The organism is Clostridium sp. KLE 1755 (genome assembly GCF_000466465.2).
Lineage (GTDB): Bacteria > Bacillota > Clostridia > Lachnospirales > Lachnospiraceae > Eisenbergiella > Eisenbergiella porci.
Window position 1 is genome coordinate 29,495 of sequence record NZ_KE992660.1, and the last position, 57,671, is coordinate 87,165.

Genomic DNA, 57,671 nt, shown 5'->3' on the forward strand with positions numbered 1-57,671 from the left:
GAAGGAACTGGGGCGGATGCGTTTTGCCCCTGGTGGCAGCGGTAAGTTTTGTGTGAGGGATGATGTTGTTGTTCTGCCATATTTTGTATGATGAAAAAGTATATTGAATTTATTATTTCCAATATTATTGATTTCTATTTGGATTATGTTGTCTGGCTTTTTCCTTTTTCCTTATACACTCGCATATCTTGCGTAATTTGGGGAAAAGTATTATACTAAGAAAATCAGCGGGCAGGGGCCTGCTGATAGTTTCTAAGGAAAAGGAGGTAAGCGAAATGGCGCAGATTACTAAGGAAATGACAATTGGTGAAATCTTAAGAGCCAATCCCGAGGTTGCTCCCATTCTTATGGAAGCAGGCATGCATTGCCTGGGATGTCCTTCTGCTCAGGGTGAAAGCCTGGAAGAAGCGGCTATGGTTCATGGAATGGATATTGAAGATTTAATGAGCAAGATTGCTGCATTATAATCAATTTTCAGGGGTGGACATGCTGTGTACCGACATTTATGCGGCGCGGGTGACGGGATGGCAGGCTGCTTTGGCCTGGCATGTGCGTGCGGCATATAAGGGCGGTTAGCGTGGATGGAGCCTTTGAATACGGGAAGAAACAGACGGGCACGCTGCCAATAAGGCGCGTGCCCGTCTGTTTTTTAGATTTTGCTTAAGTTCTGTAAAGCGTTTTCGCTGATTATCAGTTCGTGATGTTCCTCAAAATAGGCTTCTCCTGCAGGAACTGACTTTTCCTGCCGTCCGTATTCTGACAGACAGTTGCAAAGCTTGTTGAATTCCTCCGGTGTATGGGAAGAACTTGTAACAATCAGGAAATAGCGTCCTGTGCTGCTGTCCTTATACAGTGAGTTGGAGCCGTGATAAAAACCCTTCAGTACGTGGGCCAGCCTGGTCAGATGATTCAGGGAATCAAAGGAATATATCCTTGTCAGGCTGACAGAGCCTTCCGCTGTTCCGGCTTCTTCAGCTTTTTCCTCCTGGCGGAGCGTTTTCTGTCCGTTCTGTCCGCCGTTCACGCGGCCTTCATGAATGCGCTTGAATAAATCGAGAACATCGTCTGCGCCTTCATTCAGATCCTGAATCATATCATCCAGGCTGTCGTCGTCATGAACACTGGGGGCAAATTTGGAAAAACGTGTGTCCAGTTCCTCCGGATCCTCCACTTTGGTGATGATTAAAACAATACAATCGGAGTTCAGGGGAATTGCTTCTATCATAAGCGGAATGTCTTCTGCTTCAAAACCGAATTTCAGGGAAGCCTGCTGCATCATATCCCGGAAGAGGCTTTTAGCCTTCTCGGTGCCATAGGCAAGCTCGCTGATTTTCAATTCACGATCTGCCAGGTCGGCTTTTGTCAGGGTACAACGAATCTGATGATCATTTACTTTTTCAATTTTCATGTTCTCACATCCTTAATATAAAGATATTGAAATTGTTGTCTTGTGTGACTGAAAATACCTGTAAAATGAACATATCTGTGTAGTATCTGTGATTATCAAATATATTATACTTAAGGAAGAAATAAGTCAAGCATCCTTTGAAACTGTTTAAACTTTTTTAAGATTTTAGTCTTGCTATTTTTCCATTTATCGGATATAATTCGTTTTAGAGATGCTTCTGGACAATCAGTGTCAGAAGGAGGGCGGTTTTTCAGCCGGAATGAGTTTGTATCACTCATTTATTTATGATTCTATTATATCATATTTTAAGCAAATATTATAGACACACCAGATCTTTCCTGTGTGCTCTATATCTTCTCCTCATCTAATAGTATGAGGATGTCTTACAGGCTTATGTGCTTGTCGGAACAAAAATCATTTCCAAAATTACCACTAAGTTTCGTTTAATTCGCAAAATTCATGTTGTAATTGGTTTTTTTATCTTATTCCGCGATACATGTCCTGGAGCATCTTGTTTTTTTCTGTTTAAATATCGTCGCTGCCGTAAAGTCATACGGAAGGGCACATTTATATATCACGATCCTTTTGGGGAAGGACTGGGGCGATTTTTCCGCGCCGTCTGTCCGGGTGCTTTTTCCGTATAGAAAATACGGAGGGGTGTGTACCATGCATTTAGAGAAGGACGAGAAGAAGCTGGAAAGGCATCTGAGGGAAATTTACAGCAAGGGGGTTGATCTGTATCTGGAAGGAGAACCCGCTTCCCCGGAAGAAATCGCCAGAAAATTTTTCGTCAATGAAGATACTGTTTATATGCCGGACTTCGTGACCGACGAAGACGGCACGCTGCGGGAAGTAAGGTATGACAGGGTTGAATACCGCTGATGTCCGCTGCGGCCATATATTGTTAAGTTTCCTATCTGAAAATAATTGTAAAATGAAAACAGCTGTGAAGCTGCAGGGCGGCTTCATAACAGCTACAGGAAGTATCCGATTCCGACATCCGTATAAACGGTCCCCCGTACCGACGCTGCGGATGGAAGAAAAAGACAGCTGCTGAGCGCGCCTGAGACAGCCGCGCGCGGCGGTAATTAGTCAGATTCTGACGATTTATGTAAAAATAGGTAATGACGATGTTTAAATAGTCTGATATAATAAGGACGGTCAGGAGGAATACGGAAAATGAAAAAAAAGCTTCCGGTAATAATCGCTGTCGTCCTTATTATTGTGATTATTGCCATTACCATGGGTGTTAAAGTCCTTGAAAGATTCTCCTATTCAAAGGAAAGGATGGATCTTGGATCTTATTATGGAATAGAATCGGGGGAGGATGTGGCCCTCGTATTAAATAATGAAATAAAAGAAGAAAAAGGCAGGCTGTCTGAAGGAAGATGCTATCTGCCCCTGGAGACGGTGCATGCCTATCTGAATGACAGATTCTATGCAGACTATAATGAGAATCTGCTCCTTTATACGACGCCGGATGAAATAATCTGGGCGGAGGGCGGCAGTGCAGGTGAGGAAGGCTATGTTCCTGCGTTTATGGATAATGGCGTAATGTACGTTGCGCTGGACTATGTGAAAAAATATACTAATTTTTCCTTTGAACTGTTTCAGGATCCTAACAGGGCAGTGCTGACTACCAGCTGGGGCGAGCATCAGGCTGCCGATATTAAAAAGGATACGGCCGTGCGATACCAGGGCGGCGTGAAAAGTGATATTTTAACCGATGTGAAGGCAGGGGACAAGGTGGTCATCCTGGAGGAAATGGAAAACTGGAGCAAGGTTGCCACATCGGACGGCTTCCTTGGCTATGTGGAAAATAAAAGGCTTGAGAACCTCCGCAGTGAAACGCTGATTCCGGTGACTGATTATCAGGAGCCTGAATATACCAGTATCCGCAGGGATCATAAGATCAGCCTGGGATGGCACCAGGTTACAAGCGAAGCGGCCAATTCCACGCTGTCAACGGTATTGGACGGCGTGAGCGGCATGAATGTTATTTCTCCCACCTGGTTTTTCCTCAGCGATAATGAGGGGAATTTTGTCAGCATAGGCAGCAAAGACTATGTGGAGCAGGCGCACAGCAGGGGGCTTGAGGTATGGGCACTGTTAGATAATTTCACCTATGACGTGAATACGAAGGAAATCCTTTCCTATACGAGCAAGCGGGCCAATCTGATTTCCGGGTTGGTGAACGAGGCCCTGGCGCTTGGCGTGGATGGCATTAATGTGGACCTGGAGCAGGTGAGTACGGAGGCCGGTGAGGATTATGTGGAATTCCTGCGTGAGCTTTCTATTTCCTGCCGCGCCAACAACCTGGTGCTTTCCGTGGATAATTATGTGCCGAAGAATTATAATGCCCATTATAATTGGAAGGAACAGGGGATTGTGGCCGATTATGTCATAATTATGGGATATGACGAGCATTACGGCGGCTCCCAGGAGCCCGGCAGCGTAGCCTCTATTGGATTTGTGGAGGAAGGCATAAGCACTATGGTGCAGTCAGTACCGGCGGAGAAGGTGATTAATGCGGTTCCCTTTTACACACGGATCTGGGAAACAAAGGGCGGCCAGGTACAGAGCCAGGCTGTGGGAATATCTGCGGTACAGAAGTTTGTTTCCGATAAAGGCGCGGAAACCATCTGGGATGAGGAGGCCTGCCAGAATTATGCGGAGGTGCAGGACGGGGATTCCTTCTATCAGGTATGGATGGAGGATGCACAGTCTCTGGAGGTTAAGATAAATATTATGAAGAATTATAACCTGGGCGGTGTTGCGGCATGGAAGCTGGGTTATGAAAAGGGGCACCCTGAAGTGTGGGATGTGCTGACTTCATTTGTGAATGGATGATAGATGGGCGATAATGTTATATTGCCTTCAATGCGGGAACCGTCAGCAGGCGGTTCCCTTTTTCATTCACAGATCAGGCAATTTTTAATTCGCAGGACAGAAGGTAAGGAGGAAGTTGCGCCCGCCGGTTCTATTTTGTAGGACAGCACATAAAATGGAATAAGCGAAGGGCGGGAGGTTCCAATGAGTCAGGAACTGAAGGAACAGATTCTAAAGGGCGTAGTTACGATTCTTCTTTTCACGTCCGTTTTTTTTGCTGCAAGGCAGGCGGCGGTTCTGGTAAATGAAGGTGAGGCAGAGACGGAGGAACGGTTCTGCGTGGTTATAGATGCGGGACACGGGGGAGACGATCCGGGAAAAATCGGAATCAACGGCGCACTGGAAAAAGAAATTAATCTTCAGGTTGCTGAGAAGCTGAAGGCATTTCTTGAAGCATCGGATGTAAAGGTAGTCATGACACGGACGACCGACGGCGGGTTATACGACGAAAACGCTTCCAATAAAAAAGTGCAGGATATGAAGCAGCGTATCCAGATTATTGAAGAAGCCCAGCCGCAGCTCGCGGTAAGCATTCATCAGAACAGCTATGGGGAAGAGTACGTGGACGGGGCGCAGGTTTTTTACTATAACAGCAGCGTTCAGGGAAAGGAGCTGGCGGAAACGATACAGAACCGGATGGTACAATATCTGGATCCGGAAAACCACCGGGTGGCGAAGGCCAACGACAGCTATTATCTTCTGAAAAAGACGGGAAAACCGATTGTAATCGTGGAATGCGGCTTCCTGTCCAACGGCGCTGAGGCGGAGAAGCTGTGCGATGATTATTACCAGGAGAAGGTGGCGTGGAATATACATATGGCGATTATGCAGTATTTGAATAAGCATTATTAATTTGAAAGAAGGAAAGCACAGATTAGTCTGACAGCTTTCCTTCTTTTTTACCCTTAATTTACCATAGGAAATACAAAGATTGTTGATAGGATTAGGAAAAATGATATGCTATTCTGAAACTGGAGTAATTTTGCATAAGAGGAGGTTCAGTATGAAATACAGGTTTGGTTTGATGGGAAAAATTGCTGTTAGTCTGTTCATTTCTAGTCTGATAATTATGTTTCTGGGAATAACAGTATTATATACGAGATTCAGAACTGAAGCGATGAGGATGAATCAACTGCTTCAGGAGGCAAACCTTGAAATTGCAGGGGAAAATATTGTAGAGAAAATGGATGCAGCAGAGTATACGGCCATATCATTATTTTTTGATAAGGATATGAGAAATATATTGCTGAGTAAAAGAGAAGTAAATAACAAAGTAGAGCTTCATAATCAGGTGTATGGTAATTTTCTCAGAATTTTAAATACAACATCATCTATTAGTCGTATTACCCTTTATCGAAAGGACGGGTTTTCTGTATCTGCCGGGTTAGAGAATAATTATGGGCATTTTGATTATGACAGTTGTTTGAAAGTGATACAGAAACATATAAATAATTTTTCAGAAGAAAGCAATTATGCAGTTTGGATTCCGGTGCTCATTAATTTACAGAATGGAACACAGGAGGCATATTTTATGAATGCCCGTATTTTGCGGGACGTGAGTTCCAGTGAACCGGTTGGAATCCTTACTTTTTATGTTAAAGAAAAAGTGATCAGCCAGATGTATTCTTTTTTTGGTAAGGATAGTTATCTGACTGACTCAGAAGGAAAAATTATATCCGCACAGGACCGGGAACGGATCGGAAAAATGGAAGAGATGGATAACACTGGTGTGCCGGAGACTGTATTTGTATCAGTTGGAGACAGACAGTGGTATTTAACAGCAGTGCCTGAAAATACAATACTGGATGCTACACAGGATACTGCTTTTTTTACAATGATGACAGCTGCTGGATTTTGTACTTTTCTGTCAATGGCAGCGGCATTTCTTATATCACGGGGTTTAACTCATAATATTAAGTATTTAAAGGAAATTATAGAATGTACCGGCGCAGGAAATCTTAATTTGCGCTATCAGGGAAAAAGCGGAGATGAAGTTGATTATTTGGGGAAAGCTTATAATAAAATGCTTGATGATATACAGGGGTATATTACAGAGGATAAAAAAAAGCAGAAACAAATTCAAGATGGGAAAATAAAGTTTCTTCAGGCGCAGATAAATCCTCATTTGTTATATAACACTCTGGATGTTGCAATTTTTTATATGGAAAAAAGTAATATGGATATGGCACTTCATATTTTGCGGTCAATGAGCAGTTTTTTTAAGCTTTCTTTAGGAAAGGGAGAACCTTTGCATTCTATTCGTACCGAACTATCCCATATAACCTATTATATGCAGCTGCAAAGGCTATGCAGAGGAAAGGAAATTGAGCTCTTTACGGATATTCCAGAGTCACTTATGGAGATTAAGATTCCCAGAATAACATTTCAGCCTATTATAGAAAATGCTTATCTTCATGCTTTTCAAGGAACAATAAATGACGGGTGGATTAAAATTGGTGTAAGCAGAAAAAGAGAGATGGACAAGTCGGTATTGCACATTTGTATTATGGACAATGGTATGGGGATGGATGAAGTGAAGAAGGAAACTATAGAGGCCGGACTGCATTCAGAAAAATGCGGAGAAAACTGCTATGGACTTTGGAATGTTTATAGGAGGTTGAAGCTGTATTACGGAGAAAGCTGTAGAATGAGCCTGGAAAGCGAATTCGGAGAGTATACCAAAGTAATTTTAGCTATACCGGAGGAGGAAGAGAATGTACAGAGTGATGATTATTGATGATGATAAAACGATTAGGGAGCATCTGAAAGAAATTATTCCCTGGAAAGAACTGGGTCTGGAATTAGTGGCGGAGGCATCAGAGGGTGAGGAAGCGATGGCTTGTTTTGTGCAGGAAGAACCGCATATCATAATAACTGATATAAATATTCCGCTAATTGATGGAATGGAATTGGCCCGGCGTTTTTCTGAGAGGGAAAAGGATATTCAGGTTATATTAATTACCGGATTCGGAACGTTGGATTATGCCAGAGAAGCAATTAAGGCCGGTACGGTTGATTTTCTGTTAAAACCTATTGAAGTAGATGAACTTTTAAATGCCCTGAACAAAGCCATAGAAAATATTAAGAAAAAGGCAGAGGAACTGGCCAAATTCCAGCGTATGGAGGAAATACTTCAGGAAAATCTTCCAATATTGCAGGATCGTTACTTACTTGAAGTGCTGGAAGGGGTTGAGGAATCGGAAGAAGAATTGCTCAGGCATTTTGAAAAATTAAATTACAGAATAAATGGAAAGTATTTTCGTGTTGCCGTATTCCTTCCTGATTTTGGGAAAATGAAGATAAATGATAAAGAGATTTTTCAGTTTGCATTGCAGAACATGATTTTGGAAATAGGAAATGAGTATCTGGTGGAATGCAGGGTGCTGTGGAAAAATTTTTCAGAGGGCATTGTTTTTATACAAATGAAAGACAAGGAAAGTGAAACAGCAGAAAGGCTGATGATAAAAGTAAGAGATAAACTACAGACATTCTCTCAATTTGATTTTCAGGCGGGGATAGGATATCTAGTGGATGATTTAAAAAAACTACCGCAATGCTATCAAAGTGCGGTACAGGCATTGGATTATAGTAACATTTATGGAAGAAATCATGTGACGGTGATTGATAATGTTTTGGTGTTGGAAGAGAAAGAACCTGTTCATTTGGAAAAGGAAATTGCTGATGTCGTTCATTTTTCTAACATGGAAGGGATACTTGATATCCGGCATGCAATAGGAAATTATATGAATCGATTGTTAATTGCATCAAAAGGTTCTTTTTTCTGTATTCAAAAAGAATGTATAAAGCTGTTGTCAGAGGTTCTAACCTCATCACCGGAAATTCGGTGGAATGTGGAAGAGTGCTTCAGAGAGGATCCCTATGTTGCTTTACTTCATTGTCGGGAGCCTTTGGAAATGCAGAGCATTTTGCTTGATATTTGTGGTCAGATGAGAACATACAAACAAAGGCAGTGCCAGAAAAAAGGAAAGAGAGTAATTGAAAAAGCTAAACAGTATATCAAAGAACACTATAAAGAGGAACAATTAAATTTATCGCAGGTAAGTGAGGCAATAGGATTGTCTGCAGTCTATTTCTGCAGTCTTTTCAAAGAGGAAACAGGACATACTTTTGTTGAATATTTAAATATGGTAAGAATTGAGCAGGCAAAGATAATGTTAAAAGCGGGGGATAAGAAAATATATCAGATAGCGTTGGAATCAGGTTACAGTAATCCATCTTATTTTTATGAAGTATTCAAAAAGTTTACAGGTAAAAGGCCGCGTGAATACGCAGAAAGTCAGTAATCTTAAGAATTTATATAAATATTTCAGAAGAATTTAGATGAGAATTTCCAAATCGGCCTGATTTATTTTATATTATGTAAAAACTATAATATAAGTATCCTGCAGGATAGAAACTGAATACCCACAAAATAAGAACCTGTTAAACAGGTGGAGAGGGGACACTATGAAAAAGAAAGGCAAAAGGGTACTGGCAATTTTACTTGCAGCTATGATGATGACTGCTTGCGCAAGCAATAAAGAAGTGCAAAATGATACGGGAAAAACAATCGTGACTTCTTCGGAAACGCAGACAGAAAATATTTTACATGAAGATAAAGAACAGAATACAGATGAGGAAGAAGCAGATCTTAAGGGCACTGAGGTTACTTTTTGGTATATGCCGCTATATGAAGGGTTTGACGAGAAGATGAGCCAGGATTTGGCGCAGGAAGTAAAAGAAAAATATGGAATTATATTAAATACAGAGGTTCTTACCTGGGATGCGGGACCGGAAAAGGTAACGGTGGCCATGGCTACCGGTGCAACCCCAGATTTGTACCTGGATACCTATTCCCGGATTGCGCCGGCAATAGGGGGCGGTTTATCAGCAGATCTATCGGATACTGCAGATGCGCTTAAAGACCTGTTATATGATGGTGTACTGGATACGGGAAAGTTAAATGGAATGCAGGGTTATATTCCAATTAATTTATCCCAGGGATACAATATTACCGTAAATGTAAGTCTTGCAAGGGAGCTTGGAGTGTATGACTTATTGCCTGAAGATAAAATACACTGGTCATATGATGAATTCCTGGAATTCTGCAGGGCAGCAAGAGAAAATGGAAAAGATAAAAATATTTATGCCACACAGCTTTTTGCAGGCAGTAAGTCTTCTGATGCAGTGTATTACTCATTTATGATGAGCGGCGGCAGTGACATCCTCAATGCAGATCATACAGGAATGGCAATAAATGAGGAAAAGGCTTCAGATACTTTGACATTATTTAAAACAATGATAGAGGAAGAATTGGTGCCCTCAGGAGCGGCAACGACAGTGGATAATGATATTCGTCCGAATTGGTACAGTCAGAAGCTGGTATGTATGTTTGTCAGCACAGGAACCGGAGAAGCTGTTAATGTGAAGAAACAGATTGACAGTGGGGATATTGAGCCATTTGACGTGGACATATATGAGATTCCCACGCCAGATGGAAAGGCCGATCCACATGTAATGAGCTGGGGAAGTACCGGATTTACAATTTTTAAGAATGCAGGAGACAATGCAAAAATTGAGGCATCCAAAAAAGTAATAGAGACTTTCTTGGAAAATCAGTCATACAGTCAGGAAGTGTGTGTGCAGACTGGTAATTCAACAGTTCTTAAAGACTTGGACGTTGATTACGGTGATGATAAATTAAATGAACAGGCTAAACGGGCAGCTGCAAGTACTGCGGAATATGCGGATTCTTCTATTGGAGTATTGGAGTCCTGGTGGTCAGATTTCAGAGAAACCTTTTATGTACAGCTTCAATCATATTATACAGGGGAGAAGAGTGCAGAACAGGTGATAAAGGACTGGGAGGCAGCAGGCAATGAAGTCATAGCAAAATCGCTTCAGCAATAGTTTGCAAGGAGGAAGCATCTCATAAAGCTTCCTCCTTTTATTAACCGAAACATTTCAATGGGACTATAACTGGTTTGAAAGGATTATGAATGAAACGATTACGAAAAGAAAAATGGGGATATTTATTTCTTCTCCCGTGGTTTTGTTTTTTTATTATTTTTACTGTATATCCTTTTTTATATGGATTTAAGGTTTCTTTTTATGATTATACAATAAGCCGTTTGGTATTTGTCGGTGTATCAAATTATGTACAGGCATTTGGAAGTGCTCCTTTTTGGCGGAGTGTATGTGCTACCTTTGAATATGCAGTTATTATTCTGCCAGTCACAGTTCTTGTTTCCCTTTGGATTTCAAAAGTTTTAAGTACGCGTGGAAAAAAGATAAATGCTTTTGCTAAAGCCGTATTTTATTTACCATCCGTAACAAATCAGGTAGCGCTTGTAATTGTCTGGAATTTTCTTTTTTCCCCGGCTTTTGGATTGGTGGCAAGTATCTTCCGTATACTGAAGCTGGATCCGATATCATGGTTTGACAGCCCGGTGACTGCAATACCGCTATTGGCATTGTTGATTTGTACATATGGACTGGGGCAGCCTGTCATCTTATATACGGCAGCAATTAATGGAATTCCCGACTGCTATTTTGAGGCGGCAAGGATTGACGGTGCAACGGAAAACCAAATTTTTTTCTCAATTACGCTGAGGCTTTTGCATGGTACAACAACATATATATTGATAACGAGTACAATTGGTATGCTACAAATCTTTGCAGTCCCTTATCTGATGACAAATGGTGGTCCAAGTTTCAGAACTTCAACATTACTTATGCTGGTATATACAAGTGCTTTTCAGAATGGAAGCTTTGGTTACGCTTCAGCAATCGGTGTTGTGCTTTTCTTTATTACTGCAGCCATTGCATTTATTCAGTTTCGTATGATGAGACAAGATGCGATTGAGTATTAGGAGGACTTATGAAAAAAATAAAAAAGAGAAATATATTATCCTTCGGATTATTGTTATTACTTATCGCAGTTTTTCTGTTTCCCTATTATGTCATGGTGGTAGGCGCTTTTAAAAGTCAGATGGCCTTGCAGCTGATTCCGCCGGACTTAAATCCTTTTATAAATCTGACGGGAAAAAACGCTGATTATGTATGGAGAAAAACGGAAATTTTTCTGTGGCTTACAAACAGCGCTATTGTAAGTTTAGGAACAGCGGTAATTACTGTACTTATTGGTGCGACGGCAGGATATTCTTTCGCCAAAAAAAAGTTTCGTGGAAAAGGGTTGGTTTTTATGCTAGTAATAGCAACCATGCTTTTACCAAGGCAAATGCTTCTGATACCCAATTATCTTGTCGCTATGAAGCTACATCTGACAAATTCCAGAATCGGACTGATACTTACTACCGTATCCCCTGCTTTTGGTGTATTTTTGTGCAGGCAGTTTATGGAGAGCATTCCTACGGAACTATTGGAAGCTGCGGAAATTGACGGCTGTGGTGAAATAAAGAGGTTTGTTAAAATTGTTTTGCCAATGGCCCTGCCTGCTTTGGGAGCATTGGGGATATTTTCGTTTTTCAGTGCATGGAATGATTATTTATGGCAGCTTATTATGATTGCAGATAAGGAACTCAGGACAACGCCTATTGGTATAGCGTTATTTTCTCAGGGACAGATAACAAATACAGGCTATCAGCTTATGGCTGCCATGATTGCCACGCTACCTATGCTTCTGATATTTTTAGCCTGTCAGAAGTTTTTTATTAAAGGAATTACAATTGGAGGTGTAAAGGGATGAAAGGGAATTATGGGGATAAGCCTTTTCGAGGAATATATCCAGCACTGCTTACGCCAATATCAGAGGACGGAAAAATAAAGAAGGAGGGATTAAAAAAACTGGTTTCCTGGGAGATGGAAAGAGGTGCGGATGGTTTTTATATTGGCGGAGCGACTGGAGAATGTTATAGCATGGACACTGAGGCAAGAGAAGAACTGGCTCAGACAGCAATTAATGAGATGAACGGAAGAGGTAAGTCAATTGTTCATATTGGTGCATATTCAATCCGTACAGGGATAAGACTTGCACAGCATGCGGAATCGGTAGGTGCAGATGCGGTATCGGCGACACCGCCTCCGGTATACCACTACAATATTGATGAAATTACAGAGTATTATAGAATATTGTCTGAAGCTGTGAAGATACCAATGATTGTGTACATAAATACTATGTTTACAGAAAAAAACGTAGTATCTGCAGTAACCCGTATCCTGGAGCTGCCGAATGTTATTGGAGCTAAGTTCACTCGGAATAATTATTACGAGATGTTTCAGTTATCCCATCTGAAAGGAGGAAAACTTAATCTGTTGAACGGACCTGATGAAACTCTGCTGTGTGGTTTAATTATGGGGGCAGACGGGGGGATTGGCTCAACTTATAATATTATGCCGGATATATATAAAAAGATTTATATTGCCTATTTGCAGAGTAACATAGAGGAGGCCCAGAGATGGCAGTTTTGGGCTGATGCAGTTATTGGAATTTTATTAAAGTTTGGACAAATTCAGTCGATGAAATATCTGTTCTGCCGAAAAGGGATTGATATAGGAAAGGCAGAAAAACCGGGGGCAGAACTGTCTCAGGCTGAAGGAAAGGCTTTGATGAAGGAATTGAAAATAATTGGTTATTTTCATGAATATCCGGAGCTGGAGTGAGGGGGAATTTACGTATGAAACAGTGGTATGCAAAGTGGATTATGTTTGAGGAGTGTCCGGAGAATGTTACGCCTGTTTTCAGAAGGGAATTTATACTGGAGACTATGCCGGGGAAAGCAGAGATACAAATAACCGGGTTGGGGTTTTATCTGTTGGAGATTAATGGAATGCGGGTTGGAGATGAGTTATTACAGCCGGCTTTTACTGTATATGATAAAACGGTGCTTTATAACAGTTATGATATAAGGGAATACCTTGCGGAAGGAAAAAACGAAATTAGGGTAACTTTGGGTAATGGGTGGTTTCATGAACCGGGAGAGGATTGTTTTGATTTTGAACATGCGGTATGGAAAAGCCATCTCCAAATGATATGTGAATTGTATTTGGATGGAACTCTTTTTCTGAAGTCAGATACCAAGTGGCAGTGTAGAGAAGGGAAATGGAGTTATAATTCAGTTCGGTTTGGTGAGAATTATGATGCGGGAATAACAGAAAAAGAATGGAAAAATGCAACAATTGCTAAGGGACCTGGAGGAATATTGAAGAAACAGAGACTGCCGGGAATCAGGATTCAGCAGTACCTTTCTCCGATCTGCAATAAAAATGGAGTTTATGATTTTGGAAGGAATATTGCAGGAGATGCAGAAATTACTGTAGAAGGTAAACGGGGAGGGGAAGTTGAGATTAAATACGGGGAACGGTTGGATGCCAATGGAGAGGTTGATCAAACATTGATTAAGAGACATCCGGAGATACCGAGAAATCAGACGGATTATTTCAGAAAAGGAACAGATAGTGTTGAAATATGGCATCCTGAATTCAGCTATAAGGGGTTCCGATATGTTCAGATTAAGGGGAATATCACAATTAAGAATATCAGAGCACGCATATTTTATACGGATTTATCACAGAATGGAGGGTTTCAATGTTCACATAAAACCCTTCAACAGATTTATGATGCTGCATTGTGGTCTGTGAAAACCAATTTCCATCATATTCCCACAGATTGTCCACATAGAGAAAAGAATGGCTGGACAGGAGATGCCCATATATCCAGTGAATTTGCATTATTTAATCTGAATATGGAGGAGGCCTATATACAGTACATAGATAATCTTGTGGATTGTCAGTGGCCCAGCGGTCAGCTCCCATGTATTGCGCCTACCAGTGTTTATGGTTATAACTATCAGAGCGGCCCAACCTGGGATGCGGCATTGATTCTTATACCATGGAATCTGTATTTCTTTACGGGGAGAAAAGAAATCTTGGAACGTTATTATGATTCAATGAGGCAGTATATGTATTATACACAGCAAATATCGGAGGGAGGAATTTGTAAAAGTGGATTAGGTGATTTCCTGCCAGACTGTCTGCAGGAGGTATGTCCAAGGGAGATGATCCTATCCTGCTTTGTTCTCCGGCTTGCTCAGATTATGGAAAAGATAGCAAAAATACTTAAGCGGGAAGAATGCGAAGACTGGAGAAATTTATCCTTAAGAATTAAAAAAACTATTAAGAAGGAATTTTATAATAAATGTAGTAGGACGGAAAGCTATTTAAGCTGTGTGCTTTATTATGACCTTTCGGATAATCCTGAAAAAGAAGCCGCAGAGCTGGCAGCTTTAGTTCGTGCTAAAAAACATTGTGCAGGCGGCGGTATTTTTGGTTCTGTTTATGTGCTCAAGGTGCTTACACGGTATGGCTATTTTGAGGATGCCCTTCAAATTGTAATGCAAGAGAAATATCCTGGATGGGCTTACATGTTGAAGTCTGGAGGAAGTACGCTGTGGGAACATTGGGACGGGGAAAAAGGTTCTTTGAATCATCATATGCGTTCCGCTGTAGGCGCATGGATATATAAGGCTTTAACAGGGCTTGAAATTGACGAAAGTAGCCCCGGCTGGAGGCGGGTGGTATTCAGACCCCGTTTTACGCATAAAATTCCTAAACTTAATGCATGGTTTAATACACCCTATGGAAAATTAAGCATTTTTATAGATAACGGAAAAATGAAATTGGAACTGCCAGAGGAAGTTACAGCTCATCTTTTCTGGAAAAACGAAGTGTATGAGATTACCGGATCTTGGGAAAGAAAATTATATTAGTAAGAAATAGTGTAAAAATAAGGCAGGTACATTTGCGTGATATAATCGCTAACATACCTACCTTATTTGCTATTAAAATACAAGTTTTCATAATTATTTTACAAGTATTTCTTTAGTCTTACTCCTTCCATACATCCCTCACAAACCCCACATAAGCCGCAATAAAATAAAGCAGATATATCCCCACAAAGATAAGGAAGGAGATGCCGAAGTAAGTGAACGCCGAGCCGCTCACGCCTGTTGCATTCACGAATTTCCCGCTTATGATGATAACGGCCATGCCGCTTATCAGTACCGCAGGGAGAATCGGGCACAGATAAAACCAGGACATCTGTTTGAGGAGCGTGCGGTTTATCTGTTTCCTCCGCAGTCCCAGGGAGGAGAGAAGCTGGCAGTGATAGCGGTACTTGCCGGAATCGCTCAGCTGCTGTACGGACAGAATGGTGAGGGCCACGCACAGGTAAACAAGGCCGATGTAAACCATGGGAAGTGAGATGGAGGTATAGCCCCATTTTCCTTCCGCCAGCAGCTCCTGGGAGATGAGCGTATCGGTAATTGTAAGTGTCATGGTGTCCGTGCCACTGGCGATGATATCGCTGTAATCCGTGTGTGAGGAGTAAATCGCCCCGATCTGTTCATCGCTCAGCGTGCCCGGAATCATGGAGGCCAGTTCGGTATAATAGACTTCCATCTGTTCCACTACATCATCGTCCGCCACCAGAATGTAGTCAGAGCCATTGTGTCCGTCCTGGCAGAAGGCGTCTGTATAGATTCCGGCCAGATACAGCTCACTGCCGCCGGCCGGGACGGTTACCTGATAAACATCATCCCCCAGTTCTTTGAGAAGCCGGTATTTTGTCTGAAGGAGATAACCGCCTTCGGGAAGCCCGGCTTCCGGAAAGCCCAGCATACGCCGCAGCGCATTGTAATCACTCAGCCGCATGAAAGGATCGTGGTTGTAATACTGTGCCCAAATACCGTCCGGCATGGAAATAAGGCTGTCTACGCTGGCAGAAGTCCCGCCGCCCGGCCCGTTGCCCGGATTTCCTCCATATTTGGCAAAGGCGCGCAGGTGGGTAAGATAATATGTGCGCATCTGTTCCCCACCATTGTGATATACTTTGTAAACATGAGTGACTGCGTCAGGAGAAAGCCCGTTAATTGCCGCCTGTTCCGATTCCATCGTACTTGACGCGTTTCCCAGAATGCTGACGGAAAAAGGATATTTGTAAATAAGCTGTGTATTCTGGTACTGGTTCAGCATTAATGCAAGGCTGCAGCCAAGCAGGGAGAGGGTGAAAAGCACTGTGAGCGTGCCGAAGGTAAAGCGCATGGTCCGTATTTTGGAGGACAGCTGCCGGATGAGGAACAGATTCGTCCCATGATAGATCCGTTTTCCCCTTTTTTTCAGATAGAGGCTGAAAAGGGAGGCGAGCCCCCAGTAGAGAAGATAAATGGAGAGAATCAGAAGTATTATCATGCGTATGATATCATCATTATCCAGACTTCCGCCTTTGAAATAAAGAACCGTTCCGAAAATGACGAAGTAAACGATTCCGGCCAGGCTTGCCGCGGCGCCCGTTATCAGGTTCCCTTCCCGGATGCATTCATTTTCCCTGTCTGCCCGGACGAGCCCGGCAATGTTCATCCCCCGGAATTTCTTCTGGTGAAAAAGGAGGGCCAGAAGGTAGCAGGAGAAAAAGCAGAGCAGAGTCATCAGAAAAGAAGGGGTGTTCCAGGAAAAATCCAGACGGTAGCTTTTTCCGATAAGGGTATAAAAACAAGCAAATAGGAACTGGCGCAGAAAGAGTCCGATGATCGTACCAAGTAGAAAGGCCATTGCTCCAAGGGCCAGGCTTTCTCCCCAGAAGATATGGGTAATCTGTCTGCGTTTCATGCCCAGGAGCAGGTAGGTTGCGAATTCCCGGCTCCTTTTTTTCATCATGAAGCGGATCATGTACTGGATCAGCCAGGCTAAAACCAGGAGGATAAAAAAGGTGGCAATGCCCAACATGACGGCAATGATGTAGGAGTCAGTTTCCAGCGTCCGTATGTTCGGATCAAAAAGAAGTCCGTTAAAGGAAAACATGATTGCCGCAATTAAAACCAGGGTGACGAAGAAAACCAGATAATCCTTCCAGGTACGTCCGGCATTGCGCAGGCTTAGTTTAGTCAGCATGGTAAAGCTCACCTCCCGTCAGGGCGAGTACATCCAGGATTTCGTTCAGGAAGGTGCGTCTGTCCTGTCCGGCGCGTACCAGCTCGTGAAATATATGCCCGTCCTTTAAAAAGAGGATCCTTTTGCACCAGCTGGCGGAAAAGGCGTCATGCGTGACCATCAGGATGGTGGAATCCATTTCCGTATTCAGCTTGTGGAAGGTTTCCATAAGCATCAGTGAGGATTTGGAATCCAGCGCGCCGGTAGGCTCATCCGCAAGAATCAGCCTGGGGCCGGTGACCAGCGCCCGCGCGCAGGCGCAGCGCTGCTTCTGTCCGCCGGATATCTGGTAAGGAAATTTATCCTGAATGGAGGAAATGTCCAGAATATCCATAACCTTCCGGGTCTTTTCCTCGGCCCCCTTTCCGTGCTTCCCCTGGAGGGAGAGCGCCAGAACAATATTTTCCCGGACAGTGAGCGTATCCAGCAGATTAAAATCCTGGAACACAAAACCCAGGTTATCTCTCCTGAAGTCCGAGAGCTGATCCTCGTTCATGACGGTGATATCGTCAGGTCCGTAAAAAACATGCCCGCTTGTTACGGAGTCGATGGTGGAGAGGATATTTAGCAGTGTTGTCTTGCCGGAGCCGGAGGCTCCCATAATCCCCAGGAATTCGCCCTGGTCCACACAAAAGCTGACACGATCCACCGCCTTCGTGACATTGCTGCCTTTTCCGTAATATTTTTCCACATCGCATACTTCAATAAAGTGATTCATACCTATCCTGCCTTTCTTTGCAGTTCCTGCCGCAGCCTTCGGTTTGCCTTTGTGTTGCTCTGGCATTAATAAGTCCGGCGACGGCTTCTGGTTACAGTATAAAGGGCTGAAAGGCGGGATGGTATCACATTAGCTTTCTTCAGCCTTACAGATCTGTAAGCTTTCTTCTCTGGGGATTTCCAGGGTGATTTGCGTAAATTCGCCCTCGCGGGACTGGGCGTATATGGACAGGCCCAGCTTGCGGCAGAGCTTACGGCACAGATAAAGTCCCATTCCGGTGGATTTTTTCCTGTTCCGGCCATTTGTGCCGGTAAAGCCTTTTTCAAAAATTCTGCCTAATTCGTTTTCGGGAATGCCTGCGCCGTCATCCAGGACCGAAAGAATTACCCTTTTTTCCTCTTCCTTTGCCGAAATTGTAATTTTTCCCCGTTCCTCCCTGCGGTATTGGGCGCTGTTGCGGATAAGCTGGCTTAAGATAAATACAAGCCATATGCCGTCGCAGTAGATACGGCAGTTCTCCGGCAGGTCAAACTGTAGCATAATATGGCATGCGGTGAGGAGCCTGCGGTTGCGTGTGACGGCTTCACTGACGATATCGTTGAGGCAGCAGGGGGTGATGAGAAAATCCTGGTAGACTTCATCGGAGCGGGCATAATAAAGCGCCTGTTCCACGGCATTTTCCATGGATTCCGTTTCCCGGAGCATTTTGCGGAAGAAGGCGGCTTCCTCGCCTCCCTCCGATATTTTCCGCGCGCACATGAGATTGACGGCCGTGAGCGGCGCCTTCACCTCATGTATCCAGCTTTCGATATATTCCCGATAGTCCTGCTTCTCCTGCTCCAGCGCGTGTACGGTTTCTATGACCGAACGGTTGGAGATGCGCAGGACACGGCGGTACAGCCTGTCTGTGAGCAGAGGGGATTTTTCCATGACCTCTCCGATGAGGTAGGGCTTATCCAGCTGTTCCAGCTGCAGGAACAGCTGATCAAAATAAACTTTTTTCCGGTAAAAGTCGATTCCGCCATAAAGGAGGACAAGAAATGTCATCAGTCCGGCAAAAAGAAGGGCGTAATCCGCGGGATAGCCGGTAATGCGCAGAAAACAGAAGAGAAGAAGCAGAAGGGCGCAGTAAAAACAAAGAAAAAGGATCTTATCCTTCACATAATCTTTAAGCCTCATATCTGATACCCCAATCCCCGCCTGGTTTCAATGTATCCGGGCGCGCCAATGTCCTCCAGCCTGCCGCGCAGCCGGGTCATATTTACGCTCAGCGCATTGTCATCGATGAAAACCTCCTGATCCCAGAGGTAATCGATTAAGTCTTCGCGGGACACGATTTTTCCGGCGTGCTTCATCAGGAAATAAAGGATTTTCAGCTCATTTCTGGACAGCTCCGTGCTGCGGCCGTCTCCCTCTTTCAGGGAGACGGTCCCGCAGGCCAGATCCAGCCTTACATTTTTCCAGATAAGAGCTTCGTCCTGTTCCCGGGCGGTTCTGCGCAGGACGGCGGCGATGCGGGCCAGCAGGACCGCCGGCTGGTATGGCTTTGCCACGAAGTCGTCTCCGCCCCGCAGCAGGCAGTTCAGCTCGTCCATGGAGGTATTGCGTGCCGTGACAAAAATAACGGGGATGCGGGATTCTTTTCTCAGCCGGGAACAGATGGTGAGTCCGTCCGTTCCCGGGAGGCCGATATCCAGAAGGAGCAGATCCGGCTGTTCCTTCCGGACAAGTTCGATTAGATCGGTATCCGGTTCGGGGGCAGTTACCCGGTAGGGCACGCCCTCCAGCAGGCTTTTCAGTTCTTCCCTTATGGCGGGATCGTCTTCGATTATCATTATATACTGCATGCTATCGGCCTCTTTTAACAGTTTTTCAGGGTTTCTTTTTGGCAAATTTCGCTTCGGACTCATTTTTCAGCCGGACGGCGTTCACAATGGGAAGGCCGGTGCTGTAATCAAGCTGTACAGGCTCGTATTCCGTGTTTTCACGCTGTCTGGTCATCAGGCGGCTGTCCCAGGTCTGGTAGGCGGTATCGGGATGCCAGGGCCTGTTTTCCCAGTAATATCCGCGGAAGGGATCCCTGGTGGCATACATATTGTCCAGAAGGGCTTTGTGCAGGCGCAGCTTAACCTCCATATGTTCCTCAGTTTGGGAATTGATGAGGTTGACAAGCTCCTGGGGATCCTCCTGCAGGTCGTAAAGCTCATCGCTGGTCATCAGGTTGACTGCCAGCTTATACCGGCCGTCATATACGGCGCGGACAGGCTGATAGCCGCCGAAGCCGTCGTGATCCACCTCATATCTTCCAAATTCAATGAAAACATATTCATTGGTACGGGTGCCGTCAAGTAGCTCCCGGTATATGCTGCTGCCTTCCATGACCTTGGGGACAGGCAGGCCGAAAATATCCATAACAGTGGGCGCCAGATTGATATGGGAAACCGGATGGGGATCGGTCCTGTTTTCTCCGAAGCCTTTGATAATCAGCGGGATATGCGTGATTTCTTCGTACATGGCGGGACCTTTGGAGGTCAGGGAATGGGAGTAGAGCATATCGCCGTGATCCGAGGTGTAGATAATTATCGCATCCGGCGCATATTCTTCCGCCGCGTCCAGTACCTTTCCTATTTCGTAGTCAACAAAGGAATTGCAGCCAAGGTAATATTTGGGCTGCAGTTTGAAATCTTCCCTGGCTGCGGCCATATAGGTGTCCTTTGCCCAGATTTTATGGTGGGCGGGTTTATCCTCCAGGGTGTCCAGCATGTTTGCTTTATGGGGGAATTCATAGCCGTCATACATGGACCAGAATTCCTTCGGGCAGAGGAATGGGCCGTGGGGCTCATCGTAGGATACCACGAGGAAGAAGGAATCATCCCTGTTTTTTTCCAGAAAATCCATGGCCCGGGCGGTGCATCTGTGGGCATAGGTGAATTCTTCCTTAATATCATACTTTTCCATGCTTTCCGTCTGGCGGGACAGATACCGTTCCTCTTCCGTCAGCTCCTCAAGATAGCAGCGCATGTCATACCAGTAATCCGGATCCCAGCCGTCCGCGCAGCGGCCCAGGCCGAAATAATCGCCGCCGTCCAGGTGCCATTTGCCGATGTAGGCGGAGTGTATACCCTGATCCGTCAGCCTGCGCCCAATATTTTGTACATTATCGGACAGCCCCATGCAGTTGGACCAGCCGGCGCAGGAATGGGGATAGCTTCCTGTGAATATGGCGGAGCGGGCAGGCTGACAGACGGGCTGGGTGGTGTACGCCTTTTCAAAACGGATGCCCTCCTGCGCCAGCCTGTCCAGAGACGGCGTTTTCATATCCGGGTGTCCGTAGCAGCCCAGCATATCCGTGCGCTGGGTATCGGTCATAATAAAAATCACTTTTTTCTTGTCCATATCGCTCCTCCGGGTTTTTAATAATTTTTTTATTGGTAATGGTTCCGTTCTGTCACAATTACTTTTATTGTACCTCATTGTTGGGATTATGCCAATATACCGGCAGAAAACATATACCAAAACAGCATCCTTCCAGGCCCACCAGCCGGAGCGGCCGGAAAACAGGGCTTTTGGACTTTTACATCAGTAATGAATGTGATATAATGTGCAAAGAGCGGGCCTGCGGAGTGCGGGCGGACACAGGATGAAGCGGGCCGGACCGTGGAAGGAAGGGCAGAAAGAGCAGTTATTATGGAAACAATTTATGCGGTAATCAATGGGGATGATACGGATGGGGAGAAAATACGGCAGGCGGGAGAAATCCTGAAGGCAGGCGGGCTGGTAGCGTTCCCTACCGAAACGGTTTACGGGCTTGGCGGTGACGCCCTCAATCCGGATTCCTCAAGAAAAATATATGCGGCCAAAGGACGGCCTTCGGATAATCCTCTTATTGTGCATATCTGCAGATGGGAGGATATTTACCGGATTGCGGACCCTGTGCCTGAGGCGGCGCAGCGGCTGTGCGAGGCATTTTGGCCGGGGCCGCTTACCATGATTCTTCCCAAAAAGGATACGGTGCCGGATGAGACGACGGGCGGGCTGGATACGGTGGCGGTGAGGTTCCCGTCACATCCGGTGGCGCAGCGGCTGATCGATGCCGCCGGCGGTTTCGTGGCGGCGCCCAGCGCCAATGCGTCAGGGAAACCCAGTCCTACGATGGCGGAATATGTGGCGGAGGACATGAACGGCAGAATAGAGATGATTCTGGACGGCGGTGCCGTGGGGATCGGACTGGAATCTACGATCGTGGATCTCACCGGCGGAGAGCCTACGGTTTTGCGGCCGGGTTATGTGACGCAGGAAATGCTGGAAAAAGTGCTGGGAGATGTGGCCGTGGATCGTACCATTCTGGACGGGACAACGGCGGAACGGCCGAAGGCGCCCGGAATGAAATACAGGCATTATGCGCCGAAGGGAGATCTCGCCATTGTGGAGGGAGAACCGGAGGCTGTGACGGAATATATCAACAGGCTGTGCGCCGAGGCGGCGGCAGCAGGGAAGAAGACAGGAGTTATCGGTACCGATGAGACCTTTTCTTCCTATGCGGCCGACAGTGTGAAGACGGTGGGAAGCCGCGGGGACGAAGAGGCGATTGCCCGCAGCCTGTACCGGATTCTGAGAGAGTTTGATGATGAAGAGGTAGAGGTAATGTATTCCGAATCCTTTTCCACTTATGGGATGGGACAGGCAATTATGAACCGCCTGCTGAAGGCGGCGGGGCACAGGGTTATTACGGTATAAGCGCGCGGAATGCAACGCGCAGATGAAATCAAAGATCCCGCTGCAAGCAACGGGGTCTTTAACCCTCGTGGCAATCGCCAAATATCCATGCAAGCATGGATACTTGGCTCGTTGCTCGCGGGAATAAAAGCCAGAGAGGCGGAAAGGTGTGCAAGGGCATATGATAGTAGCATTAGGCAGTGACCACGGCGGATATGATTTGAAACAGAAGGTTATCGGTTATCTGAAGGAAAAGGAAATTGAATACAGGGATTTTGGCTGTGAAAGCAGGGAATCCTGCGATTATCCTGAGTACGGAAGAGCGGCGGCTGAGGCTGTGGCGAAGGGAGAATGTGATTTTGGAATTGTGATCTGCACCACAGGGATCGGCATTTCCATCGTTGCGAACAAGGTAAAGGGAATCCGGTGCGCGCTCTGTTCGGATACGGTTTCCGCAAGACTGACCAGGGAACATAACGATGCGAACATGCTGGCCATGGGGGCAGGCATTGTGGGCACTAATCTGGCGCTGGGAATCGTGGATACATTTCTTAATACGCCTTTTTCCGGTGAACAGAAGCATGTACGCAGGGTAAAGGCAATAGAGTGACGGCCGGGCCGTATGACAGGCGCTGTAAATGAGATAATATATAACAGCCGCGTCTGTGCAGATACTGAGCAGTTATATTTTGCATAAAAATACACAGGAGGACAAATATTATGTCAAAAGTAGTGATTATGGACCACCCGCTGATTCAGCACAAGATCGGATACATCAGAAGAGTTGAGACAGGCACCAAGGATTTCAGGCAGACTATCAGTGAGATTGCCATGCTCATCTGTTATGAAGCCACAAGAAGCTTGCCTCTTGCCGATGTGGAAATTACGACGCCTATCTGCGATACCACAGTGAAGGAGCTGAAGGGTAAGAAGATGGCAATCGTGCCTATTCTGCGTGCGGGGCTGGGAATGGTGGACGGTGTCCTGAACCTGATTCCGGCGGCCAAAATCGGGCACATCGGCCTGTACCGCGATCCGGAAACCCTGCAGCCGGTGGAGTATTACTGCAAGCTGCCTGCGGACTGCGCGGAGAGAGAGGTCTTTGTAGTGGATCCCATGCTGGCTACAGGAGGTTCCTCTGTGGCGGCTATCCAGATGCTGAAGGATAAGGGCTGTAAAAAAATCCATTTCATGTGCATCATCGCCGCTCCGGAAGGAATTGCGAAGATGCAGGCGGAGCATCCGGATGTGGATTTGTATGTGGGTGCGCTGGATGAGAAGCTTAATGATCACGGATACATTGTCCCCGGGCTGGGCGATGCGGGAGACAGGATTTTCGGAACAAAATAAGAGAAAAAGAGGGAGTTACATGAAAAGAACGGACTATATTACCTGGGATGAATATTTTATGGGGGTGGCCAAGCTGTCGGGCATGCGGTCAAAGGACCCCAGCACGCAGGTGGGAGCATGTATAGTGAGCCAGGATAATAAAATCCTGTCCATGGGCTATAACGGCTTTCCGATAGGATGTTCCGATGATGAATTCCCCTGGGATAAAAACGGCGGGGAAGAGGATACGAAGTACCCTTATGTGACCCACAGTGAATTGAATGCAATACTCAATTACCGCGGGGGCAGCCTTGCCGGAGCCAAGCTTTATGTTTCTCTTTTTCCATGCAACGAATGTGCCAAGGCAATCATTCAGAGCGGTATCCGGGAAATTATTTACGAATGCGATAAATATGCGGACACCCCGGCTGTGCGGGCTTCCAAGCGGATGCTGGATGCGGCGGGCGTGACTTATCGGAAATATGAGTCCGCTGGCCGCAGTGTAACCATAGATTTATAGGCAGATACCCCGCCGCAGGCTGAAGGATAAGCATGAAATGCAGCAGGCGCGGCGGACCAAAGTCCGTGGGGAATTGACCCTCGCGGCAGTCGCCAATATGGACAGGGGAACCGGAGGTTCTCTGCAGACGTGTCCTTTTGGCTCGTTGTTCATGGGAATAAAGGAGATATTGGATGAAGGCAGCAGGGAGACGGAGGCTGGCAGCGGGATTTCTGGCAGCAGTGCTGATGCTGACGGTTCCCGCCATCGGCGCGAACGCCACCTCGGACACAAGGGAAAAGCTGGAAAAGGCAAAACAGGAAAAGCAGGCGACGGAAAACCAGAAAAATGCCGCGGAAACGAATATTGATAATATGGAAGAGGTGCAGACCGGGCTGAAGGGTGAGCTGAATAATCTGACGGCCCAGCTGACCGAGGTGAGCAACAACCTGGAAACCATAGAAAACAATATTATGGCTAAAAATGATGAAATCGCCGCGACTCAGGAGGAACTGGAGAAGGCGAAGGAATCGGAGGCATGGCAGTATACCTGTATGAAAAAAAGGATACAGTTTATGTATGAGCAGAGCAGCCAGATGTATCTGGAAGCGCTGTTTACGTCATCCTCCTTTGCGGAGTTCCTGAATAAATCGGAATACTTTGAACAAATAGCGGCTTATGATCAGAAAATGCTGGCTAAGTATAAGGAAACAAGAAAGCAGATAGAAGAGAAAGAGGCTGAGCTTGAATCGGAAAAGGCTGAGCTGGATGAAATGAAGGCTTCTGCAGAAGCGGAGCATGAAAAGTTCTCGGGCCTGATTAACAGGACCCAGGGGAATATATCCGCTTATTCCAGTCAGATCGCCAGCGCGGAAGCTGAGGTGGAGGCCCTGGAGGCCCAGATAGAAGAGCAGAATAAAAATATTTCGGCGCTGCAGAAGCAGCTGGCCGAGGAAATCGCCAAATCCCGTCTGGCTGCAAACTCCAGCTGGCGTGATATCTCGGAGGTATCCTTTACGGAGGATGACCGTTATCTGCTTGCCAACCTGATTTACTGTGAGGCGGGCGGTGAACCTTATGACGGACAGGTGGCTGTGGGGGCCGTGGTAATCAACCGTGTGCTCAGCTCCGTGTATCCCAGCACGCTTTCCGGGGTTATATATCAGAACCGCCAGTTTGAACCGGTATCCACCGGGCGTCTTGCACTGGCGCTGGCGGAGAACCGTGCTACGGCCAGCTGCTACCGCGCAGCCGATGAGGCCATGAGCGGCGTGACAAACGTGGGGAACTGTGTATACTTCAGGACGCCCATACCGGGCCTGGAGGGAATTAATATCGGCGGACACGTATTTTATTAATTTCATTAAGGATACGCCGGAAATAACGGCATGAAAAGAGAAAGAAAAAGCGGACCGGAGAATGGTCCGCCTTTTGTTGAATACAGGGCCGGCCTGCAAATAGCAGCGGCCGCCGGCCTTATGCCTGCGCCGCCGGTTCCGTATGGGCCTGGCGTTCAGGGGAAGTCGAACCTGTCGATGGGAGCCGTGAGCGAGGCCATATCCCCGGCATATACGCGTTCCAGAAGCGAGTTCAGGGAATGCAGCGCCGATTTAAGCTGCGGCACGGTGATCAGGTTTTCTTCCAGGGCCTGGGCCATTTCACCGATGTCCACCACCTTGACAAAACCGTCCGGGTAGACGATTACATCCGCAAGGAGATCGGTGACAACAAGCGTATTCTTTTGTTCATCAAAGTCATGGGAAATAATGTCGCAGTAATAGTAGAGCAGCCTGTGATCGGCCGCATAGAATTTGCTTACTTTGTAGCCCTCCCTGAAATAATAACAGGAAAAGCCATGGTGGAGATCCTTTCTTGGTCTGATTGCCTGCCAGCCGGTTACCAGAATCCCGGCTTCGTTCAGAAGAATCCGGTCGTTTTTGAGAAGAATGCATTCTTCCGGTATCAGACGTCTTCTGTACAGAACGGGGTCTTTCATAAGAGCCTCCCTCTCCTGCCGGCCGGAATACGCAGTGCAAAGCCTGCCGCGCAGGGTGCGCCAAATATTAGGAAAACGAAGGTAAATGTGAAGGAACGCAGCATTTAAAAACGAAGTATGTATTTGTCCAAAATACTACACTTACCGGGACAAAATGTCAATGAAAAAAACCACTGTTTTGGTAGACATATTACGGGAAAATGGGTATAATCATAAATGAGCGTTTTAGGGTAAGCCTGAAAATTAATTGTACCCGTTATGACCGGGGCAGGCAGTTTTCAAATGTGCGATGTCCCGCAGGATAACAGACGGGGAAAGGGAAGCCGATGAAACTGGATAAAAATGTTTTCAGATATTTAACGCTGATTACGCAGTTCGGCATCTATATGCTTGTTCCGATCTTTTTATGCTCCTTTGCAGGCATGTTTTTAGATAAAAAGCTTGGCACTTCTTTTTTTATGGTCATACTGTTCTTTATCGGAGCTCTTGCCGGTTTCAGGAACATATATGTATTGGCACAGAAATTAACCAGGGACAAGAGTAAAGGTTGCCGTGATGAGAAATCTTCTGGAAAAAGTAAATGAGACAGTTCTGGAACTGTGGACAGGCATCCTGATATGGGGTGCTGCCTGTCAGTTAATTCCCATATGGTTTATAAAGGATAAGGGAGGCTACAGCCTCGGCCTGTGGATCGGAGTGATCCTTGCGTCAGCTGCGGCCTTTCATATGTGGTGGTCCCTTGACCGCGGCCTGGACCGGGAGGGCGCCGCCCAGGGCTTTATCAGAAAGCATGCCTTCATCAGGTATGCCGTGATAGTTGCGGTATTTGCGGTGGTAATGCTGACCGGCGCCGCCAATCCGCTGGCCGCTTTCCTGGGAATTATGGGACTTAAGGCGGCGGCTTATATGCAGCCCTTTATCCATAAGCGGCGGCATCCGGATACGGAGGGGCAGGCTGATGCTTCCCTGCTTTCGTCCCCGCCTGATTTGAGTATGTGCGGCGGCGCACATACGGGATCTGAAAATGAAGAAAAAAAGGAGGTGAACCTAGGATGAATACTGGAATTCTGATGTCCGCGGATTCGGGAGTGGATTTCATGATACATGGAATCTTTTCCTATAATTTCTTCGGACACGAGGTGTGGATTACAACGACACATGTATGCCTGCTGATCGTTATGCTTGTGATTATCGGGTTTGCCATTGCCGCCAACCGTGCGATGAAGCATGCCTCAGAAGTGCCCGGAGGCTTCCAGAATGTTGTGGAGATGATTGTCGAGAAGCTGGACGGCATGATTCACAATGTAATGGGAAAGAATGCCGTAAAGTTTGCGAACTATATCGGAACGATATTTATTTTTATTCTGATAAGCAATATTTCCGGACTGTTCGGCCTGAGGCCGCCCACAGCGGACTACGGTGTGACGCTTCCCCTGGGTCTGCTTACGTTTACGCTGATCCATTACAACAAGCTGAAGCACCAGAAGCTGTCAGGCGTATTAAAAGGACTGTGCGAGCCATGGCCTATCTGGGCGCCGATTAATATTATCGGTGATGTGGCAGTGCCTATCTCATTGTCGCTGCGTTTGTTTGCCAACGTGCTTTCAGGTACCGTTATGATGGCGCTTGTGTACGGACTGCTGAAGTGGTTTGCGGTGATCTGGCCGGCTGCGCTGCATGTGTATTTTGACCTTTTCTCAGGCGCAATACAGACCTATGTGTTCTGTATGCTTACGATGACATATATATCGGATGCCATCGGTGATGACTAAACATGGAAACAACAGCGCCCGGCAAGCCGGCGCAATTGTTCATAAAAAAGAAATTATTTTTACCCGCCGGGAGGCGGAGGAATGGAGGAAATTATGGAGTTCAATGAAAGCTTTATTCTGGGATGTTCAGCAATCGGTGCAGGTCTTGCGGTTATCGCAGGTATCGGACCTGGTGTAGGACAGGGTATTGCCGCAGGACATGCTGCAGCAGCGGTAGGACGCAACCCCGGCGCAAAATCCGATATCACATCCACCATGCTTCTTGGACAGGCAGTTGCCGAGACAACAGGTCTGTACGGCCTTCTTGTTGCCATGCTGCTCATGTTCGTTAAACCGCTGATTTAAGGTGCGGCCCCGACCGGAAAAAAGAATGAAAGGAGGCTTGCATCTTGACGACAAAATTAGCGATGGCAGCGCTTTTGACTGCTGACGGAATGACACCCCGCCTGTTTGACCTGGATTTCCAGCTGCTGGCGGACGCAGTGCTTTCCATTATTGCAGTATTCGTTCTGTTCCTGGCCCTGTCCTATTTCCTGTTTAATCCCGCAAGGGAGTTCTTGAAGAAGAGACAGGACAAAATCCGGAATGAACTGGAAGAAGCAAGAGTCAGCCAGGAAGAAGCTGCCGCTTTGAAAAAGAAGTATGAGGACAAGCTGGCAAATATCAATAAGGAAGCCGATGATATCCTGAGTGCAACCAGAAAGAAAGCCATGGCCAACGAAACCCGTATTATTACGGAGGCCAGGGATGAAGCGGCCAGAATCGTGGCGAGAGCCAAGATTGAGGCGGAGCTTGAGAAGAAGAAGGTTGCGGACGAGGTGAAAAAGGAAATGGTTTCCCTCGCTTCCGTACTTGCGGGCAAGGTAATCGGCACCACAATCGATGCATCCGCACAGGATGGCCTGATTGATGAGACTCTGAAGGAAATAGGTGATAGCACATGGCTAAGCTAGTTTCGGAAACTTACGGAGAAGCGCTGTTTAGCCTGGGGCTGGAAAAGGGAATTGTGGACAGCCTTATGGAGGAGATCGATGCCCTCCGCGGAATACTGGAAGAAAACCCTGGCTTTTCCAGGCTGATGAACCATCCGGACATCGGCAGGGACGAGAAGCTGGAGGTCCTTCAGAAGGTTTTTGAAGGGAAGCTTTCGGATACTATGTACGGTTTTCTGGAGGTGCTGATTCACAAGGGCCGTTACGGCGCTGCAGAAGATATTTTTACTTACTATACGGACAGATATAAGGCCTATCACAGGATAGGGGTGGCTTTTGTCACAAGTGCGGTGGAGCTGACCGGGGCGCAGAAGTCCAAGATTGAGAAGCGCCTGCTTGAGACCACGCAGTTCGATAAAATGGAGCTGCATTTCAGCCTGGATGAGGAGCTGATTGGCGGGCTTGTTATCCGGATTGGCGACAGGGTGGTGGATTCAAGCATCCGTACAAAGCTGGAAGGGCTGCAGAGGCAGCTGATGAAGGTACAGCTTTCGTAACAACAAGAAAATGAGGAAGGTTGAAAGTCCATGAATTTAAGACCAGAAGAGATTAGCTCGGTTATAAAAGAACAGATAGAGCGATACTCCTCCAAGCTGGAAGTGGCGGAAGTTGGTACGGTCATCCAGGTTGCGGACGGTATCGCACGTATCCACGGACTTGAAAACGCAATGCAGGGCGAGCTTTTGGAATTTCCCGGTGAAGTGTACGGAATGGTACTGAACCTGGAAGAGGATAATGTGGGTGCCGTTCTTCTGGGCAGCCAGAGAAATATCCGCGAAGGCGATATCGTAAAGACCACCGGCAGGGTGGTTGAGGTTCCTGTAGGCGATGCGATGACAGGACGTGTAGTCAATGCCCTTGGACAGCCGATCGACGGCAAAGGGCCTATCCAGACGGACAAATACCGCAAGATCGAAAGGGTTGCGTCCGGCGTAATTACAAGAAAATCTGTAGATACTCCCCTGCAGACAGGTATTAAGGCGATTGACTCCATGGTGCCCATCGGAAGAGGGCAGCGTGAGCTGATCATAGGCGACAGGCAGACCGGAAAGACTGCCATAGCAATTGATACCATTATCAATCAGAAGGGGCAGAATGTTAAATGTATCTATGTGGCAATCGGCCAGAAGGCATCTACGGTTGCAACGATAGTAAAGACCCTGGAAGAATTCGGCGCCATGGCTTATACCACGGTGGTTGCATCCACCGCAAGTGAGCTGGCACCGCTGCAGTATATAGCGCCTTATTCCGGCTGTGCAATCGGTGAGGAGTGGATGGAGAACGGCGGCGACGTGCTGGTGGTTTATGATGACCTGACCAAGCATGCGGCGGCTTACCGTACCCTGTCTTTGCTACTTAAGAGACCGCCGGGACGTGAGGCATATCCCGGAGACGTATTCTATCTGCATTCCAGACTGTTGGAGCGTGCGGCGAGAATGAGCGAGGAGTACGGCGGCGGTTCCCTGACTGCGCTTCCGATTATTGAAACGCAGGCAGGCGATGTTTCCGCTTATATCCCTACCAACGTTATTTCCATTACTGACGGCCAGATTTATCTGGAGACGGAAATGTTCAATGCGGGCTTCCGTCCTGCTGTTAATGCGGGCCTGAGCGTTTCCCGTGTAGGCGGTGCAGCGCAGATTAAGGCCATGAAGAAAATTGCCGCTCCCATCCGTGTGGAGCTGGCGCAGTACAGGGAGCTGGCGGCTTTCTCACAGTTTGGATCCGATCTGGATGCGGATACCAAGGAGAAGCTCGCACAGGGCGAACGTATTAAGGAAGTTCTGAAGCAGCCTCAGTATAAGCCGATGGCTGTAGAGTACCAGGTTATTATCATTTATGCCGCTACCAACAAATATCTGCTGGATATTCCGGTAACCGATATTACAAGATTTGAGAGCGAGCTGTTTGAATTCCTGAACGTGAAGTATCCGGAGGTTCCGGCGGCAATCCGTGAGGAAAAGGTAATTTCCGAGGAGACGGAAAAAACGCTGATTAAGGCCATTGAGGAATGCAAGGCACAATTCAGGTAGAAAGAACAGGTGAATTTGTATGGCTTCCATGAGAGATATAAAAAGGCGGAAGGGGAGTATCCAAAGTACCCAGCAGATTACGAAAGCCATGAAGCTGGTCTCTACCGTCAAGCTGCAGAAGGCCAAGACAAAAGCCGAGGAATCCAAGCCTTATTTTGACACCATGTACCAGACGGTCCGTTCCATTCTGAGCATGTCGGAGAACATCAGCCATCCGTATCTGGACGGCGGAGCCGGCAGTAAGAAAGGGGTAATCGTCATTACCTCCAACAGGGGGCTGGCCGGCGGCTACAATTCCAATATTACCAAGCTGATTACCAAAGGGGACTTTTCCAAGGAGGACCTGGAAATCTATGCTGTGGGTAAGAAGGGCAGGGATACGCTGGAAAGAAACGGCTACCATATCGCCGCCGATTATTCGGAGGTGATGGAGGAACCCTCCTACCATGATGCCATGCATATCGGAAGGCGTGTTCTTGAGGCTTTTGAAAAGGGTGAGATTGGAGAAATCTACCTGGCCTATACAATTTTCAAAAATACAGTGGTGCACATTCCGGTTCTGGTGAAGCTGCTCCCCGTATGTACGGATGACTTCGCCGGAGAAAAGTACTGCCGCGGGAGCCTTTCGGGCTCTGAGGCGGAAACGCCGGAAGAACAGCAGGGACCCACAGCGCCCATGAATTTTGAAATGGAAGAGGTGGATGCGCTGGATCTGCTGATACCCAAATATATTACCAGTATGATTTACGGAGGCCTTCTTGAGGCTTCCGCCAGTGAGAACGGCGCGAGAATGCAGGCTATGGATTCCGCAACGAGCAATGCGGAGGATATCATTGAGGATCTGACGCTGCTGTACAACAGGGCGCGTCAGGGATCCATTACGCAGGAGCTGACGGAGATTATTGCAGGCGCCCAGGCGATCAGCTAGTGATCACCTGCGATCAGCTAATCATTGCCTGTAGGCTGCTTATGGCTGCGGGCGCAGTGACTGGCTGCAGGCAGTTAACTGCCTGCGGGTATTTACGAAACAGGAAAGGAAACAACAATGGCAGAGAATAAAAACGGAAAAATCACGCAGGTAATCGGCGCGGTTCTGGACGTGAAATTTGAACAGAACTGCCTGCCGGATATCAATGAAGCGCTGAAAATTCCTACCAGAAGCGGCGGCACGCTGGTTGCAGAGGTTGCCCAGCATCTGGGTGACGATATTGTGCGCTGTGTTGCCATGGGTTCCACGGACGGACTGGTGAGGGGAATGGACGTTATCGCCACAGGCGCCCCCATCTGTGTCCCGGTAGGGGAGAAAACGCTGGGACGTATGTTCAACGTCCTGGGAGAGCCGATAGATAACCTTCCGGCACCCACCGGAGTGGATTATGAGCCCATTCACAGACCGGCGCCGGATTTTGAGGAGCAGTCAACGGAAACGGAGCTGCTGGAAACAGGCATTAAGGTAGTCGATCTGCTCTGTCCTTATCAGAAGGGCGGCAAGATCGGCCTGTTCGGCGGCGCGGGTGTAGGAAAGACGGTCCTGATCCAGGAGCTGATCCGTAATATCGCCACAGAGCACGGCGGATATTCTGTGTTCACCGGCGTAGGCGAACGTACGAGAGAAGGAAATGACCTTTATTATGAAATGAAAGAATCCGGGGTTATCGATAAGACCACCATGGTATTCGGTCAGATGAACGAGCCTCCGGGAGCGAGAATGAGAGTCGGACTTTCCGGCCTGACCATGGCGGAATATTTCCGTGACAAGGGCGGTAAGGACGTGCTTCTGTTCATTGACAATATTTTCAGATTTACCCAGGCAGGTTCCGAGGTGTCCGCGCTTCTGGGACGTATGCCCTCTGCGGTAGGTTATCAGCCCACGCTGCAGACGGAAATGGGCGCCCTGCAGGAGCGTATCACATCCACCAAGAACGGTTCCATTACTTCCGTTCAGGCGGTATACGTGCCTGCCGATGACCTTACGGACCCCGCTCCGGCCACAACCTTTGCCCATCTGGATGCGACAACGGTACTTTCCCGTTCCATCGTAGAGCTGGGTATTTATCCGGCGGTTGACCCGCTGGAGTCCACCTCCAGAATTCTGGATCCCAGAATTGTAGGGGAGGAGCATTACCGTGTGGCCAGAGGTGTGCAGGAGCTGCTGCAGCGTTATAACGAGCTGCAGGATATCATTGCTATCCTGGGTATGGATGAGCTTTCCGAGGAGGATAAGCTGGTGGTATCCCGTGCGAGAAAGGTACAGAGATTCCTTTCCCAGCCCTTCTTCGTTGCAGGGCAGTTTACAGGAATGGAAGGAAAGTATGTTCCGATTTCCGAAACCATCCGCAGCTTCCGCGAGATTCTGGAAGGTGAGCATGACGATATTCCGGAGAGCTACTTCCTCAACGCGGGAAGCATTGACGATGTGCTTGCCCGTGTGAAATAGAGGTGCATTTATGGCAGAGGACAGGAATTTTACATTGAAAATCATCACGCCGGAACGGGTTTTTTATGAAGGGCCGGTGTCTATGGTGGAGTTCAATACAACGGAAGGGGCAATTGGTATCTATAAGGGCCATATTCCCATGACCGTTATGATTAAACCGGGCATTCTCACCATTACTACGGATGAGGGCAAAAGAGAAGCGGCGCTGCATGCGGGATTTGTGGAAATACTGCAGACACAGGTGACCGTGCTTGCCGAAGTGGTGGAATGGCCTGAGGAAATTGATGCAAACCGTGCAAAGGCAGCGTTGGAAAGGGCAGAGGAACGCATCAGGCGCCATGAACCGAATACGGATCTGGCAAGGGCGGAAACTGCGTTGGACAGAGCCATGGCACGTATTAACGTTTTAAAATAAAAGGGAGGAGAAAGCAGGTGTAATCTTTAAGGATATGCCTGCTTTTTCTTAAGTATGCCCGTAGGCGTACATTACATAACAGCTTACATGGAACAGGGCTGCTGTTTACGGTACTGCGGCCGTTTGCAGCCATAATGTTCCGGGGCGGGAGGAAAGACGATGCGTGAAGATATTAACAAGGTATTGGAAAATGTGGGAAAGGTGATTATCGGGAAGAAGGATGTGCTGGAAAAACTGCTGGCCGGACTGTTGGCGGACGGGCATGTGCTTCTTGAGGATGTGCCGGGGACAGGGAAGACGAAGCTGGCAAAGGCCCTGTCAGCCTCACTGGGCGTGGATTTCGGCAGAATCCAGTTCACGCCGGATATGCTGCCAGCGGATATCACGGGTATGCATATTTACAGCAGGGAAACCGAACAGTTTGAATGGAAGGAAGGGCCGGTGTTCACCAATATCCTGCTGGCGGATGAAATCAACAGGGCCACGCCCAGGACTCAGGCCGGACTGCTGGAATGTATGGAGGAACGCCAGGTGACGGTGGACGGAGAGACACGGAAGCTGGCCGAGCCTTTTTTTGTAATCGCCACTCAGAATCCGGTGGAAACTGCGGGAACCTTCCCTCTTCCTGAGGCACAGACGGACCGTTTTATGATGAAGCTTTCCATGGGGCTGCCGGACAGGGAAGAGGAAATCCGGATTCTGGAAACCTACCGGGAAAAGGATCCTCTCCTGGAGCTTAACGCCGTCATGACATGCGAAGAGCTGATTGCGGTAAAGAGACAGGCGGAGAAAACATATGTGCATCCGCTGATAAACGGTTATCTGGCGGATATTGTCCTGGCCACCAGAAAGCAGGAAAAAGTGGTAATGGGAGTAAGCCCCAGAGGAACACTGGCCCTGATGCGGTGCTGCAAAGCGCTGGCCTGTATGGAGGGAAGGGATTATGTGACCCCTGATGATGTGAAAAAGCTGGCTCCTGCGGTATTGGCCCACAGGCTGGTGTTTTCCTTCGGAAGGAGCCGGCAGGAGGAAGCGGTGAAGCTGATGGAAGAAATTCTGAAAAGCGTGCCGGTGCCGGTGGAGGATTTTAGCAGGAGATAGCTTGCAGGCTGCCGTTTTCAGCCGTTTTTTGCAGGATAGCTGGATACGGCGGCGGCTTCAGGGGAGAAATTATGCTGATTATTTGGATTGGACTGGGCGCTGTGCTGCTGTTTGCGGCACAGGCGTGGATATACAGCCACTATTGGGAAAAGGGCTTGTCCGCAGAGCTGCTTTTTTCCAGGGAGAGTGCGGTGGAAGGGGAGGAATGCCTTCTGCTGGAGCGGGTGGAAAACCGGAAGCTCCTTCCCCTTCCCATGCTGAAGGTAAAATTCCAGGTTTCCAGGAACCTGCGGTTTTCCGACGAAGGGGACGGCGCGGTCACCGATAAATATTACAGGAACGATATTCTGTCATTGGGGCCCAGACAGCGTGTGACGAGGAAAATACCCTTCCTCTGCGGAGCCAGGGGCTATTACCGTATCCGGGGGCTGGATCTGGTGGCTGCGGATCTGTTCCTGACAAGGGAGATGATTGCCGAGGCGGAGGCGGACACCACGCTGTATGTTTACCCAAGACCTGCGGCGGGGGTGGAACTGGATACGGCGCTGCAGAAGCTGAACGGGGAAATCCTGGCAAAGAGACATATGCTGGAGGATCCCTTTGAATACCGGGGAATCAGGGAATATGCGGCTTTTGATGAAATGAAGACCATCAACTGGAAGGCCACGGCCCGGATGGGAGAGCTGATGGTGAATATGCGTAATTTCACCTCCCTGCGGGCGGTGCGTATTTTCCTGAATCTGGAGGATTCCGGCATCCTGAAAAACGACAGGCTGGTGGAGCTGTGTATTTCCATTGCGGTCCGGTTTGCCGGAGAGCTGCTGGGGCAGGGGATCCGCGTGGCGGTATATGCCAACGGCAGGGATGTGCTGACTGGGGAACCCATGAAAATGCAGCCAAGCGCGGCGCCGGGGCATATGGAAAGCATTAACCGGGCTTTTGCCAGGCTGGATTTGGAGAAGGGAGTGTACCCGTTCGGCGAGGTGTTTGAACGGGAGCTGGAGGAAGAGGGAAAGGATATTGCCACACTGTTCCTTTCGGTGGACCGGAGTGCGGCGTTCCAGGAGCTTATACGGCATTTTGCAGGAAGCGGCGCGGATTTTAGCTGGATGTGCCCGTTGTTTCCAAGGATGGAGGGCCTGGTGGAGGACGCTGAAAAACTGCATTTTATCAGGCTGAATGCGGAGGAAATGCTGAATGGAAAATAAATGGATTGATCGCTGCATGATGTGTCTTGAGGTTTTGATGAACTTCCTTGTGATTTTCTGCCTGGAGACGGTAATATTTGGTTCATTTCCCAATTTGGAAAAGGTATTGGAGGCTGAAAACGGGCAGTTTGGCACTCCCGGTCTGTTCCGGCAGATCCTGCTTATGGCAGTTCCGTTTCTGTTTTTGCTGATCCGGGCGAAGGCGGCCCATTTTATGAGCTTTGTGGCGCTGCATGGCGCTGTTGCCGCGGGGGCGGTGCTTCTGCTGGGACAGGGCACGGCGCAGAGGGTCTGCTTCGGGGTTTTTGTGTCGATTTATCTGATGCTTTCCTTTATGCTCCGGATTTCAAAGCAGAGAATCGGGGAAGGACAGCTGGGGGCGGTGGCTGCGGGAATCGGTGCCGGCGCTTCTTTCCTGATATGCGCCTATATGGGGATGGAGGCCGGCTGCGGCCGGATTATTAATACAGCGCTGCTGTATACCTTTCTCTTTTTCGTATACTCCTATCTGGAGCATCTGGATCGGTTCGTACAGTTTAACCGCAGCAGCAATGCCCATATCCCGGTGAAGAAAATGCTCGTAAGAGGCGGGACAATGGCGGGGCTTTTCGGTCTGTTCACGGTGATAATCCTGGGTGCGGGCACGAACAACCGGCTGGTGCAGGGAATGATGGATCTGGTAAAAAAGCTTGGCTATTATATTGCCAGGGCCATTGCCATAGCTGTCAGCTTTTTACTGCAGCTTTTTTCCGGCAAGGAGCAGGAGCCTGTGACGGAGATTGTACAGCAGCAGCAAATGGATATGGGGATTGGCGAGGCGGCAGCCCAGCCAGCCTGGCTGGAACTGTTGATTAAGATTACGGAATATCTGATGGCAGCAGCGGTGGCGGCGCTGCTTTGTTTCCTGGTATATAAGCTGGTCCTTGCCGCAATCCGGCGTTTCTATGAAAAGGGGAATGCGGTGGAGGTGGAGGAAGGCAGGACGACGGAAATCCGGGAATCCCTGGAACGGGACAAAAGAAAACGGGACAGGGAAAAGGCTCTCCCTCTCCTGGCCAGAAGCCCGGAGGAGAAGATCAGGAAGATTTTTGTTAAAACCGTTAAGAAGCTGGGGCTTCTGCCGGCGCCGGAGACAGGACGCCGCGGCCGGGGTTCATGGAAAAAAGAGGAAGAAAGCATGACGGACGGCAGGATCCACACGCGGACAGCCAGGGAAATCCTGGAGGCCGGCTGCTTTACCGAAACAGAAAACCTGAAGGCGGCGCAGGAGCTGCTCGGGCTGTATGAAAAGGCCAGATACTGCGGCGGCTGCACGAAGGAAGAGGCCGCAAGAGCAGGGCAGGCAGCAGACAGAATTACAGAAAAGAAAAAAATGGCATAAACCCTTTCCTTTCCGGGCGCATAACATAAGATAAAGGCTGATTGGATGTGAAGCGTCTGAGCCGGTGTCTTATCTCATTCATATTCCGTCTTGCGGCGCAGCCTGCCGCGCCGAATATCAATGAGATAAGATACCGGGCTTCAGGGGCGGAGTGTCCGGAAAGGAAAATGGAATGGACGATATCAGAAAATTCCCGGGCCGATTTCCGGAAGAACCCTACCGCGAAGAAAGCGAAGGACGGAGAATGCCCGGTTACAGAGGAAACCAGCGAAGCTACAGAGAGTACAATAGGGAGGGAGCTCCGGAGGAGTGGAGGAACGGGGGAGCGAATATGAATTACGGCTGCCCTTATGGAAACTGCGGCGCACCGGGGACCCCCCTTCCTTTTTATATGACCTATCCCATGCCCATGTTCTGGGAGGAAGAGGACGATGCAATTCGTGATCTGGAATATTTTCTTCAGCTCTATCCCCAGGATGCCCAGCGTTATCAGAAAAAAATCAGTGATATCCTGGATACCATGGATTACAACGGCAGCATGATTTATGATGAATATCCTGACCGGATGGCGCTTTACCGTCTGGGAGAGGATATTTATGATAAGATAAGAAGGGAAGAGGAGCAGGCTGATGAGGGCCGGGCGGCGGTGGAAAGAGAGCTAGCCGCCGGAGCTTCCGCAAGAAAAAAGGACGGAGAGGAAACCCAGGCACGTGTGCCGGACGGAGAGGAAGCTGCGCCGGAGGAGGCCGCGGTAGTATCTGAAACGGCGGCTGTCATCCCGGGGCCGCAGCAGATGCAGATCACTTCCCGCAGGGAAGAGGAATGGAATCATAGAAGAGATCTGATTCAGGTCCTCCTTTTTTACGAAATATTCCGCAGAAGACACGGAAGAGGAAACCGGATCAGGAGCGCATCCTATGGCGGTTTTTCAGCTTTTGGAGGAAATAACGGATTTTATAAATTCTAGTTGTGCATTTCAGACAAAGGAATTAAAATAGATTCAGACTTTTGACGGCGCCGCGCACCGGGCCTGCTGTGGTATCAGGGCAGGCCGGCGGCGCAGCCGGAGTGAAACCACTGCGGATGATGGCGGAAAATACGGAGAAACAGCAGGTATTGTTATGGAAGAATTATACAAGCTTTTGCAAGAGAGCCTGAATGAAAGGCTGTATCAGATAACGGCGGGAGGCCCCAGAAAAAAGGACGGAGCCGTCAGGCTGAAGCTGCGGCCTGTCATGATAAAGGACGAGCTGTGCTTTCAGCTGGAGAGCTACCGGGGTAACCAGGTGTTCCACCGCAATGTAAGCGCTGCCGAAGCCATGGAAGAAATGGGAAAGGCCATGGAAGACAGCTTCCGGCAGCTGGATGTGGAAACCATGGATTTCCAGGCGGTGGCCCTTGTCAGTAAGAAAGGGAAAATAACAATAAAGAAGAAAAAAAGCGGCGGGGAAAAAGCGAAGGAGCTTTCCCTTTCCCATAACAGAGCAAAAAAATATATTCTGGAGGAAGGAAAGCAGGTTCCTTTTCTTGTGGATCTGGGTGTGCAGACTCAGGATGGCAGGATTGTGAAGAGCCGTTATGATAAATTCAGGCAGATTAACAGATTTCTGGAATTTATTGCGGATATTATGCCTATACTTCCTAAAGACAGATGTGTGCGCATCATAGATTTCGGCTGCGGCAAAAGCTATCTGACTTTTGCCATGTATTATTATCTGCATGAGCTTTGCGGCCTGGATATCCGCGTTACAGGGCTGGATTTGAAAAAGGAGGTCATCCGGCATTGTCAGGAGCTGGCGGATAAATACGGGTATGAAGGCCTGGAATTTTTGCAGGGTGATATTGCGGATTATTCCGGGGAAGAAAAGGTGGATATGGTGGTCACGCTGCATGCCTGTGATACGGCTACGGATTATGCTTTGTATAAGGCCGTGCGCTGGAATGCGGAGGTTATCCTGTCCGTTCCCTGCTGTCAGCATGAGATGAACAGGCAGATCGCATGTGATATTCTTAAGCCCGCCCTCAAATACGGACTGGTAAAAGAACGGATGTCGGCCCTTCTGACGGACGCGCTGCGCGGAAACCTGCTGGAGGAGGCAGGCTATGACACGCAGCTGCTGGAGTTCATTGATATGGAGCATACGCCGAAGAATATTCTTATCAGGGCGGTGAAAAGGAAGGGGACAAAGCCGGCGGATACCGGCATACAGGAAATGACGGACTTCCTGCACGTACATACCTGCCTGCAGGAACTTTTGAAGCAGTAAAGGAAGCGGAATGAAGAAAACAATTATTAAGGGCTGCGTGTTTGCGGCGACATTTATCGTGGTGCTGATTGTCAGCAGCCTGTTTCTGAACAGAGGAAATACGGATATGACGGCGGAAATGAAGCTGCCGGAGCTGCCTCTTGTCTATGTAAACGTGGGAGAGCAGCATGTGAATATGATGCGCGGCTTTTTAAACGCCATGGATGAACAGTATATGAAGGAAAGCGTTATGCCCATTGAGTCGGACAGAAGGCTGTCCTTCAGCGTAAAAAAGTATGGGCAGTCCGTGGAATCCCTCGCCTTTGAGGTGCGCAGCGTGGACGGCAGCCGTCTGGTGGAAAATACGGAAATCACCAATTACCGGACGTTGGGGGATACGCTGACGGCGGATATCGTCCTGAAGGATCTCATTGAGGAAAAAACGGAATACGGGCTGACCTTTCTCGTGAATCTGGAGGATGGCAGGTGCGTCCGTTATTATATGCGGATTATTCAGGCGGACGGCTACGGCGTGGAGGAAAAGCTGGAATTTGTAAGGAATTTTAATGCGGCAACCTTCAGTGACGGATGGCCGGGCGAGTTTGGCAAGAATCTGGAGCCGAAAAGCGACGCCGATAATACTACGCTCAGCCGGGTAACGATAAACAACACGGCGTCCCAGATTGGCTGGGCCGGGCTGGAGGTGGAGCAGATAACGGAGCCGGTTTTCACCATCCGGGAGATTTCGGAGGAGACCGCATCCATCACGGTGGAATATCTGGTAAACTACATCCGGCAGGGCAGGGAAACCTATGCCTCCGTGGAAGAGGTTTACCGTGTCCGCCAGGGAACGGACCGGATGTATCTGCTGGATTATGAACGGCAGATGAGTGAAATTTTCGCGGAGGATAATTCTGCCTTTGTGGGAGATAAGATCGTGCTGGGCATTACGGATCCACATGTGGAAATGATGGAGAGCGACGGCGGCAAAATACTTGCGTTTGCCCAGGCCGGCGTGCTTTACAGCGTGAATGTGACGGACAACAGGCTTTCCAAGCTGTTTTCTTTTTACGATTCTGAGGGAAGGGATGAAAGGACCTTCTACAGCGGGCATGATTTTAAAATCCTTCAGGTGGATGAAGCGGGAAATGTATTTTTTATGGTATACGGCTATATCAGCCGGGGCCGCAGGGAAGGTTATACCGGCGCGGAAATCTATCTGTACAATAATTCCCTGAACACGGTGGAGGAGCTGGCATTTATCCCCAGCGCCAAATCCCCGGAAATCTTTGAGGCGGAGCTGGAACGCCTGGCCTATATCAACGGTAAGAACGAATTGTATCTGCTGATGAATAACCAGATTAACTGTGTGCATCTGGATCGGCAGACGGTGGATGTGATCGCGGAGAATATGAGCGGGGATACCTACCAGGTATCGGACAGCAACCGTATGATTGTGTGGCAGAATGAGGGGAAAAAATATGCCAGCAGCAGCCTGACCCTGATGAACTTAAACAGCGGGGAGCAGATGAAGATAGAAGCGGGAAGCGGCAATTATATCATGCCTCTTGGCTTTATGGGGGAGGATGTGATATATGGCGTGGCGAGGCAGTCGGACGTGATTCTTGATGATACGGGAACCATGATTTTTCCCATGTTCCAGGTGAGAATACAGGATGAGAACGGAAAGGTGCTGAAAACCTACGAAAAAGACGGCTTCTATACCACGGACTGCAGTATTAACGGAAATCAGATTAACCTGAGCCGTGTGGAAAAAGATGGGGAAGGTAATTATACGGCCGCGCCCAATGATCAGATTGTGAGCGGGGCGGCAGAGGTAGTCAAGAGCAATAAGGTTATCACCATTCCGGTGGATGATTTTGAAACCATAACCGAAATACAGATGAAATCGGCTCCTGACAGCAAGAAGCTGAAGCGGCTTACGCCTAAGGAGGTTCTGTACGAGGGCAGCAGGGAGATTCAGCTGCCGCAGGCGGAGCAGCCTATGGAAAGCTATTATGTATATGGGCCTGACGGGGAGGTGGCCATCCTTTCCACTGCGGGAGAAGCCATCAGCCTTGCCTATGAAATCAGCGGCACAGTCACCGGGGAAAGCGGCGCTTATGTATGGCGGAAGGACAAAATCAATACCAAGAACCAGATTATGGCCATTGAAGCTTCGCCGGTAACGGAGGACAAAAACAGCCTGGCAGTCTGTCTGGATACGATTCTGGCATATGAAGGAATTATGAGAAACTCGGAATATATGCTTACCCAGGGCAAGACGGTGCAGGAGGTGCTTCAGGAAAACCTGGAGAATGTGCAGGTGCTGGATCTGTCCGGCTGCACCCTGGACAGCGTGCTTTATTATCCGGACAGAGAGATTCCCGTACTGGCCATGCTGGGTGACGGCAATGCAGTGCTGATCATCGGTTTCAATGAAAAGAATGTGGTGCTGATGAATCCGGAGACGGATAAGGTATACAAAATGGGCATGAACGATGCGGCAGACTGGTTTACGGAAAATGGCTGCCACTTTATATCCTATGTGAAAAAATAACAGCCGGCGCCTGCGGGCGGTCCGGTCCGTGCACTTTTTTCTTTAGATTATTTTCTTAAGATTAAGGGTGTACGGACCAGACTCCCCTGCGGGAAGCCGGCTGCAGGTATATTCCGGGAGTACGCATAAAATGGCTGTTTCCGGGCAATGCAACCGATAGTTGCGGTGATGAAAAGCAGAATTGGTAGTGCAACTTTGGCTAAATCCCTTATAATGCAAGCCAACAGAAACGATAAATTTTTTAACACAGCAGGAGGTTATGTTATGAATATTGAGATCGCCAACAGGCTTGTAAATTTAAGGAAACAGAACAGTCTGTCCCAGGAGGCGCTGGCGGAAAAGCTGGGCATCAGCCGTCAGGCGGTAAGTAAATGGGAAAGAGCTGAAGCATCGCCGGATACGGATAACCTGATTCTGCTTTCACGGATTTACGGAATTTCCATGGATGAGCTGCTGCGGACGGAGGATGAGATCCCCATGCCGGAAAATGCAGAGATGCCGGAGATTGAGGAAGCAGCGCCAGCACCGGCTGGGGACGGCGGCCCTTTTTCGGGAGACGCTGCAGAGACAGCGGCGGATGGACGGTGGAACACACCGGAATATGTACATATCGGCCTGGACGGAATCCACTGTAAGGATAAGGACAGCGAGGTGCATGTGGGCTGGAAGGGGATCCATGTGGTGGATACGGAGGATGAGGTACACGTGGATTCCAACGGCGTCTATGTCAATGGTGAAAAATATGACGGCAGATATCTCTGGGAGCTGGCCAGGCCGGAGTTCCCCTTTGCGGTTCTGGTAATTGCAGCCTTTATCGTTATTGGCGTCCTTACCGGGGCATGGCATCCGGCCTGGGTAATCCTCCTTACGATTCCTCTGTGGCATACCTGTCTGGAAGCTTTCCGGAAAAGGGATATGATGAGGTTTGCCTTTCCTTTGCTGACCTTCCTTATTTTTCTGCTCCTTGGCATCTTCAAGGGGCTGTGGCATCCGGGATGGCTGGTATTTCTGGCAATACCGGTGTACTATGCCGTTGCGGATTATTTCAGAAGACTGAAGAAAGAAAGGGCGAAAGAAGATAACCAGGGGGAAAATTATAAAGAAGAGGATTCTTCCTTATAAAATCCTTAGAATTTCCTGCTATCCTTTGAATTGAAAAAATAAGGGGAATATATGACGGAGAGTTTGCATTTCCCGGGTTCAGGAGGCAGGTATGATGGAAAAAAGAAAGCAATGGAAGGGTTTCACGGATTTTCAGCTGAAGTGGCTGGCATTGGTATTGATGGTATTTGACCATATACACTATTTTTTTGAGTTTACGGGAAAGGTGCCGGAATGGTTTTCCATGCTGGGCAGGGTGTCGGCGCCGCTGTTTTTGTTCTGTCTGCTGGAAGGCTTTGCGCATACACGGAACCGGAAAAAATATTTTCTGCGGATTTATGCCATTGCCGTGGGCATGGGAGCGCTGCAATATGTATTTCTCAGCTTTGTGAGACGGCCAGATGGGTTTGTGCCGCAGAATCAGATGCTGGCCACCTTTTCCATTCTGCTGGTCATCCTGCAGGGGATTGAATGGTGCAGACAAAGACAATGGCTGAAGGGTCTGTGCGCGGTATTGCTGCCGTTGTTGTGGCCGGTGCTTGGAATGGGGCTTATATATCAGGTTCCCGCTTCCACGCCTGTGGTGCTGATTCTGCACTATACGGTCCTCCCCATGCACACTGCAATTATGGATGGCGGAACATATTTTATCCTGGAAGGCCTTCTTCTTTACGGATTGAGGAAAAACAGGGCTCTGCAGGCTGCCGGCTTTTTTGCGGCGGCGCTGCTGCTGGAGGGGCTGGCGCCCTTCCTGCTTACTCCGGGAGCGGAATTCCGGATGCTTTTTACGCAGATGTATGGATGGATGAGCGGTTTTGCCGCCATACCGATGTATCTGTATAATGGAAAGCGGGGAAGAGGAAATAAAAAGCTGTTTTACTGGTTTTATCCGGCCCATGTATATGTACTGTACGGGATATCCTGGGTAATGCAGATTTTCTAATGGCAGCAGGAGTGAAAAGCGATGGCAAGAATAATTGTGGTGGATGATTCGGAGGATATCTGCCGTTTATTAAAAAGAGCCCTGGAAAAGGATGGACATTCTGTAACGGCGCTGCCTGATACGCAGGAGCTGGATGAGAAGCTGTGCAAAGCGGCGGATCTGATTTTGCTCGACGTGATGATGCCGGGAGAGGACGGCGTGGCTGCCTGCGGGCGGATACGCGCATTTACAGACTGTCCGATTCTGTTTCTTACGGCCAGGGGAGAGGATGAGGATGTGCTGAACGGGCTGGGTGCGGGCGGGGATGATTATCTGACCAAGCCCTTCAGCGTTTTACAGCTTCGGGCAAGGGTGGAGGCGCATCTGCGCCGGGAACGCCGGGTGCCCTCTTACCGGTTTGTTTCCGGCGGGCTGCGCTTTGACCTGCAGGCGAAAAAGGTATATGCCGGGGAGCAGGAGCTGAGTCTGACCAGAAGCGAATATATGCTCTGCGAGACGCTGGCCAGGCATCCGGGGCTGGTATATACGCGAGAGCAGCTGCTGGAAGAGGTCTTCGGATTTGACAGTGATTCCGGGGAGGCGGCGGTGACGGAGCATATTAAGAACCTGCGCGGGAAGCTGGCCTCCTGCGGCAGCGCACCGATAGAAACGGTCTGGGGAATGGGATACCGATGGAACAGCGAAAAAGCATAAGTTTAATTTGGATTCTTGTAAAATATATGATTCTGTGCATCCTGGCGGCAGGCGCTGCTTTCCTGGGCTTCTGGGCGGGGATTAGCCTGCTGCTGGGTTCCGGTGCGCTGTACGCCGCCAACGCCGGGGAGCGTATGGCTCAGGAGGCCGCGGTGCGGATGGAACAGGAGGGGATAACAAAGGAGCTTGTGCCGGATTTATGTGGATATGTGATATGGGAAAAGGGGAGCCTTGTGGATACTGACCTGAACGGCGAAGCGCTGCGTGCTGCCGGGAACTATCGGGAAAACGGAAAAAACGCAGCCGGCCGGTTTCATATTTCGGTCAAAAATGGGGAGAAAGAGGCGGTGCTGCAGTATACCTTCCATATGCAGCTTGCCGATCCGGCATGGAGAAAACGGATACCAGGCTTTGAAGGGCTTTATATGACTTTCTGGGGCGCGTTTTTTATCGGCTCCCTGGTACTGCTTACATTTCATTATGTAAAGGTGATTAAGGCCAGGCTGAGGGTGCTGCAGGAGGCTGCGGTCAGCCTGGCCAGAGGAGAACTGGAGCGTCCGCTTGGGAATCCGGGAATCCGGGAATATAACGAGGTGATGAGGGCCATGGAACAGCTGCAGGCGGCGCTGCGCCAGTCTCTGCAGGAGCAGTGGAAAATGGAACACAGCAGAATCGCGCAGACAGGCGCCCTGATCCATGATTTGAAAACACCTCTGACAGTGATTGACGGAAACACCCAGCTTTTGGCGGAGACTGAGCTGACAGAGGAGCAGCGGGAATACGTGGATGCTGTTCTGAAAAATACGGCGGCGGCGGGGGAATACCTGGAACGGCTGAAAAAAATTGCCCGCAGTCCGGCAGGGGGCGCAGCGAGGAAGACAGCAATGTCCGGGGAGCATGTACAGGCAGAACTGCTCCGGGAAGCTGAGGAGCTTTGCAGGGTATATGGGCTTACTGTGAAGGGAGATAAGACAGAGCTGCCGGAGCTGGAGGCGGTTTGGCAGGATATAAAAAGGGCCGTGCTGAACATTGTCCGCAACGCGGCGGAGCATACGCCCCGGGGCGGGCAAATATACCTGCAGTTTATATGGACGGCGCCCTGGCTGGAAATACTGGTCACTGACGAAGGGCCGGGATTTACCAATAAGGCGCTGCGGCATGGCCTGGAGCCAATGTACACAGAGGCGGAGAGCCGTCCCCAGAACGGACATATGGGCATTGGCCTTGCTTTTGCCCAGGAGACGGCCAGGCTTCATGGGGGAAGCGTGCGGCTGTCAAACACGGAGGAAGGGCATGGCCGGGTAAGCTTCCGTATTCGGCCGGATTGAAACGGTAAATGGGTAAAAGAGAAGGAGAAGAGATGAAGGTGAAAAAACTAATTTCAGGGGCGGCCGGTATTGCGGGATGTATAGCAGGGGGCATGGCAGCGGCAGCAGCGGTGAATAAAGCGCTTGCCCGGCAAGAGGAAAGACATTTGACACCTCCCGGGAAAATAGTTGAGGTGAACGGTCATAAAATGCATGTATATGGGGAAGGCGCGCGGACGAAGGTGACATGTGTATTTTTATCCGGCGGAGGGACGATTGCGCCGGTCTATGATTTCAGGCCTTTGTACAGACGGCTTTCGCCTTATTACAGATGTGTTGTGGTGGAAAAGGCAGGGTATGGATATTCGGAAATCTCGGCAAAAAGCCGAAGGCTGGATGTCATGCTGGAGGAAACGCGCCGGGCGCTGATCCTTGCGGGGGAAAGAGGGCCTTATGTGCTTTTGCCGCATTCCATGTCCGGACTGGAAGCCATATATTGGGCGCAGAAGTATCCGCAGGAGATCAAGGCGATTATCGGGTTGGATATGGCATTTCCGGAGGCGTACGAAAAAGCGGAAAATGCAGGGAAGGGGATCGGTCTGCTGAGGCTGGCAGCGATGTTAGGATTGCACAGGCTGCCGCTTTTCTCGTTGGCGGCTGACGATGGACTGACGGAAGAAGAATACGCGCAGGCAAAGCTGCTGGCAAAACGGAATTTCATGAACAGGTGCATAGCGGCAGAAACGGATATTGTGTATGAAAATGCTGCCTTGGTTGGAAAAAGCGGATTGCCGGAGGTCCCTTTTTTACTGTTTTGCTCCGATGGGAAGGACGTGGCTGATTTCTGGGTGGAGCTTCAACGGGAATGCGCTCAGAAGCTGCAGGCAGAGTTGATCGAGCTTCCCTGCGGCCATTATATCCATCATTTTAAGGCGGAGGAAATAGTCAGCGAAATACGAAAGTTCCTGGAATAAGGATCTGCAGCAGAAATCTATAAAATGAATGTAACACAAAGGCGCTGCCGCGACACACAAAGCTGAGCGAGAAGTGTGTTCATTCGGCAGCGCCTTCGGGGTTATTGCCCCTTTGTTTATAGCTTTTGGAATATATCTGACATAAGCCGCCGATACTGCATTCCCTTATTATACTGTGCCGAAAATCTGCGTTTTATATTTATTCAGCACCGCGGCAAGTATGAGGCCAAGCACTCCACAGGAAATTATCTCGCCGGCTGTAACAGTTACGAATGAGAACCAGAGAGGTTCGATTCCGTAAGCGTATTTCAGTACCAGAGGTACAATAACAGCGTTGGCAATAATGGGAGGGAGCACAGCCAGGAAGCGGTTGGATTTCAGCTTATAAGTGCCAAACGCGCCGATGAGTGTGGCAATGGAACCGAAAATGATATCCGGCAGGGCGCAGCCTGTGAGCACGTTGCTGATAATACAGCCAATAAATAAGCCGGGAATACCCGCTGTGGTGAAAATCGGCAGAATGGTAAGTGCCTCTGAAAAGCGGACCTGCACTGCATAGTTGGCAAGGCCGAAGGCGTTGGCTATAAAGGTAAGCACAACGTAGAGAGCGGCAATCATTGCCGCCTGGGTCAGGAAGTGAATGTTCTTCTTTTGCATTATTCTGTTCTCCTTTAGTTTTGTTTTTGCGCCGTCCGGAGGACGGTTTGGTCAGGAAGGTCTCGAACTGACCGGTTAGCTGCCGTGAATCTTTGCCTGGTAAGTATATGCTTATAAGATTTTACGGCTTTTTTAGTATAGCAGGAAAAATGGGAATGTCAAGGGGGTTATAAATCAACTTTTGGAGTGATAATAGTGTGTAGAGGTAGGAGAAGGAATATGGTAAATAAAATAAAGTTAGAAGAAGCTAACTTTTATAGGTAAAGAAAATGACGGTTGCTTCTGAGAACTATAGAGAGTTACAGGAGAATGTGTCGTAGCAGAGGGAGGAACGAGAGAATATTCGTTAACGAAAACAAGTGCGTGTAGTTCCTTTTAAAATGACTTAAATTGCGATATAAACTATATAATAAATAAAGAAATATCGCTTTTTTAAAGATTTAATTACAAACTATGATTAACTATAAACCGAAAATACACATAATAAAAATCTTGTATAAATTTCTAAATTCTGCTAATATATAAACATAATAATTAAACAACCGCCCGCAGGGTGCGTTGATCATAAAAAACAGAAAGCACCACCCTGATTCCGCCTAAAGTATCAAGGGTGGTGTTTCTATACGATACTAATAACTTATCAAATAAATGAATGTCATTAGTGCAATTAAAAATAATCCAAACTGCATCAAGTCGTTGAAACTGAAGTTGTTCTTCATGGTATCACCCCCATTCTTATAGAATGAGATCAACGTTACCCTGTAACACGATTGTTTCTTACATTGAATATAACATAATTTACCAGATAGTTCAAGGGGATTCTCTATTTACAACCTTATTAAAGGAAAAATATGAATTAGATAGAACTTTTGAAGTATAATTATAGGTAAATTTCAGAACTAATTCCTTCAGACCGTATCGCTTTTGTGAAAATTCTTCGGAACGAAGCTATTTTAAGTTTATAAGATAAACTTTTCAGCATTTTCTTTGTCAGTATCACTTTGTCAGGGGACACATACGGGGGGAGTGCGTTTATAACTTTTGAATCGTACAGTTTACTGGTTTCTAAATATTGCGAACAGCCAATTTAGATTTCTTGTGGTGAATTGTTTATTTAATCCACACATTTACGGATGTTCTACTGCAGAAGGTTAAAAAGACAGTTTCTTTGGGTAGAATCATGTATAGTGTGCATGGTATGTAGGTTTTTAATGTTGCCATTCTGACTGCTGAACATTAGGCCACAGTAGTAAATGCTGTTATATTAACAACATTATTGAATATTGAATTTAAATCTGTTATAATAAATGGGTCAGGGTAAAACCTGTGGATTGAAAGAATAATGTTGTGAATAGAGAAGAGGTTGCTATTTAATAAAAATTAGCAAACTCTTCTTTATTTTTAATAATATTTCGTTTCTCGGCATGTGTGTAGTTCCATATGAATATATCTTACGCACAGTTTTAGTATGACAAAAAGTTAAAAAAGCCTATATAAAAATATAGTCATAAGATTTAATTTTATAGTTTAAAGTTTAAAGATGATATGAAGTTTAAATTTTCTGGTTCGTACTTGGTTCAGATTTGTATTATTTGCAAATTTGAGTTAAATTTTGATGGAATAATATTTTTGAAAATTATGAGGAAACTTTATAAACATTTTGCTCATCCAACAAAGCTTCGTATTTCGCCTGCGGCATGGGGCGGTAGAATACATAGCCCTGCACATAATCACATTCGAATTTTTTCAGGTACTCCACCTGTTCAGGAACTTCAATTCCTTCTGCGACCGTACGGATATTAAACTTATGCACCAGCTCAATAATACTCCGTACGAGATCCAGGTCTCTGGAATGATCATTGCTTTCCAAAAAGAAGTAGCTGTCTATTTTCAGAACGTCAACAGGGAGCTCCTTAAGCAGGCTCAGGGAGGAATAGCCCTTTCCGAAATCATCAATAGAGCAGGAGAAGCCATTCGCCTTCAGGCTTTTTACGATCGCAAGGAGAAAGCCGGTATTGTCAAATACGATGGATTCCGTAAATTCGATTTCAAGGAGCTGAGGGGGAATATGATATTTATCCCTTATTTCCACATAGCGTTTGACGAAATCGGGATCATAAAACTGCAGCCGGGAAACATTGACGGAAACAGGAAGGGCGGTTTTCCCTTCATCAAGCATATGGCGGAGCCAGCGGCAGACCTCTTCAAAAACATACTGATCCAGCCTGTGTATCATAAAATTGCGTTCAAAAACGGGGATAAACCGATCTGGCGGAATAATTGTGCCATCTGAAGTCTGCCAGCGTACAAGTGCCTCTGAACAGCCGATTCTGCCGGTCTTCAGTTCCACCTTTGGCTGGTAGTAAACAAGGAACTCGTGATTCTTCAAAGCGTCATGCATCTGGCCCTCCACATTTTTCTCTTCCCAGAGATGGCGGCGGATGCTTTCGTTATAGAATACATAATTATGATTGGATCCGTTTTTCACCGTTTTTCTGGCGAAATTGGCCCGATCCAGATAACCTTCTATTTTCAGGTCTTCGACCACATCCTCCAGGCAGCAGATTCCGCAGTTTGTGGCAATGGACTGGCTGGAAGGAGAACTGTGCATATATTCGGTAATCTGCTTGTCCGCCCGTCGCTGTCTTGAGGCTACCTCTTCTTTATCACTGTAATGGAGGAGAAGCACAAAATTATCGGCGGTAACCCTGCCGCAGATCTCGTCCTCCTGCAGGCCGGTGCGCAGAATTTCTCCGTAACGGGAAAGGATACTGTCCCCATAGGCGTACCCAAATACATCATTGATATATTTGAAATCTGTAAAATCCGTATAGACAACAGCATATTTTTTGTTTCCGGCATTATCCAGTAAAAGCTGGGCTTTTTCTTTAAAGCTTTCGTACTGATAAATCCCAGTAAGCGGATCACGGTGGGTCAAGTCACTCAGCTGCTTGTTTTCGCTTTCCAGGAAAGTGACTTTTCTGGAAAGGGCCAAAAAGAGGAGCCCCCATACAAGAAGCATTGTTGCAAACATGCCAATACAGATGGAAGAGAGCATATGAATCTGGGCAGAGGAATAACGGTCAGCGCTAAAAACGGTCTCGTTGGCCTGGGTGAAATAATCCTCGCTCAATTCAAGCAATTCATTTCCGTCAATGGTTCCCTGCCTGAATTCCATGATGGATTCCTTCATACTCGTCCACATATCGTTCAGGTTTTCCAGATCCAGCCGGTAATCGCCGTCTTTAACCAAAGGAAGATCATAAGGGCCGTTTCCGGTCAGAAGTTCCTCAAGAATTTCGTCAAGATAGTTTATGAGTTCGTCGTTTGGCTCGTGCGCCAGTTCCAGCTTAACCAGCTTTTGCGAGGCGCCCCGCACGATACCCACATAGTTGACAAGCTTTCCGTAAGACTGCGCCTGGATTATAGTGTGAATCGTAACTGTACCCAATAAAACAAATAACAAAAATAAGACCACCAGCCCGCCTTTGAAATAACGCTTCATTTTTCCCCCGCCCGCTTTCTTTCTCAGCTAAATGATGCCCATAATTTAGTTCAGCCATTACGCATAAGGCTATTATAGCAGATTACTTTCATAAAGTGTAATTAATTTTCTGATAAGGAAAACTCTGAAAGAAGAACCTGAAAGAGAATCAGGAAAGAAAACCCGGAAAGAAAACTCTCAGGAAGGAACGCCTGATTACGTTACGAACAAAAACAGGCCCGCACACTGCAGAAGCATGCGGGTCTGTTTTATTATGAAATCGGCCAGTTATAAAAATACATATTACAGCTGATTTGCACGATATTTTGCAAGCAGCTTCTGAATCTTTTCATTGGGATCCAGCAAATCGCTGATGGAGGTATCGTGATTCAGCGTGTCGATTAAGTAGGCGACATATTTGCTCATATTGCAGTTGATATACCATTCCCGTTCCAGCAGCTCGGGTGTCTGGTAAATCAGGTTGGTGGTCAGGACACGGTCGATGTTTCCCTCCTCATAGGCTTTATCGAAGCCTTCCAGGCCGTTGGTGAAAAGGCCGAAGGTAGAGCAGATGAAAATCTTGCGGGCTTTTCTTTTCTTCAGGGCGGCTGCTACTTCCAGAACGCTTTCACCGGAAGAAATCATATCGTCAATTACGATCACATCCTTGCCGTCCACGTCGGAACCCAGGAATTCATGGGCAACAATAGGATTGCGGCCGTTTACAACGCGCGTATAGTCCCTGCGCTTGTAGAACATACCCATATCCAGGCCGAGTACGTTGGCAATATAGATTGCGCGTCCCATACCGCCTTCATCGGGGCTGATTACCATCATATGATCGGAATCAATCTGCAGATCCTTCTGATCGCGCAGCAGGTTCTTAATGAACTGGTATGCAGGCTGTACGGTTTCAAAGCCGTGCAGGGGGATGGCATTCTGTACCCTCGGATCGTGCGCGTCAAAGGTGATGATGTTGTCCACGCCCATTTTTACCAGCTCCTGCAGTGCAATGGCGCAGTCCAGGGATTCACGGCTGGAGCGCTTGTGCTGCCTGCTTTCATAGAGGAAGGGCATAATTACATTGATTCTTCTGGCTTTGCCGCCTACGGCGGAGATGATTCTTTTCAGATCCTGGAAATGATCATCAGGGGACATATGATTTTCATGCCCGCATAAAGAATAGGTCAGACTGTAGTTAACCACATCCACAAGAAGATAAAGGTCCATACCGCGCACGGACTCCAGAATGACACCCTTTCCTTCACCGGTGCCGAAACGCGGCACTTTGCTTTTCAGGATGTAGGAATCGCGCTGATAGCCGGAAAAAGCAAGGCTGTTTTTGTGCTCGCTTTCTCTTTCCTGACGCCATTTAACCAGGTAATGGTCTACCTGTTCTCCCAGCGTCTGGCAGCCGGCCAGAGTGATAATACCAAGAGAGCCTGCAGGGATTGTTTCTAGGTTTCTTTTTTCTTCCGCCATGGAATGAGTCCTCACTTTCTGTTCGTTAGTCTTTTTTTACACATTCGTATATCCGGTCCTGTGAGCTTGCAGAATTCAAAATTGCTTGTGATTCTTGAAAAAATACGGTCCTGATAACGTTCCTTCAGCTCAGGAAGGGAAAGGTTGGTGGAAATAATCATGGACTTTCTGCGGATCAGCCGTTCGTTCAGGCATGTAAAAAGATGAGACAGGGTAAAAGGCGTGCTTTGCTCCGTCCCAAGGTCGTCGATGACCAGCAGATCACAGTTATATAAGTCATTATATAAGTAATCCAGGGATTCCTGGTTCTTATAATCAAAAGCGTTGCGGGAAAGGGTGTCAAAAAGGCTGGAAGCGCTGAAATAAATAACGGAATGTCCGCTTTCTATGCTTTCCCTTGCAATACAGTTACTTAAAAATGTCTTTCCGGTTCCTACGGTCCCGTAAAAGAAAAGATTGCTTCCCAGACGGGAAAAGCTGCGGGCAAAATCCCGGCATTTATTGACGGCCGTCTGAAATGCGGCCAGCTGTTCCCCTTCAAAAAAATCGTAGGAAAGGGTGTCAAAATTTTCTTTTTCCAGCACATCCTTTAATTTGGACTGCTGATAAAGAAGCTCTATTTCCGCCTGGCGGAAGCAGTGGCATTTCTTCCCATCCACATATCCGGTATCCCGGCAGTCAGGGCAGTCAAAAACCGGCTCCAGAAAATCGGCGGGAAGGCCCGCAGCATTCAGCAGCCGCTGTTTGTCCTTGGTCAGTTTATGCAGGCATTCTTTCAGCTCGGACAGGGCGTTGGGATCACCATTAAGCATCTTCTTGCCCTGGGCAACGGAGAGGGTTGCCACGGATTCGTCCAGTTTCTGATACCCGCTTACATGGGTATAGACATAATGAATCCGTTCGTCACGCAGATGGCGGTTTTTGGTCTGTCTCTGCTCATACAGCCTCATAATGGAATTGTATTGGGTATTGGTTAAAGCCACGGCTGTTCTCCTTCAAATCACGGATACTGACGGTCGGACTCAGTTGCGCAGAAGCTCCTGCTCCAGGGCGTCGTAATCATAATTGTTCTGCATAAAACGATTGTACTTATCTATGGAACGGTCGGACGTCTGTTTTGCAGGCTTGGTCTTCTGGAAGCCTTCATCCAGCTTGGCAATGTCGGCCAGATGCCGCACGCCAGCCTCTTTCCAGGAAAGTAAAATCTTATCCGCATACTCAAAACGGTGCCTGTCGGTAGCCAGTACGGTTCTTTCACAGGCCTCTATAATAATATCTGTTTCGAAGGTATATTCCTCGCGCCAGCGGCGGATATATTCCGCTTCACGCCTGGTGGGGGCATTTGTCTTGCCCAGGGCGTTCATGATGGTATAAACACATTTATCGTAACGGCTGGCATGGCCTTCCGCTTCAACAGGAGTGGATACATGGGCTTCAGCCCAGCTGATTGCCACCTTTTCGATATAACGGAAATCCTTCTTGCCGCGTTCCACGCAGTACTGCAGAAGATAATCAATCAGATCGTCTGAAAAATGCAGACCGTCCGAAAAGAAAAGAATGGATTTCATATCGGCGGGGCTCAGCGTTCTTCCCAGGTACTGTTCCGCAATAAAAAGGAGCTGTGCCGTGGAATCTTTTTCCTGAAAGGCCTTCAGCTCGTCCAGTGAATAGGCGGGTTTGACGAAAGCGGGGGAAGCGGCTGCAGCGGGCTTGTCCTCTTCAGAAGCAGGCGCATTCTTTGCAGAGGGAACCGGTGCCGGTGTTTTCATGGCTTCGGTCTGGACAGGCTTCTGCACGGACGGCTGCGGCTCTGCCTTATCGTCCTGTCTGGATACGAGAGAAACAACAGGAGCCTTGGGAGCTTCTGCGGCTTCCCTGGCTTCCAGCGCGAGGAGATGAATGCCGCTTAAATTCCTGTCACTGTCGTATTCCAGGGAAAAAACCCTGCATTTCTCCCAGTATTTGAGAGCGCGCATGACATCCTTTTCCGTGTGGTTGAAGGTGTCGGCAATTTCAGAAATGCTGAAAGCACGCCCTGCGTTCATCATGCGCAGGATAAAAAGATAGATCTTCAGCTGCGCATCATTGGCGTCCGCCATATATTCATCAATAAAGCGATTGGATACGATGGTCGCGTCAATATAGTTATCCTGGTAAATCCTCAGACAACTCATAATCTCACCTATTTCTTCTATTATTAACCAAGACGTAACCGCTCAATACCTTCACAGCTACATCAAACCGCACAAAAGCCAGGCGGCTTTGTGCATTTCATATTTTAAGCAAATGCATTATATCATACGAATGTGGAAAAAGAAACAGTCAAATTGCCGAAAAACCTTGTAAATACTGGGTTTGCGGAAATTGTGGATAATGTGGAAAGTGTGGATGAACCTGTGAATATGACGCAAAATCAAGGAAGGAGAAAGTAAAATATCCACACTTTTCATACACATGAAAAATGTGGATATTGTGGATAACTATCGTTTCAGAAGGTTTTCTCCGATATTTACAACGTCTCCGGCCCCCATAGTTATCAACAGGTCACCGGCAGTGCAATTTTCTAAAATAAAGTTTTGTATTTCTTCAAAGGATGGGAAATAATGGCATTCCGTACCTTTTTTACCGATTTCTTCCTGCAGATCGCGGGAGCTGATTCCCAGGGTATCCGTTTCGCGGGCGGCATAAATATCGGCGAGAATGACCTTATCCGCCAGGGACAGCGCGTCTGCAAAATCAGAAAGGAAGGCTTTTGTCCTGGTATAGGTATGGGGCTGGAATACGCACCAGAGGGTTTTATGGGGATAATTCACAGCAGCCTTGAGAGTTGCTGTAATTTCTGTGGGATGATGCGCATAATCATCTACTATGGTGATGCCGTCCAGGCTGCCTTTATACTCAAAGCGGCGATCCGTGCCCGTAAAATTCTTCAGGGCGCGGGAAGCGGTTCCCATGTCAAGCTGCAGATAATCTGCAAGCGCAAGCGCCGCCAGGGCATTCAGGATATTATGTTCCCCGGGCACTCCCAGAGATACGGGAACGGGTGAGCCGTTCCTTCGGTTGAGCGTAAATCCGGCATGGGCAAGCTCATCATGGCTGATATCGGTCGGGTAATAATCGCAGGTCTCCAAAGAGCCAAAAGTGATTACGGAACAGGCCAGGCCCTCTGTAATTTCACGGTAGTCTGGAATATCGCCGTTGATAATCAGAACCCCGTCTTCCGGAAGAAGCTGGGCGAATCTGCGGAAGGAGGAACGGATATCCGCCAGATCCCGGAAGAAGTCCAGATGATCCTCTTCTATATTAAGTATGATCCCAATACGGGGATAGAAGCTGAGGAAGCTGTTAGTATATTCGCAGGCCTCCGTAACGAAAAGGTCGGACTTGCCAACCCTGATATTTCCATGGATAGCTTTCAGGATTCCGCCAACGGAAATGGTGGGATCTGCTTTGGCCTCCAGAAGTATTTCTGTAATCATGGAGGTGGTGGTGGTTTTACCGTGAGTTCCGCTGACCGCCACGGGGGTTTTGTAGTTGCGCATCATCTGTCCCAGAAGCTGTGCGCGGGTCAGGCTGGGAAGCCCCAGCTCTTCCATGGCGGCGTATTCCGGGTTGTCTTTGTGGATAGCGGCGGTATATACCACCAGATCGATATCATCGGTTATATTTTCACGACGCTGCCCGTAGTGGATGACGGCGCCTTCTTTCTCCAGAAGTTCGGTAAGTGACGATTTTTTCATGTCGGAGCCGGATACACGGAAGCCTTCGGAGAGAAGAATCTCTGCCAGGCCGCTCATGCTGATGCCGCCTATGCCGATGAAGTAAACGTGAACCGGATGATTAAAATCTACTTGATACATAAGGATACCCTTCCTGTTTTTTATTTGGACAAAGCCTGGCAGGAACTATGAAGGTAAAAAGCCGCAATTATCCGTCAGCCATTGATACCCTCCACTGACAGTGTACGCAAAGTAAGCAGTCTTTGTTCATTCTGATATGTATTATACGCATTCATGAAAAAAAAACCAATAGGCAATTACAAAAAGAAAAGACCGGAAAAGGATTTTTGCGCGAAAAAGCGCATATTTTGTGGAAAATAGAAGAAAGATGCATAACTGGGAGGGGTAATATCTTATATAAAATACATAATACCGCAAAATGAAAGGTTTGAAATATGTAAAATATACACAAAATTTAAAAAAATACAACAGAAAGAAATTGTAAAAGATTATTCACTTTTGTACAAGCATGTGGTATAATCTTATTACGTTATATACGTAAATCTATGCAGAATATGGATGCAGAAACATGAGGTGATGACATGATTAAGAAAGAAATGATTGCTATGCTGCTTGCTGGCGGTCAGGGAAGCAGGCTGGGTGTGC

The 57,671-nt window shown here is 47.8% G+C and carries 51 protein-coding genes (1 of these 51 cut by a window edge); 38 read left to right on the forward strand and 13 right to left on the reverse strand.

Annotated features, from left to right (window positions below):
- The first annotated feature begins 275 nt into the window (after positions 1-275).
- Positions 276-467, forward strand: a complete 192-nt coding sequence (locus tag HMPREF1548_RS03400; RefSeq protein ID WP_025487671.1) for a DUF1858 domain-containing protein — start codon at positions 276-278, stop codon at positions 465-467.
- 182 nt (positions 468-649) lie between these two features.
- On the opposite strand, the gene HMPREF1548_RS03405 is transcribed toward HMPREF1548_RS03400, so the two are convergent.
- Positions 650-1,408 carry an adaptor protein MecA gene (locus HMPREF1548_RS03405; protein ID WP_021634344.1) on the reverse strand — a complete coding sequence of 253 codons (759 nt, stop codon included), beginning with the start codon at positions 1,406-1,408 and terminating at the stop codon, positions 650-652.
- 666 nt (positions 1,409-2,074) lie between these two features.
- Between HMPREF1548_RS03405 and HMPREF1548_RS03410 the strand changes: the two genes are divergently transcribed.
- From HMPREF1548_RS03410 to HMPREF1548_RS03455, 10 genes are all read left to right on the forward strand, one after another.
- Positions 2,075-2,290 carry a hypothetical protein gene (locus HMPREF1548_RS03410; RefSeq protein ID WP_035320905.1) on the forward strand — a complete coding sequence of 72 codons (216 nt, stop codon included), beginning with the start codon at positions 2,075-2,077 and terminating at the stop codon, positions 2,288-2,290.
- A 297-nt stretch (positions 2,291-2,587) separates the two neighbouring features.
- A complete protein-coding gene (locus HMPREF1548_RS03415) occupies positions 2,588-4,258 on the forward strand; it encodes a glycosyl hydrolase family 18 protein (protein ID WP_021634348.1) in 1,671 nt (556 codons plus the stop codon).
- Positions 4,259-4,441: 183 nt separating this feature from the next.
- Positions 4,442-5,149 carry an N-acetylmuramoyl-L-alanine amidase gene (locus tag HMPREF1548_RS03420; protein WP_021634350.1) on the forward strand — a complete coding sequence of 236 codons (708 nt, stop codon included), beginning with the start codon at positions 4,442-4,444 and terminating at the stop codon, positions 5,147-5,149.
- A gap of 151 nt (positions 5,150-5,300) precedes the next feature.
- A complete protein-coding gene (locus tag HMPREF1548_RS03425) occupies positions 5,301-7,034 on the forward strand; it encodes a histidine kinase (protein ID WP_021634351.1) in 1,734 nt (577 codons plus the stop codon).
- Positions 7,012-8,601, forward strand: a complete 1,590-nt coding sequence (locus HMPREF1548_RS03430) for a response regulator (protein ID WP_025487667.1) — start codon at positions 7,012-7,014, stop codon at positions 8,599-8,601. The genes HMPREF1548_RS03425 and HMPREF1548_RS03430 overlap by 23 nt, the downstream gene beginning before the upstream one ends.
- 163 nt (positions 8,602-8,764) lie before the next feature.
- Positions 8,765-10,207: an ABC transporter substrate-binding protein gene (locus HMPREF1548_RS03435; RefSeq protein WP_021634353.1), complete on the forward strand. Its 1,443-nt coding sequence runs from the start codon at positions 8,765-8,767 to the stop codon at positions 10,205-10,207.
- An 89-nt stretch (positions 10,208-10,296) separates the two neighbouring features.
- Positions 10,297-11,169, forward strand: coding sequence for a carbohydrate ABC transporter permease (locus HMPREF1548_RS03440; RefSeq protein ID WP_021634354.1), 873 nt, complete (start codon positions 10,297-10,299; stop codon positions 11,167-11,169).
- Positions 11,170-11,177: 8 nt separating this feature from the next.
- The gene (locus HMPREF1548_RS03445) at positions 11,178-12,005 is read left to right on the forward strand and encodes a carbohydrate ABC transporter permease (RefSeq protein ID WP_021634355.1); all 828 of its coding nucleotides are present in this window, start codon (positions 11,178-11,180) and stop codon (positions 12,003-12,005) included.
- Complete coding sequence (locus HMPREF1548_RS03450; RefSeq protein WP_021634356.1) at positions 12,002-12,919, forward strand: dihydrodipicolinate synthase family protein; 918 nt, start codon at positions 12,002-12,004, stop codon at positions 12,917-12,919. Before HMPREF1548_RS03445 ends, HMPREF1548_RS03450 begins: the two co-directional genes overlap by 4 nt.
- A gap of 14 nt (positions 12,920-12,933) precedes the next feature.
- The gene (locus HMPREF1548_RS03455; protein WP_021634357.1) at positions 12,934-15,024 is read left to right on the forward strand and encodes an alpha-L-rhamnosidase; all 2,091 of its coding nucleotides are present in this window, start codon (positions 12,934-12,936) and stop codon (positions 15,022-15,024) included.
- A 118-nt stretch (positions 15,025-15,142) separates the two neighbouring features.
- Here the strand turns inward: HMPREF1548_RS03455 and HMPREF1548_RS03460 are convergent, their stop codons facing one another.
- From HMPREF1548_RS03460 to HMPREF1548_RS03480, 5 genes are all read right to left on the reverse strand, one after another.
- Positions 15,143-17,203, reverse strand: a complete 2,061-nt coding sequence (locus tag HMPREF1548_RS03460; protein ID WP_021634358.1) for an ABC transporter permease — start codon at positions 17,201-17,203, stop codon at positions 15,143-15,145.
- Positions 17,193-17,960, reverse strand: coding sequence for an ABC transporter ATP-binding protein (locus HMPREF1548_RS03465; RefSeq protein WP_035320882.1), 768 nt, complete (start codon positions 17,958-17,960; stop codon positions 17,193-17,195). The genes HMPREF1548_RS03460 and HMPREF1548_RS03465 overlap by 11 nt, the downstream gene beginning before the upstream one ends.
- A gap of 129 nt (positions 17,961-18,089) precedes the next feature.
- The gene (locus HMPREF1548_RS03470) at positions 18,090-19,139 is read right to left on the reverse strand and encodes a sensor histidine kinase (protein WP_051358306.1); all 1,050 of its coding nucleotides are present in this window, start codon (positions 19,137-19,139) and stop codon (positions 18,090-18,092) included.
- Positions 19,136-19,807, reverse strand: coding sequence for a response regulator transcription factor (locus HMPREF1548_RS03475; protein WP_035320884.1), 672 nt, complete (start codon positions 19,805-19,807; stop codon positions 19,136-19,138). Before HMPREF1548_RS03475 ends, HMPREF1548_RS03470 begins: the two co-directional genes overlap by 4 nt.
- Positions 19,808-19,832: 25 nt before the next feature.
- Positions 19,833-21,356, reverse strand: a complete 1,524-nt coding sequence (locus HMPREF1548_RS03480) for a sulfatase-like hydrolase/transferase (RefSeq protein WP_035320887.1) — start codon at positions 21,354-21,356, stop codon at positions 19,833-19,835.
- Positions 21,357-21,647: 291 nt separating this feature from the next.
- Here HMPREF1548_RS03480 and HMPREF1548_RS03485 point away from each other — a divergent pair, with 291 nt between their 5' ends.
- The 5 genes from HMPREF1548_RS03485 (at position 21,648) to HMPREF1548_RS03505 (ending at position 25,862) form a co-directional block, all read left to right on the forward strand.
- Positions 21,648-22,697, forward strand: a complete 1,050-nt coding sequence (locus HMPREF1548_RS03485; RefSeq protein WP_021634366.1) for an L-threonylcarbamoyladenylate synthase — start codon at positions 21,648-21,650, stop codon at positions 22,695-22,697.
- Positions 22,698-22,860: 163 nt separating this feature from the next.
- The gene (gene rpiB, locus HMPREF1548_RS03490; RefSeq protein ID WP_035320910.1) at positions 22,861-23,286 is read left to right on the forward strand and encodes a ribose 5-phosphate isomerase B; all 426 of its coding nucleotides are present in this window, start codon (positions 22,861-22,863) and stop codon (positions 23,284-23,286) included.
- Between the two features lie 110 nt (positions 23,287-23,396).
- Complete coding sequence (upp, locus tag HMPREF1548_RS03495; RefSeq protein WP_021634368.1) at positions 23,397-24,026, forward strand: uracil phosphoribosyltransferase; 630 nt, start codon at positions 23,397-23,399, stop codon at positions 24,024-24,026.
- Between the two features lie 19 nt (positions 24,027-24,045).
- The gene (locus HMPREF1548_RS03500) at positions 24,046-24,525 is read left to right on the forward strand and encodes a deoxycytidylate deaminase (protein ID WP_021634369.1); all 480 of its coding nucleotides are present in this window, start codon (positions 24,046-24,048) and stop codon (positions 24,523-24,525) included.
- A 173-nt stretch (positions 24,526-24,698) separates the two neighbouring features.
- On the forward strand, positions 24,699-25,862 hold the full coding sequence (locus HMPREF1548_RS03505; RefSeq protein WP_021634370.1) for a cell wall hydrolase: 1,164 nt from the start codon (positions 24,699-24,701) through the stop codon (positions 25,860-25,862).
- Positions 25,863-26,017: 155 nt separating this feature from the next.
- Here HMPREF1548_RS03505 and HMPREF1548_RS03510 read toward each other — a convergent pair whose 3' ends face one another.
- Positions 26,018-26,500, reverse strand: a complete 483-nt coding sequence (locus HMPREF1548_RS03510) for a ribonuclease FAU-1 family protein (RefSeq protein WP_021634371.1) — start codon at positions 26,498-26,500, stop codon at positions 26,018-26,020.
- Positions 26,501-26,826: 326 nt separating this feature from the next.
- Here HMPREF1548_RS03510 and HMPREF1548_RS03515 point away from each other — a divergent pair, with 326 nt between their 5' ends.
- The 21 genes from HMPREF1548_RS03515 to HMPREF1548_RS03615 all read left to right on the forward strand — a co-directional run bounded on the left by HMPREF1548_RS03515 (position 26,827) and on the right by HMPREF1548_RS03615 (position 47,663).
- Entirely contained in the window at positions 26,827-27,084 is a 258-nt protein-coding gene (locus tag HMPREF1548_RS03515; RefSeq protein WP_021634372.1) for an AtpZ/AtpI family protein, read from the forward strand.
- Complete coding sequence (locus HMPREF1548_RS03520) at positions 27,056-27,556, forward strand: ATP synthase subunit I (RefSeq protein ID WP_021634373.1); 501 nt, start codon at positions 27,056-27,058, stop codon at positions 27,554-27,556. The genes HMPREF1548_RS03515 and HMPREF1548_RS03520 overlap by 29 nt, the downstream gene beginning before the upstream one ends.
- Positions 27,553-28,272: a F0F1 ATP synthase subunit A gene (atpB, locus tag HMPREF1548_RS03525; RefSeq protein WP_021634374.1), complete on the forward strand. Its 720-nt coding sequence runs from the start codon at positions 27,553-27,555 to the stop codon at positions 28,270-28,272. The genes HMPREF1548_RS03520 and atpB overlap by 4 nt, the downstream gene beginning before the upstream one ends.
- Positions 28,273-28,365: 93 nt before the next feature.
- The gene (gene atpE / locus HMPREF1548_RS03530) at positions 28,366-28,617 is read left to right on the forward strand and encodes an ATP synthase F0 subunit C (RefSeq protein ID WP_009251917.1); all 252 of its coding nucleotides are present in this window, start codon (positions 28,366-28,368) and stop codon (positions 28,615-28,617) included.
- Between the two features lie 44 nt (positions 28,618-28,661).
- Positions 28,662-29,225: a F0F1 ATP synthase subunit B gene (atpF, locus tag HMPREF1548_RS03535; protein WP_081745178.1), complete on the forward strand. Its 564-nt coding sequence runs from the start codon at positions 28,662-28,664 to the stop codon at positions 29,223-29,225.
- Positions 29,213-29,761 carry an ATP synthase F1 subunit delta gene (gene atpH / locus HMPREF1548_RS03540; protein ID WP_021634377.1) on the forward strand — a complete coding sequence of 183 codons (549 nt, stop codon included), beginning with the start codon at positions 29,213-29,215 and terminating at the stop codon, positions 29,759-29,761. The genes atpF and atpH overlap by 13 nt, the downstream gene beginning before the upstream one ends.
- A 30-nt stretch (positions 29,762-29,791) precedes the next feature.
- Positions 29,792-31,297 (forward strand): F0F1 ATP synthase subunit alpha, encoded by a 1,506-nt coding sequence (atpA, locus tag HMPREF1548_RS03545; RefSeq protein ID WP_021634378.1) that lies wholly within the window; start codon positions 29,792-29,794, stop codon positions 31,295-31,297.
- Between the two features lie 19 nt (positions 31,298-31,316).
- The gene (gene atpG / locus HMPREF1548_RS03550; RefSeq protein WP_021634379.1) at positions 31,317-32,225 is read left to right on the forward strand and encodes an ATP synthase F1 subunit gamma; all 909 of its coding nucleotides are present in this window, start codon (positions 31,317-31,319) and stop codon (positions 32,223-32,225) included.
- A 117-nt stretch (positions 32,226-32,342) separates the two neighbouring features.
- The gene (gene atpD / locus HMPREF1548_RS03555; protein ID WP_021634381.1) at positions 32,343-33,734 is read left to right on the forward strand and encodes a F0F1 ATP synthase subunit beta; all 1,392 of its coding nucleotides are present in this window, start codon (positions 32,343-32,345) and stop codon (positions 33,732-33,734) included.
- Between the two features lie 10 nt (positions 33,735-33,744).
- On the forward strand, positions 33,745-34,149 hold the full coding sequence (gene atpC, locus HMPREF1548_RS03560; protein ID WP_021634382.1) for an ATP synthase F1 subunit epsilon: 405 nt from the start codon (positions 33,745-33,747) through the stop codon (positions 34,147-34,149).
- A 159-nt stretch (positions 34,150-34,308) separates the two neighbouring features.
- A complete protein-coding gene (locus tag HMPREF1548_RS03565; protein ID WP_021634384.1) occupies positions 34,309-35,250 on the forward strand; it encodes an AAA family ATPase in 942 nt (313 codons plus the stop codon).
- Between the two features lie 71 nt (positions 35,251-35,321).
- Positions 35,322-36,458 carry a DUF58 domain-containing protein gene (locus tag HMPREF1548_RS03570; RefSeq protein WP_021634385.1) on the forward strand — a complete coding sequence of 379 codons (1,137 nt, stop codon included), beginning with the start codon at positions 35,322-35,324 and terminating at the stop codon, positions 36,456-36,458.
- A complete protein-coding gene (locus HMPREF1548_RS03575) occupies positions 36,448-37,839 on the forward strand; it encodes a hypothetical protein (RefSeq protein ID WP_021634386.1) in 1,392 nt (463 codons plus the stop codon). The genes HMPREF1548_RS03570 and HMPREF1548_RS03575 overlap by 11 nt, the downstream gene beginning before the upstream one ends.
- A gap of 172 nt (positions 37,840-38,011) precedes the next feature.
- On the forward strand, positions 38,012-38,806 hold the full coding sequence (locus HMPREF1548_RS03580) for a hypothetical protein (RefSeq protein ID WP_021634388.1): 795 nt from the start codon (positions 38,012-38,014) through the stop codon (positions 38,804-38,806).
- A 154-nt stretch (positions 38,807-38,960) separates the two neighbouring features.
- Positions 38,961-40,106, forward strand: coding sequence for a class I SAM-dependent methyltransferase (locus HMPREF1548_RS03585; RefSeq protein WP_021634389.1), 1,146 nt, complete (start codon positions 38,961-38,963; stop codon positions 40,104-40,106).
- Between the two features lie 10 nt (positions 40,107-40,116).
- Positions 40,117-42,645 carry a hypothetical protein gene (locus tag HMPREF1548_RS03590; protein WP_021634390.1) on the forward strand — a complete coding sequence of 843 codons (2,529 nt, stop codon included), beginning with the start codon at positions 40,117-40,119 and terminating at the stop codon, positions 42,643-42,645.
- 264 nt (positions 42,646-42,909) lie between these two features.
- Complete coding sequence (locus HMPREF1548_RS03595; RefSeq protein WP_025487653.1) at positions 42,910-43,767, forward strand: helix-turn-helix domain-containing protein; 858 nt, start codon at positions 42,910-42,912, stop codon at positions 43,765-43,767.
- 91 nt (positions 43,768-43,858) lie between these two features.
- Positions 43,859-44,689 carry a TraX family protein gene (locus HMPREF1548_RS03600; RefSeq protein WP_021634392.1) on the forward strand — a complete coding sequence of 277 codons (831 nt, stop codon included), beginning with the start codon at positions 43,859-43,861 and terminating at the stop codon, positions 44,687-44,689.
- A 21-nt stretch (positions 44,690-44,710) separates the two neighbouring features.
- Complete coding sequence (locus tag HMPREF1548_RS03605) at positions 44,711-45,382, forward strand: response regulator transcription factor (protein ID WP_021634393.1); 672 nt, start codon at positions 44,711-44,713, stop codon at positions 45,380-45,382.
- Entirely contained in the window at positions 45,361-46,710 is a 1,350-nt protein-coding gene (locus tag HMPREF1548_RS03610) for a sensor histidine kinase (RefSeq protein WP_021634394.1), read from the forward strand. Before HMPREF1548_RS03605 ends, HMPREF1548_RS03610 begins: the two co-directional genes overlap by 22 nt.
- Before the next feature lie 32 nt (positions 46,711-46,742).
- Entirely contained in the window at positions 46,743-47,663 is a 921-nt protein-coding gene (locus HMPREF1548_RS03615; protein WP_025487651.1) for an alpha/beta fold hydrolase, read from the forward strand.
- 168 nt (positions 47,664-47,831) lie between these two features.
- Here the strand turns inward: HMPREF1548_RS03615 and HMPREF1548_RS03620 are convergent, their stop codons facing one another.
- From HMPREF1548_RS03620 to murC, 6 genes are all read right to left on the reverse strand, one after another.
- Positions 47,832-48,320, reverse strand: coding sequence for a QueT transporter family protein (locus tag HMPREF1548_RS03620; RefSeq protein ID WP_021634396.1), 489 nt, complete (start codon positions 48,318-48,320; stop codon positions 47,832-47,834).
- A 1,636-nt stretch (positions 48,321-49,956) separates the two neighbouring features.
- On the reverse strand, positions 49,957-51,825 hold the full coding sequence (locus HMPREF1548_RS03625) for a putative bifunctional diguanylate cyclase/phosphodiesterase (RefSeq protein WP_021634398.1): 1,869 nt from the start codon (positions 51,823-51,825) through the stop codon (positions 49,957-49,959).
- A gap of 282 nt (positions 51,826-52,107) precedes the next feature.
- Entirely contained in the window at positions 52,108-53,286 is a 1,179-nt protein-coding gene (locus tag HMPREF1548_RS03630) for a ribose-phosphate pyrophosphokinase (RefSeq protein ID WP_021634399.1), read from the reverse strand.
- A gap of 11 nt (positions 53,287-53,297) precedes the next feature.
- Positions 53,298-54,269, reverse strand: a complete 972-nt coding sequence (locus HMPREF1548_RS03635) for an ATP-binding protein (RefSeq protein ID WP_025487650.1) — start codon at positions 54,267-54,269, stop codon at positions 53,298-53,300.
- A gap of 39 nt (positions 54,270-54,308) precedes the next feature.
- Positions 54,309-55,460 carry a DnaD domain protein gene (locus tag HMPREF1548_RS03640; protein WP_021634401.1) on the reverse strand — a complete coding sequence of 384 codons (1,152 nt, stop codon included), beginning with the start codon at positions 55,458-55,460 and terminating at the stop codon, positions 54,309-54,311.
- Between the two features lie 306 nt (positions 55,461-55,766).
- Positions 55,767-57,146, reverse strand: a complete 1,380-nt coding sequence (murC, locus tag HMPREF1548_RS03645) for a UDP-N-acetylmuramate--L-alanine ligase (RefSeq protein ID WP_021634403.1) — start codon at positions 57,144-57,146, stop codon at positions 55,767-55,769.
- 461 nt (positions 57,147-57,607) lie between these two features.
- Here murC and HMPREF1548_RS03655 point away from each other — a divergent pair, with 461 nt between their 5' ends.
- Positions 57,608-57,671: the 5' portion of a glucose-1-phosphate adenylyltransferase gene (locus HMPREF1548_RS03655; protein ID WP_021634405.1), read on the forward strand. The gene runs 1,211 nt beyond the window's last position; the window shows 64 of its 1,275 coding nt (coding positions 1-64); its start codon is at positions 57,608-57,610; its stop codon lies off the right edge, out of view.

Excerpts from the sequence above, each read along its gene's own strand:
- HMPREF1548_RS03400 (WP_025487671.1), top strand. The coding sequence starts at position 276 with ATGGCGCAGATTACTAAGGAAATGACAATTGGTGAAATCTTAAGAGCC.
- HMPREF1548_RS03405 (WP_021634344.1), bottom strand. The coding sequence starts at position 1,408 with ATGAAAATTGAAAAAGTAAATGATCATCAGATTCGTTGTACCCTGACA.
- HMPREF1548_RS03410 (WP_035320905.1), top strand. The coding sequence starts at position 2,075 with ATGCATTTAGAGAAGGACGAGAAGAAGCTGGAAAGGCATCTGAGGGAA.
- HMPREF1548_RS03415 (WP_021634348.1), top strand. The coding sequence starts at position 2,588 with ATGAAAAAAAAGCTTCCGGTAATAATCGCTGTCGTCCTTATTATTGTG.
- HMPREF1548_RS03420 (WP_021634350.1), top strand. The coding sequence starts at position 4,442 with ATGAGTCAGGAACTGAAGGAACAGATTCTAAAGGGCGTAGTTACGATT.
- HMPREF1548_RS03425 (WP_021634351.1), top strand. The coding sequence starts at position 5,301 with ATGAAATACAGGTTTGGTTTGATGGGAAAAATTGCTGTTAGTCTGTTC.
- HMPREF1548_RS03430 (WP_025487667.1), top strand. The coding sequence starts at position 7,012 with ATGTACAGAGTGATGATTATTGATGATGATAAAACGATTAGGGAGCAT.
- HMPREF1548_RS03435 (WP_021634353.1), top strand. The coding sequence starts at position 8,765 with ATGAAAAAGAAAGGCAAAAGGGTACTGGCAATTTTACTTGCAGCTATG.
- HMPREF1548_RS03440 (WP_021634354.1), top strand. The coding sequence starts at position 10,297 with ATGAAACGATTACGAAAAGAAAAATGGGGATATTTATTTCTTCTCCCG.
- HMPREF1548_RS03445 (WP_021634355.1), top strand. The coding sequence starts at position 11,178 with ATGAAAAAAATAAAAAAGAGAAATATATTATCCTTCGGATTATTGTTA.
- HMPREF1548_RS03450 (WP_021634356.1), top strand. The coding sequence starts at position 12,002 with ATGAAAGGGAATTATGGGGATAAGCCTTTTCGAGGAATATATCCAGCA.
- HMPREF1548_RS03455 (WP_021634357.1), top strand. The coding sequence starts at position 12,934 with ATGAAACAGTGGTATGCAAAGTGGATTATGTTTGAGGAGTGTCCGGAG.
- HMPREF1548_RS03460 (WP_021634358.1), bottom strand. The coding sequence starts at position 17,203 with ATGCTGACTAAACTAAGCCTGCGCAATGCCGGACGTACCTGGAAGGAT.
- HMPREF1548_RS03465 (WP_035320882.1), bottom strand. The coding sequence starts at position 17,960 with ATGAATCACTTTATTGAAGTATGCGATGTGGAAAAATATTACGGAAAA.
- HMPREF1548_RS03470 (WP_051358306.1), bottom strand. The coding sequence starts at position 19,139 with ATGAGGCTTAAAGATTATGTGAAGGATAAGATCCTTTTTCTTTGTTTT.
- HMPREF1548_RS03475 (WP_035320884.1), bottom strand. The coding sequence starts at position 19,807 with ATGCAGTATATAATGATAATCGAAGACGATCCCGCCATAAGGGAAGAA.
- HMPREF1548_RS03480 (WP_035320887.1), bottom strand. The coding sequence starts at position 21,356 with ATGGACAAGAAAAAAGTGATTTTTATTATGACCGATACCCAGCGCACG.
- HMPREF1548_RS03485 (WP_021634366.1), top strand. The coding sequence starts at position 21,648 with ATGGAAACAATTTATGCGGTAATCAATGGGGATGATACGGATGGGGAG.
- upp (WP_021634368.1), top strand. The coding sequence starts at position 23,397 with ATGTCAAAAGTAGTGATTATGGACCACCCGCTGATTCAGCACAAGATC.
- HMPREF1548_RS03500 (WP_021634369.1), top strand. The coding sequence starts at position 24,046 with ATGAAAAGAACGGACTATATTACCTGGGATGAATATTTTATGGGGGTG.
- HMPREF1548_RS03505 (WP_021634370.1), top strand. The coding sequence starts at position 24,699 with ATGAAGGCAGCAGGGAGACGGAGGCTGGCAGCGGGATTTCTGGCAGCA.
- HMPREF1548_RS03510 (WP_021634371.1), bottom strand. The coding sequence starts at position 26,500 with ATGAAAGACCCCGTTCTGTACAGAAGACGTCTGATACCGGAAGAATGC.
- HMPREF1548_RS03515 (WP_021634372.1), top strand. The coding sequence starts at position 26,827 with ATGAAACTGGATAAAAATGTTTTCAGATATTTAACGCTGATTACGCAG.
- HMPREF1548_RS03520 (WP_021634373.1), top strand. The coding sequence starts at position 27,056 with ATGAGAAATCTTCTGGAAAAAGTAAATGAGACAGTTCTGGAACTGTGG.
- atpB (WP_021634374.1), top strand. The coding sequence starts at position 27,553 with ATGAATACTGGAATTCTGATGTCCGCGGATTCGGGAGTGGATTTCATG.
- atpE (WP_009251917.1), top strand. The coding sequence starts at position 28,366 with ATGGAGTTCAATGAAAGCTTTATTCTGGGATGTTCAGCAATCGGTGCA.
- atpH (WP_021634377.1), top strand. The coding sequence starts at position 29,213 with ATGGCTAAGCTAGTTTCGGAAACTTACGGAGAAGCGCTGTTTAGCCTG.
- atpA (WP_021634378.1), top strand. The coding sequence starts at position 29,792 with ATGAATTTAAGACCAGAAGAGATTAGCTCGGTTATAAAAGAACAGATA.
- atpG (WP_021634379.1), top strand. The coding sequence starts at position 31,317 with ATGGCTTCCATGAGAGATATAAAAAGGCGGAAGGGGAGTATCCAAAGT.
- atpD (WP_021634381.1), top strand. The coding sequence starts at position 32,343 with ATGGCAGAGAATAAAAACGGAAAAATCACGCAGGTAATCGGCGCGGTT.
- atpC (WP_021634382.1), top strand. The coding sequence starts at position 33,745 with ATGGCAGAGGACAGGAATTTTACATTGAAAATCATCACGCCGGAACGG.
- HMPREF1548_RS03565 (WP_021634384.1), top strand. The coding sequence starts at position 34,309 with ATGCGTGAAGATATTAACAAGGTATTGGAAAATGTGGGAAAGGTGATT.
- HMPREF1548_RS03570 (WP_021634385.1), top strand. The coding sequence starts at position 35,322 with ATGCTGATTATTTGGATTGGACTGGGCGCTGTGCTGCTGTTTGCGGCA.
- HMPREF1548_RS03575 (WP_021634386.1), top strand. The coding sequence starts at position 36,448 with ATGGAAAATAAATGGATTGATCGCTGCATGATGTGTCTTGAGGTTTTG.
- HMPREF1548_RS03580 (WP_021634388.1), top strand. The coding sequence starts at position 38,012 with ATGGACGATATCAGAAAATTCCCGGGCCGATTTCCGGAAGAACCCTAC.
- HMPREF1548_RS03585 (WP_021634389.1), top strand. The coding sequence starts at position 38,961 with ATGGAAGAATTATACAAGCTTTTGCAAGAGAGCCTGAATGAAAGGCTG.
- HMPREF1548_RS03590 (WP_021634390.1), top strand. The coding sequence starts at position 40,117 with ATGAAGAAAACAATTATTAAGGGCTGCGTGTTTGCGGCGACATTTATC.
- HMPREF1548_RS03595 (WP_025487653.1), top strand. The coding sequence starts at position 42,910 with ATGAATATTGAGATCGCCAACAGGCTTGTAAATTTAAGGAAACAGAAC.
- HMPREF1548_RS03600 (WP_021634392.1), top strand. The coding sequence starts at position 43,859 with ATGATGGAAAAAAGAAAGCAATGGAAGGGTTTCACGGATTTTCAGCTG.
- HMPREF1548_RS03605 (WP_021634393.1), top strand. The coding sequence starts at position 44,711 with ATGGCAAGAATAATTGTGGTGGATGATTCGGAGGATATCTGCCGTTTA.
- HMPREF1548_RS03610 (WP_021634394.1), top strand. The coding sequence starts at position 45,361 with ATGGAACAGCGAAAAAGCATAAGTTTAATTTGGATTCTTGTAAAATAT.
- HMPREF1548_RS03615 (WP_025487651.1), top strand. The coding sequence starts at position 46,743 with ATGAAGGTGAAAAAACTAATTTCAGGGGCGGCCGGTATTGCGGGATGT.
- HMPREF1548_RS03620 (WP_021634396.1), bottom strand. The coding sequence starts at position 48,320 with ATGCAAAAGAAGAACATTCACTTCCTGACCCAGGCGGCAATGATTGCC.
- HMPREF1548_RS03625 (WP_021634398.1), bottom strand. The coding sequence starts at position 51,825 with ATGAAGCGTTATTTCAAAGGCGGGCTGGTGGTCTTATTTTTGTTATTT.
- HMPREF1548_RS03630 (WP_021634399.1), bottom strand. The coding sequence starts at position 53,286 with ATGGCGGAAGAAAAAAGAAACCTAGAAACAATCCCTGCAGGCTCTCTT.
- HMPREF1548_RS03640 (WP_021634401.1), bottom strand. The coding sequence starts at position 55,460 with ATGAGTTGTCTGAGGATTTACCAGGATAACTATATTGACGCGACCATC.
- murC (WP_021634403.1), bottom strand. The coding sequence starts at position 57,146 with ATGTATCAAGTAGATTTTAATCATCCGGTTCACGTTTACTTCATCGGC.